The organism is Corynebacterium sp. HMSC034B08 (assembly GCF_001835805.1).
In the GTDB taxonomy this organism is placed as follows: domain Bacteria; phylum Actinomycetota; class Actinomycetes; order Mycobacteriales; family Mycobacteriaceae; genus Corynebacterium; species Corynebacterium coyleae.
Genome location: NZ_KV825973.1, coordinates 209,855 through 250,874, shown reverse-complemented (window position 1 = coordinate 250,874; position 41,020 = coordinate 209,855). Strand labels below are relative to the sequence as shown.

Below are 41,020 nucleotides of genomic sequence, written 5' to 3'. Positions count from 1 at the left end.
TTTAACGTGTAGTGCTTAACCTCTGCGATGAACTCTTTGATCCCGGGACGTGATGAGGACTGGGGCTATTGTGCTCCCCCGAACGCTACGGCCCGGGGACACGAGGCTGTGTCGCAGGTGCAAGCGAGAGGACCAGGAGCGAAACACAGACCGCTGAGTCGACGCAGTCACGGTAAAGACGGAGCCGTCTAGGCGGTGCTCGAGGTTGCGCGAGATACGGTGACGCTGGGCGTCGGTAAGCGATGCGCATTCGGCGACATCGATGGAAAGCTGGACTTTGCCGTCCGTCGTGTTGACGCCCTGGCCGCCTGGAGTCGACGATTTCGCGAAACGCTCCGCGAGATCGGCGGCGATGACCGCACCGTCGGGGATCCCCGGGCCGGGTGCTATGGTCATGTCGTTCATGCCGCCCAGCCTAGGTGCCCACAACCCTTTCTCGTCTCGGCGGAAGCGGAGACCGCGTCGCGACGGCCGGGATCCAGCCTCAGTATTATCCTCGTCACCGGTTGATTCGAACGCTTTTTGCTCCTCCTTCTCCCGTCGGGCTTCGATTTCAGCGGCCTCCGCAGGTGGCAGTGATCGCTGGATCCGCTCGAACTACCGGTTCCGATCAGCGGTCGAAAGATTTTCGCAGCAGCCGGACCTGCGGCGCCGGTGCCGCCGCCGTAGCCTGACGAGCATCCCCGCCATGACGGCCATCACGACGGCGGTCCCGGCACCGATGATCCAGGGATTACCGAGGAGCCCACCGACGCCTGCGAGTGCTCCGCCCGCCGCGATGAACGGCAGGCCGCAGCAGAGCAGCGACGGAAGCGCGCAGCATGCCAGCAAGAGCAGCCCGGTCACTGCAGCGACGACGGGACCGGCGCGCCATTCGTCGCGGTCCTGATCGGCGCTCATCGTCTGCTTCAGGATGAGATCTCCCCGATTGCCTGCGTTGCCGTTCATGCGCAGCACGACAGCAGCGACGGGTCGGTGGTGAAGGCCTTCGCGGCGATCCGGATGCCCTCGGCCATGGTCAGGTAGGGGGCCCAGGCGTTGGCGACCTCGGCGACGGTCCTGCCGAGCACGTGGACGCCTGCGGCGGCGAGCTCCCCGGCGTCCTTGGCGACGGCGGTCAGGCCGAGGATCTCTTTCGTCTCGGCGTTCACGACGATCTTGATGAACCCGCGGGTGTCGCGGTTGACCAAGGCGCGGGGCACGTGGTGCAGGGGCAGGACGCGGCAGTCGCAGTGGATCCCCGCGGCGAGGACGTCCTTCTCGGTCATCCCGACCGCGCCGATCGCGGGCCCGGTGAACGTCACCCGCGGCAGGCGGGCGTAGTCGACGGACCGGTCGGCGTCGGCGAACGCGTTCTCGGCGACGAGGGTGCCGTGGTGGGCGGCGACGTAGACGAACTCGGGGTGCCCGGTCACGTCGCCCGCGGCCCAGACCCGCGGGTTCGAGGACTGCAGCCGGTCGGAGACGACCACCTCGCCGGAGTCTCCGGTATTCACCCCGACCGCATCGAGGTTCAGGCCATCGGTGACGGGACGGCGTCCGAGGGCGACCAGGACCTGGTCGGCGCGGAACTCCTGCGAGCCGCCGGACAAGGCGGCGGTCACGACGGCCTCGCCTCCCGTGCCGCGGGAGACCCGGGTGGGCACTGCGCGGCTGACGACGCGGATACCCTCGTCGGCGAACACCTCCTGGAGCGCCTTCGACACCTCCGGCTCCTCCTTCGAGGCGAGCCGGGACCGCACGAGCAGCGTGACCTGCGAGCCGAGGCGGGCGAACAGCTGCGCCTGCTCCAGGGCGACGTAGCCGCCGCCGAGCACCAGCAGCGACTCGGGGACCTCCGTCAGCTCCATCGCCGTGGTCGAGGTCAGGTATCCGGTCTCCTTCAGGCCGTCGATCGGCGGTGCCCACGGGCGAGAACCAGTCGCGACCAGGTAGTGGTGGGCCTCGATGGTCTCGACGCTTCCGTCGGATCCGGCAACATCGAGAACCGGCGCATCAGGGGTGCCCACGAACGAGGCGTCGCCGCGTCGGACCTGCCAGCCGTAGGAGTCGGCGACGTCGGCGTACTTCTCGCCGCGCAGCGACTCCACCAACGCTTGCTTCCCAGCGATCAGCGCGGGCATGTCTACGGGATCCGCCGTCGTCGTGATCCCGGGGAACCGGGTTGCGGCGTCGACCGCGACGTGCCGCGCGCCGGCTGCGGCAATGAGCGCCTTCGACGGGACGCAGCCCGTGTTCACGCAGGTGCCGCCGAGCGTCCCGCGCTCGATCATCACCACCGACTTCCCGAGCGTGCTGGCGCGGATCGCAGCGGCGAACGCGCCGCCTCCCGATCCGATGATGGCGAGATCGTACTTCGTAGGCATCGCTACTCCTGTCAACTCTTGGCTTTCTGCTCTGTCTCAGCCATACTGGACCTTCCAGTGCAGGGGAAGGTCAAGCGCGGCCACGGAGGGAGACAGCAATGTGGATCGGAGAACTCGCCGAGAGGGCGGGCACTACCGCGAAGACCCTTCGCTTCTACGAGGAACAGGGCCTTCTGCCCCCGACCGAGCGCACGCCGTCCGGATACCGCGACTACGCGCCCGAGACGGTCGCTCGGATCGACTTCATCCACCGCGGCCAGGCCGCGGGTCTCACTCTCGCCCAGATCCGCCAGATCCTCGACATCCGCGACGGCGGCCATGCGCCCTGCGAGCACGTGCGCGACCTGCTTGACGTGCGCCTCGCTGAGATCGAGCAGCAGATCGCGCAGCTCTCCGTGCTGCGCGACACTATCGCGGACCTTAGCCAGGACGCCGCGCACCCGGATCCTGAAACGTGCAGCACCGATCAAGTGTGTAGATACTTGTAGACGGCGGGAGTCAATGACTCAAACGCTACAACCCCGATATGCGCTAGCGCATGTCGATGCCGCCGGTGCCCACCTCGATGATTTTGGTGGTGGCCGCGATAGCACACAGCAGCGGCATCGGGGCGGAGGCCTGCAGTGCGAAGTGGTGGACTCGGAAGGACGCGTTGTTCACGCCGATTTCGTCCGCAGCCTGGGTGATCTCCAGACGAGTCTTGGCGATCTTTTCCGCAGATGGCCCGCACTAGCTGCCGAAGGCGTAATGCCCGAAGCTTAAGAAGCCGAACGCTTTCATTGGATAACACTCCTTTTGATGGTGTTAACGAGAGGGGGTAACTTTGCAACGACATACCGTGGAATTTAAGTTCAACGTGTAGTGTCCGGGCGGCTAATCAAGCAGACTTCGATACTGCTTACGCGCTTTCATTGAGTGGATGATGGCTTCAGTGCCGTCATCCCAGAGAAGAACGACAATCTCCAGCAACCGCATCGAGGAATCAAATCCGAGCCGAAGTTCGCGCTGCGGGTGATCCTCGTCGAGTGGCGCTTTATAAACGCAGCCTGAGGTGGCTGCAACAATTGAGTCTTCTGGTGCGATACCGTGCTTTTCAGCACTTCGGCGGACCTCGATCTCAAATAGCATTTCTTAGAGCCTCGCGGATAGCACGCGAACGTGACCAACCGTGAGAGGCGGCATACGCATCGAGGCTCGAGATTTCTGTAGGGGAGAGGCGGATGGAAACAACTTGCGCAGCTTCCTCATCCCGTGGTTTTCGCCCGCGCTTCCGAAGCATCTCCACGTCGTACCCCTTTTCCGCTTCGGCTACCCAGTCGTCAATCTGATCTTCGCTGATCGGCTTCCCGTTTATCGTCTTCATGCCAGATACCGTAATACGGAATTGCAGCTGACGCTGTGGTCTCAGGGTGGACAAACACTGATATTCGATCAAGTTCAAAATCAACGGGTAGCCTCTGGCCGCAAGAAGTGAATCCCGTAAACCAGCGTTGAGTTTGGTCTACAGTGGGAGAAACGGTGAGTTCACGGAAAAGAAAGGGATCTGCGATGATGCGTTTTGATCACCTCACTATCTTGACAACTGATCTTCAAGAGTCATGGGACTTTTATCGCGCCCTTCCGGATGCCGAAGTGAGTTCCCCAGAAGACGGATATTTCGAAGTCTCTTTTCACGAAAGCGTGATCGGAGTATTTCACTTGGTAACGTTCGCTGAAGCGACGAAAACTAGTCCCACTCAATCTGGTGGCGCAGTTATTCAATTTTCGGTTGACGATGTAGATGAATACTGGAGCAAACTGCCGACCGCTTACCGACAGAATGGATCATCGCCCCAGAAGATGCCCTGGCACACGTACTCTGGGTATATCTCTGACCCAGACGGCAACATTCTGGAGTTCTACAAGTCGTAGATTGGGACGCTCCAATCCTTTCTTTCACGTAGCGGTCATCCAGATCACAGGTGCCTGGCGGGACGTGGGTTACTCACCTGCATGTTTCTCTGGACAGCCTCGTACTTGGTAAGGCACGTTCTAGGTGGGACGTAAAAGGACTCAGTAATGGTTCGAACTAGGGGATTTCGGGTTGCCGCCGTGTGGACTTGAGTTCCGAGCGCTGCTTTTTCGATTCGAGACGGCGTCGCACTGAGCTCCGTGTCGGCTTGGTCCTGCGCCGCGGGGGAGGAGGCGGGCCGAGCGCGTCGCGTAACAGGACAGCCATGCGGTGGCGTACCTCGGCGCGGTTGCGCACCTGAGACCGCTGGGTCGATGCGGTAACGGTAAGGACGGTGCCGTTTAGGCGAGGCTCGAGGTTGCGAAGGGCGCGGCGACGCTGGGGGTCGGAAAGCGATGAGCAAGCAGCGATGTCGATGGAAAGCTGCACCTTGCTGTCCGTGGTGTTGACGCCCTGTCCGCCTGGCCCCGTCGACTTCGCGAACCGCTCCGTCAGGTCGGCGGCGACGATAACCAGACCGCCGGGGATCCCTGGGCCGGGCGCGATGGTCAGATCATTCAAGCCGCCCAACCTACTGAGGGTTGATTCCTCATCAGACCCGCCGTGCGAGATCGGGGTAGTGTGCGACCACTCCGTCACCGTCGACCTTTAACTCGACTTCGACTCCACGTGTTCCGCTTGCGTATCGAACTAGTTCGGAATCGAGGGAGCTGTAGTACTAGTCTGACGCGATCACCTGGAGGGACGGCATATCAATCCCGGTGCTTTGTGGGTGCCGAGTTCGGTTGCGCCCAGGCCTTTGAGTCGCTCTACTAAGGATTCGCGCTCCGCTCCGCTAGCGTCGATGTGCATGTGGTTCTTGCCAGGCGTGGGATCGTCAACGCGCTGAAACCCTAGCGTCGGGGTGGAATCAACCATCACGAAATCGCCGTAATCCGCGGCGATTTCGCAGCCGGTTGCGGCCGCCCAGAACTCGGCGAGCCGGGACGGTTCGAGGCAGTCGAAAGTGATCTGGCGGATCGTGAAGTTGGGGTCGCTCATCGGCATCATTATGGGAGCGGGGCTAAGAAAGCGCAGCCTGGTGTCCGCGCGGGGACTCAGCCTTCCGGCGTAGTGGAGCGTTTTGAATCGCGAGGGTCACTCCCGCGAGAGCGTAAGAACTCGATGTCATAGCCTTTTTTGGCTTCGGCGACCCAAGCATCAACCTGATCTTCACTGATCGGCTTCCCGTTTATTGTCTTCACGGTAGCCACCGTAATGCGGGGCTTGCGACTGTGTGGTTGTGTAAAGTGGCTGTGCATTGCATTCGGGTGAGCACAAACTTAACGTTGTGCGTTATTGACGCTTCGCGTTATGGGGGATAGGGTGAGACATGATCCAGTCATTCGCTGACAAGGACACTGAGCGTCTGTGGAATCGAGAGCGGGTTCGCTCGATCGATTCCCGCATTCACTCAGTAGCGCTGCGCAAGCTTCGCCAGCTTGGGTACGCGCAGACTCTCGATGAGTTACGGATTCCCCCGGGAAATCGGCTCGAGGCCTTGAAAGGCGACCGGCGGGGTCAGTTCAGCATTCGAATCAACGACCAGTGGCGGATCTGTTTTCGGTGGTCCGCCGCGGGGCCAGAGGAGGTTGAGATCGTTGACTACCACTGACAAGCTCCCTCCGGTTCACCCGGGTGAGATCCTCATGGAGGATTTTCTCAAGGAAATGGAGATCACCCAGCACAAGCTGGCCGTCTCCATCGGCGTTCCACCCCGCCGCATCAACGAAATTGTTCACGGCAAGCGCGCTATTACTGCTGACACTGCCCTTCGTTTGGCGAAGTTTTTCGGGATGAGCCCCCAGTTCTGGCTCGGGTTACAGGCCCAGTACGACCTGGATGTGGCAGAAGACAAAATCCTCGCCGAGATCGAGCGGATTCAGCCGGTTCAGGCCGCCTCGGCGTAGGAAGTCAGAGACCCGACACGCGTCGCGCCATATCGGGGTAGTGGACGACAACCCCATCTTCGTCGACTTCGAGCTCTACATCGACTCCTCGTGTTCCGCTTGCGTAGCGAACTTTGTGTGAGTCGATTGAACTGTAGTACTGATCCGAGGCGATTACCTGGAGAGAGGGCATATCGATCCAGGCCATGATGAGCGGAGTCTTGGGGACATTCTCTTCGAGCAACCCGAGGCGCCGGATGGGCATCGTGTTTGTCAATGGGCATAGTCCGAGATCACAGTCCAGTGCAGTTTCAAGATCAGCTGGTTGCACAAGACCCGGTGACGGGAGGTGGTCCGGCTGGGTGCCTGATTCTTTAGTAGTCGATTTCCACTCGCCTTCTTCGGACCGTGTGAGCTTAAGGTGACGCTCCCAACCTTCGCCCACGACGTTGGCCACCACGTTTTGAGTTACCCAGTTTTCTACAGCCCTCAGATCCCAGGCGGCTTTGTAACCTTCCCCGACCTGGGTACCGCTAGCCGTCAAGCCAGTTTGGTGGAACTGCACCCTTGCTTCGTTCTGGATTAAGGGGTTGTCTACATGCTGCCATGTGTAAGTCCGTTCCATGCGCTGAAGCCTACTGGCCCAGGGCGCTTGTGGTCGATGGTGACAGCTCTAAGGAATCTGGGGCCGCTTCCTCATGGACTTCAGCTCCGAGCGACGCATCTTCGCTTCTCGACGGCGCCGCACCGAGCCCCTGGTCGGCTTCGTCTTGCGCCGCGGGGGAGGCGGCGGGGCGAGCGCCTCGCGCAGCAGGGCGGCCAACCGCTCGCGCGCCTCGGCACGGTTGCGGACCTGTGACCGCTGGGACGACGCTGCCACGGTGAGGACGGTGCCGTCCAGGCGGTGCTCGAGGTTGCGCAAGATGCGGCGGCGTTGGGTGTCGGTAAGCGATGCGCACGTGGCGATATCGAGGGAGAGCTGCACCTTGCTATCGGTGGTGTTGACGCCCTGGCCGCCCGGGCCCGACGATTTGGCAAACCGCTCCGTCAGGTCGGCGGCGGCGATGACCACGCCGCCGGGGATCCCCGGGCCGGGCGCGATGGTCAGGTCGTTCATGCCGCCCACCCTACGTCCGAGCTAAAAATCGCGATAGATCTCGCGGCGATGACCGATTGAAAGCACTTCGATTGTGATTGTGCCGTCGTTGATGAGAGCGAGGATTCGGTATGTGCCGACGCGGTAGCGCCACTCGCCGGGCCGATTCGCGATGAGCCCTTTCCCAAATGCTCGTGGGTTGGTGCAACCTTCCAAGTTGTCTTTGATCCAGGTGGCGATAATCCGCGCGTCGAAGCGGTCCATCTTCTTCAACTGTTTGCGGGCGCGGGCTGTGAATTCGAGCTTGTACTCTCCTGCCGCTGCGTTCATTGAAAGTTGCTACTGATCGAGGTCGGCCAGAATTTCGTCGAGGCTGTAGCGCTCGCCGGTGTCGTGAGCGATGGCGTCGCGAAGCTCCTGTAAATCGTGCGCGTCCGAAATCTTCTCCAAGATCGCATCGCGGGCGAAGTCGGAAATAGTTACGCCCTCGAAGCGCGCGTACTTGCGCACTAGCTCGGCGTCATTGTCATCCATCCGGATTGTCATCGTTGCCATGGGTACCCCTTTCATCAAACTGAATACAGTGTATTCAGCGGGTGACTGGCGTGCAACGGTCAATCGAGGGCTCGACAACTTCCGCCCACACTGGCGCGCATGAAGACATCGCTTTACGTTTCGTTCCCCGGCAATGCCCGAGAGGCGATCGAGTTTTATCGCGGCGTGTTTGGCGGCGAGTTGAAGATCCTCACGTACGGCGAGCAGCTTGACCAAAGTGTGCAGTTCCCGTTCGATCCGCCTCGTGACGCGGTTGCGCACCGCGCTTTGACCGGACCGTTCACAATCAGTGGTGGTGACGACCTGCAAAATCAGAAAGGCACTCTCGACCGTGGCGTGTTTGGATTCACCGCCGACGTTGAGTCGGTGAAAGAAGGCGAGCGTCTCATCGAACGCCTCACCGCTGGCACCATGGGGTGCGCATTTCGGAATGCTCGAGGATAAATTCGAGCTCGCATGGAACATCAGCACCGGAGACGGCCCCCGCTAACTCACCTTCCGCGGAAGCACCACGGCGGGGTACTTGCGCACGTATCCCACCGCGATGATCGCCAAAGCGGCCACGGCGCCGAGCATGGTTTCTGCGGTGCGGGCGAGCAGCATTGGGACGACTGGGGCGGCGTCGACAACTTGCACCATCAAAAGCGCGGTCGGCGTAATGAAGCTGGCAGCGATGGTGTAGTTGCGGGTCACGTACATCTCGGTCAGGTACTGCAGTACGACGATCCAGACCACAATCTGCCAGCCCTGCGGATGGTGCGACAGGAGGAAGCCGGTCACAGCGATGCCGGTCAGGGTGCCAAGGACACGCTCGATGGCACGGAAGTACTGCACCTTAAACCGGGAGTTCACCAAGGGAGCGGCGGCAGCGACCATGGCCCAGTAGGAGTGGGAGAGGGGGTCGACAAGCGTCACTGAGATCAGTCCCAAGGTGCCGGCGAGCAGCGGGGCGAAGAAGAACCGGTTGGCCTCGACCGCAAGGCGGCGGCGCGGCACCCGGCCTGCGTCGGGGGATCGGGTGGGGATTTCGCTTTCCTTCGCGTCGCCACCCGGCCCTTCGCCGATGAGGTGAGAGAACAAACCTAAAACAAGGCACACCAGGGCCGCGCCGCCTGCGATGGCGAAGGCGAGCAACGGATGCACCGGGTTGCTCAATGAACCGACGGCGGCGACAGCAAAGATGACGAACACGGAGCCGGTCGGTTTCATATCGGTGGCCAAGGCGATCGTCGCCCATACTGATGAAGCGATGGAGGTGACAATCAGCAGGATCCAGGGGCTGACATCAAACCACGCGATGGTGGCGCCGAGGGTGACCATCAAGGTCAGTGCGGTGCCGGCAAGCATGTGGTGCTTCAGACGAACCTCGCGGGTGGCGTGGCGGCCATACACGCCGGTAAAAGCGCCGAAGTTCGCGTAGATGGCAAGGTCGAGCCGCCCGAGCGCCAGCAGGGTAAACATGGGGATGGCCACGCCGAGCGCGGTGCGGAAGGCGGGGATATGGTCGCGTCGTGCAGGTCCCATCGTGAATAGTGGGCTGAAATGACGCAACCGGGGCCTCCTCAATATCGAACTTGTTCATGCTGCCCTGCTAAGGCACTCGAAATACTCTAATGGTCACTTCAAAATGTTTCAGAAGAGGGCCGTTAAGGTGTGCGCGTATGACTACAACCAACGAGATCAGGGTCGCGGAGGTAGCGGACGCGGGGGTCGTCGCAAAGCTATTGCGCGATTTCAACACAGAGTTTGATACCCCGGTTCCCGAAGGCCTTGAGGAGCGGTTTGCTCAGATCATCGCGCGCGACGACGCCTTCGTTCTCCTCGCTGGCGATATTGGTTTCGCCTACGTCACCCTGCGCCCGAGCCCGTATTACGACGGGCCGGTGGCGATGCTCGACGAGCTCTACGTCGCACCTGCCCACCGCAATCGCGGGGTCGGCACGGCGCTGCTGCAGCGGGTCTTCGAGGAGATCCGCAAGCACAGCGCCGGCGAATTACAAATCAACGTCGACGAGGTAGACACCGATGCGCGCCGCTTTTACGAACGCCACGGCCTGACCAACATCGAGCAAGGCTCCCGCATGCTGCTCTACATCCGGGAGCTTTAGGCCGGAAGCGATAGCTTTGCGACGAGCCCACCACCGTCACGCGGCACAAGCACCAGGGATCCGCCATGGGCGTTCGCGATCGCATCGACGAGTGCCAACCCGAGCCCGTGGCCGGCACCTGCGGTGCGCTCGGCGCGCGCGAATGGTTCGGTCCAGGTTGCAACCTCGGCCGCGGAGTAGGTCTCGCCGCCGGATTCCACGGTGACCTCAGCGAAGTTGCCCACCTTGCGCAGGGTGAGCGCGGGGTTGTTGCCGTGGGTAAGCGCGTTGCGCAGCAAGTTGTCCACGGCCTGGCGGGTCAGGGTGGGGGAGGCGTCCACGGTCACGGCCACGGTGTCGGCGGGAACATCGCGGTCCGCGCACACTTCGCGGCACAGTTCTGCCAGGTCGAGGCGTTGCCGGTCGCGCACGTCCACGTTGGCCAGTTGCAGCAAGGCGGCAACGGTGTCGGCGCTGCGGGCGTTGACCTCGCGCACGCGGGTCAGCGTGGGGCGCAGTCCGGCGTCGTCGCCGGTGAGTGCCACGTCCGCCATGGTCTGGATGGTCGCGATCGGGGTCTTCAACTCATGGGACGCATTAGAGGCGAACCGGCGCTGGCGCTCCACCGCGCCTGCCAACTCGTCGAGCATGACGTTGAGCGCGTCGGCGAGTTCACCGACCTCGTCATCAGGACCATGGTGGGTGATGCGGGCTGAGAGGTCGCCGCGGGTGACAGTGGCGGCGTCGTCGGCAATGTCGCGAAGCGGCTTGATCACCAAGCCCGCCACGAACCAGCCGATCACGCCCGCAAGCAGGGTCAACAGGGCAAGCACCGACAGCGAGGCAATCAGGACGCGGCGCAAGATCTCGCTGGTGATCGGCACCGCGCCGTCGATGACGATGCCGTCGTCCGCGCCTGGGAACGACGCCATCACCGGCACTGGGGTGAGCTTCAGGTAGGCATACACCAGCCCGATCAGCGCCAACCCCATCCCAAGCACCGTGGCCACGAACATCACCGTGATGCGGGCCCGCAAACTCAGCCTCATCGTTCCTCCTCCGCCACGTAGTAGCCGGCGCCGGCCACGGTGTGCACGATGCGCGGCTCGCCTAGCTTCTTGCGCAGGTGCGACACCGTCACGCGCGGGGAGTTGGTGAACGGGTCCGCGTTTTCGTCCCACGCCTCCGCGAGCAGGTCCTCGGCAGAGATCACCCCGCCGTCGGCCTCCATGAGCACCTCGAGCACCGCGAACTCCTTCGGGCTCAGCGGCACAGTCTCGCCACCACGGGTGACCTCGCGCCGAAAGGTGTCTAGGCGCACATCCCCGCACCGATACACCTCGCCGCGCGCCGGGGCGTTGCGCTTCGCCAACGCATTAACCCGCGCGATCAGCTCCGGGACCTCGAACGGCTTGGGCAGATAGTCGTCCGCGCCGAGCCCGAAGCCTTCCAGCCTGTCGTCCAGGGACCCGGATGCGGTCAGCATGATCACCCGGGTCGCGGGATGCGTATCGACGACCCACCTGCACACCTCATCACCATGCAACCCCGGCAGGTCGCGGTCGAGGACGACGACGTCGGGGCGGGTGTCGTCGATACGCGAACGCGCCTCTACACCGTCATACACGGCGGTGGCCTGCATGTTCGCGTTGTTGAGCGCGGTGGCGATGGCGTCGGCGAGATAAGTTTCGTCGTCGACCACAAGTACCCGAATTGTCATGGTCCCGATCGTATCGGCGGGGGTGTTGCGTCCACGTTAACGTCACCGCAACATCTGGCTGCGTAACTTTCGCAGCCATGCAGACCCGAAACGTAGGAATCGACGCCGCCCGCGCGGTGGCACTCGTCGCCATGATGGTCGCGCACCTCACCGTCCAAGACGGCATCACCGCACAGGTGCTGTTCGGCTTCCCGGCCGCGCTGTTCGCCTTCATCGCCGGTGTCTCAATGGGGTACATGCGCGCCCAGCCCGCCGAGTTCATCGTGCGCGGCATCCTTCTGATCGCCCTGCACTTCGCGCTCGCCCCATCTTCGGGGTCGATCGTGGTGGTGCTCGGCACCATCGGGGTCTGCATGGCGCTGCTCGCCTGGGCGCCACGCTGGGACACACCACTGTTGCTGTGGCTCGCGTGCGCCCTCGCCTTCGGATCGGCGGTGCTCGCGCCGTCGTCCTGGCCGTACCCGCCCATGATGTGGGCCACGCTCATGATCGCCGGCATCCTGTTCAAACGCCACATGCCGTTGTGGCCCGGCCTCGTGGTCGGCGGGGCGCTGTTTGCCCTGGATGTGGCGCTGCGCTGGACCACACCGTTGCCACCGCTTCTCGACGCCACCGGCCACACCGGAGGACTCATGGACGTTGTGGGCAGCGTGGGGGCGTCGATAAGCATCTGCTCCCTGTGCTGCCTGGCGCAACGGTGGCTCGGATGGCTCGCGCCGCTGGGGCGGATGCCGCTGACCCTGTACTGCATCCACGTGCTCACCGCCGAATGGCTCAACGTCTGGGTGAGCGTGGGCGGCGCCATCGTGATCGCCTACGTATGGCTCGCGGTATTTCCGCGCGGGCCGCTTGAAACTGTAATTCGCCGCATCACCGCGGTAGTGAAGGAGAACAATCGTGAAAAAGTACGCAGCTAGCCTCGCCGTCGCAGGCGCCCTCGTCGCCCAACCCGCATGGGCGATGGAAAGCACCACCTTCGCCGGCGACACCGACGAAGCTAAGCCCGTAGTCTCCGTGCGTGTCGACGACTCCGACCCCGACGACGGCGTCTGCACCGGCACCGCCATCGACCCCCACTGGGTAATCACCGCCCGCCACTGCGTCGAGGCTGCCGCCAAGCCGGGCGGATCGGTGCGCACCGGCCAGGGCGACGACCAGCGCGTTTACAAGGTCGACCGCCACGAGATCGCCCCGCGCGGCGACATCGCCCTGCTCCACACCGAAGAGGAAATGCAGCTAGACAAGTTCGCCGAGGTTGCCGACGAGGTCCCCGCCGGCGCAGTCAACATCTACGGCTGGTCCTCCGACGGCTCGGGCGGCTCCACAAAGCTGCCCTCCGCCGAGGCCGAGGTGCGTGGTGATTCCCCGCTCGCCCTTTTCGACGCCCCAACTGCCCTCGAGGTCGCCCTCAAGAACGGCGCCCGCATCCAGCCGGGCGACTCCGGCGGCGCCATCTTCGCCGACGGCAAGGTCGCTGGCGTCATGTCGGCCGGTCTGTTTGAGGATCCCGAGAACCCGACCGAGGAGGAAATGACCTCCAACGCCGCCGTCGCGGTGGCGCCGGTCGCGGAGCAAGCCGAGTGGATCCGTGGCGTTGTTGGTGGTGAGGCGGCAGATTCTTCCGCGACCGCCTCTCCGGAATCGCAGGCTGAGCCATCGGCGTCCTGGCGTAACGTTGCCATCGGCCTGGGCATTTTGGCCCTCGTGGTTGCTGGCTTCCTGGTGCTGCTGCGCCGCCGTTCTAACTAATCGCACCCGCTAGCCACTCTCGCTAGAGCACAGGGTTAAAACTCGAGGTGTGCTACTCGGTTTCTTTCGCCGGGTAGCGCACCTTTTTGTCGTCGCCGACGGTGGCGCCGTCGTTGAGCTTTGCGGGGGTCAGGGTGGGGCCGTGCTGGGTCATGCCCATGATGTGCTGCACGTCGTCGCCGTGGGCGAGGAGGTGGTCGGCGATGATGCGGCGATGGCAGCGCCACCACACTGCTTCCGAGCACATGATCGCCGTTGGGGTTTCCGCGGCCTGGTCTCTGAGTTCTGCGAGGGCTTGCACGAACTCGCTACCAAGCGCGTGGTCCGCGTAATTGTGGAAGCTGCGGTTGCGCCAGTTTCCGTTGACCTCAAAGGGGATGGTCTTGGAGACGTTGCGCCGCCCGGTAAGGCCTTCGCTTCGGGAGTAGGCGATGCCGTGCTCGGGTAGGTGTGTGGCGAGGTGGTCGTCGTTGAACCAGGGGTACTTCCTGGAGCCGGGGAGTTTGCGCACGTCCACAATGGCGCGCACGCCGGAAGCCTCGAGCATGCCAGTGAACTGGTCAAACTCGAGGTTGGAATGGCCGACGGTGAAAATACGCATGCCTTCGAGGGTAGGCACCGTTAGGCACCTTTGGGCATCGGTGGGCTACCAGGTGGGGGGCCCGGTGGGTAAAAGGCAGGGTCGAGTGTCCCGGTCCGGGCGCAGTCGCATCTTCCTTTGGCTGCGTAAATTCTGCTGACTGCGGAGTGTTTCGCGGGTACTGATTGGTTGTATTTCAGCGGGTCAAAGGGGTGTTTTCGGTACCCGGCTTTGCCTGTTTGGGGGTCGTAATCCATGTACCCCTTGTTCAAGGAGCCGTCTCTATTGTCGTTGTTGCACCTGTGGTGTTCGCGACACAGGCCGGTGAGGTTCTCGATGTCGGTGTTGCCGCCCTTGATCCACGCGAGGATGTGGTGGGCTTCGCACTCCGTCATTGGGGTGGTGCAGCCGAGCCAGGAGCACACGCCTTGGATGGCGAACATTGCGATGCGCTGTTCGACCGAGGCGAGTCGTGTGGTCCGGCCCATCCACAGCGGCACTGAGGTGACGCCGTCGACTTGGAGGAGGAAGTCGGTGGTTCCGTCCATGCCGAGGCGGATGAGGTCGAAGCAGTCGACTTCGATGCCGGTGTTGGTGTCGTAGAGCATGGAGGCGTCGCCGTCGGCAAGGTCGTCGAGCGTCATCGAGATCACTACCGAAGCCGCCCCGCCGTTCTTCTTCTGGCAGTCCTGTTCGTACTGCTGGAAGATAGCGAAGAACTGGTCGAAGCGCCGCTGTTGTGGGGTGCGGGAATCGACCTCGTTGTGTTGGTCGGCGGGCAGGTTGGAGTTCGGCGCGAGACCTTTGTCCGCGTGCGCCTTGATCAACGCGGCGGCGCCGGCGGTGGCGTTGATGAGGATGTCCACGGTGCCATCTGCTTTACGACGACCAAACGACAAACCTCGGTTTTCATACCCCGCATTCGGGTTCGAGTGGGGAGCGTGCTTCCGGTTCGCTTCGGCCACGGCGCGGCGGACGAACTGGCGGAGGTCTTCCGGGCTGCGCAGGAGCGCTTCGGCCATGGCGTCGGCGTAGATGCGGGTGCGCTCGCCGGCGGCGGCCTTGAGAAGTTTGTCCAGTTCGCGCCGGATGATGTCTTGCTTTTCGGCGCTGACTTGGGAGGAGTTCTTGCGGGCGTCGTCTTGCTGCTGCTTCTGACGGTCCTGTTCCCGCTGCTGCTCTTGCTCCTGCTGCTCCTGACGGTCCTCGTCCGCAGCACCAAAAAGGTCGTCATCCTGTTCTTCCTCAACAGGGGGAGCAGCAGGCTCCGGCGGTGGGCCAAACAGCAAACGACCGCGCTCGAGGCGGTTGTAGGCTTCGCCCTTCGACAGGTCGAGGTATTGCTGGAGGTACGCGTTGGGGTAGTTGGCGCCGACGATGCGGCCGGCGTCGTCGCGTTCGGCAATAAAAGCGAACGCGGCGTCGATGGTTGCCTTCTTCTTAAATTGTTCTTCCAGGCGTTCCATGTCGCGGCGGATGTCGTCAAACACGAGGGTGGAGGGGTCGTCGAAAAGCGTGCTCAATGTGCGAAGCGCAGCGGAAATATCGTTGACGCATTGGGTGATTTCGCTGGTCATGGCCCCTCCTTTCGTGAGTTGCCATAAACCTATCAACCCCTCAAGACATCACCCCGCCATGTTCGAACATAGATTCGAACGTTTAAAGAATCTCCACCTTCTCGTAGCGCCCAACGCGAAGCGCGCCCATCGGCATTCCGGCGTCGGTCTGGAAGTGCATGTACTGAGGCGCAACCGTCAGCCGCACGCGTTGTCCAACGACCTTCTCCCACTCCAGGTTTTGGAGGTACTGGTGGCCACGGGCGCCGGTCTCCCGACGCCCCAGGCTCACGGAATCCGTGGACTTTGTGTACACGGATCCGGCGTGCTGGTAATCCGTGAATTCCTGAGGCGAATCCAGCTCAAGCAGGAAGTATTCGCTCGAGGGGTCCTCGCCGTTTGGCATGCCTTCGGGTTGCAGCTCGGTACCAGTTTTCTTCACCACAGTGCCCTCGATAACAACGTCCTCGCCACCGACGCGCTCGACAGTGCTTTCCTCCAGGTGGACGGTGAGTTCGCCGGCGTCAAGGGGCGCGCGATCCTCCGGAGTCATCCAGTCAATGACCAGGTGTAGCGGAGACGAATTCATAGCGCTGAAACCAGAGGATTCCTGCGATGCAACCAACGAGGACCCCTCCAGATCCACCCAGGTACTTTGACCCTCGCCCGTGCCCGAAGAATGCGTGGTCTGGTACAGGCCACGCCCAAGCTGGGAAGCAAAGAGACCAGCCCGGAAGCCGCCGGCGCCAGCAGCGCCATAAACGAGTGATTGATCAGCAACTTCCAGCGACCCACCGTCCGTGGTGAACACCAAGACACTGGCATAACGGTCCGAGTGCATGTTGTCGCCCCACTGGCTGAGCAGCAGCTCCGGGTTTCCGCCACCGTTGGCTTCAACGAGCGCATAGTTGTAATTACCGTTCAGCGTGAAGTCTAATTCGCCATCCGTGGCCAGCGGAACATCGAAATTTTGCTCGCCTGGCGCGTCAAGGACTTTCGCGTACAGTTCGCGCCAATTGCTTGTCGACGACCCCTTCTCACCATCCGGGCCATCCTCCCCTTCAATCTCCGAGCCATCGGGGTTGACCCACTTCACAGAGGTGACCACCACGGTCTCTCTTGAATCCCCGCCCGCGCAGGCGGAGACGAACGCAACGGAACTGGCAGCAACAAGCGCGAGGGCGCGACGCAACATCATGCGCCAACTCTAACCGCCGTGCACAGGAAATATCCGGCTATTTCCCAAGTTCTTTGCGGCGCTCGTACGCGAGCTTGAGGCGCTTCGCGCGTTCCTTCTTGTCCTTTTGTAGCAGCTCTTCGAGGACTTCATCCTCCTCTTCGGAGATGTTGAATACGGGGAACCAGGTGATCATCAGAACGCCCGTTATTGGCCAGACCGCCCAGGCGTAATCCAGGTCGAAGCCGAGTTGGAGGATGAAGTATGTGAGGGCGCCGAGGACACCGGTTGCGACCATGGCGGCATCCATCTTCTTTTTCGCTGCGAGTTTTTGTTCCAGTTCGATTTCAGAAGCGGACGGTTTTGCGGGGGTTGCGGGTTGGTCGGGGAGGTCGTCGAAAAGCGTGGCTAACTCGCCACGTGTGCGCGCTACTGCAGCCTGCCCTGTGCGTTCTTCGAACTCGCTCACGTCGAGGTAGCCGTCGGCGAACAGCGTGCCTAGGCGGTCGAGTGCTTCCGAGCGCTCAGCGTCGCCTACGCGAATCTCGTCCATGTTTGCCTCCAATTTGTGCTTGCCCCTGCGGCAACCTGTTCAATCACATGCATGACAGAGGATAACGAGTACACGATCGGCGAAGCAGCACAGGCGCTTGGTGTATCCACGAAAGCCCTACGCCACTGGGAAACCCTCGGGCTCATCGAACCGGAGCGCACGTGGGCGGACCACCGCATCTACACCGACGCGGACCTCGAGCGAGGTGCAGCTATCGCACTCTACCGCGGCGTGGGCGTGCCACTCGCGGAGATTGCATCGCTTCTCAGCGCCTCCCCGCACACCCTCGCAAACGCCCTCAAACACCACAAACAGGCACTTGCTTCTCGACGAGACGCCCTCGAGGAACAACTCGCCTCTGTCGAACAACTCATCAACGAATCAACACAAGGAGCGATCAACATGGACGCAATGAAGAAGTACCTCGGCGAGAACATGCCCGCCTACCAGGAGGAAGCACAGCAGCGCTGGGGCGATACGCCCGAGTGGGCGCAGTCCCAGGAGAAGCTGGCGCAGATGGGGGACGGCGACTTCAAGCGCCTCCAGGAAGAGCAGGACGCGCTGGCTAAGGACCTAGTCGCGGCCCGCGATGCCGGCGTCGCACCTGGTTCCGAGGAGGCCGAGGCGTTGGTGGAGCGCCACCGCGCGAGCATCGGCCAGTGGTACGACGTCACCCCGGCGCGCCAGCTCATCCTGGCCCGCATGTACGTCGGCGACGACCGCTTCCACGCCGCCTACGATGGCGCGCAGGATTACCTGCTCGAACTGATCACCGCGCACGCCAAGAACGCAGGCGTGGATGTGGACAACCCGCAGTGGGGGTAATCCGTATCTTCAACTCCCATGATTGCCCCGGACCTGCCCTGGATCTGTGCTGGCACCTACACCGGGCAAATGACAGGAACGTTGCCGTCGTGGAGAACTTTGGCGCGGATGCCGTAGACCTGCTCCAACAGTTCGGGTGTGAATGCATCGTTGGGGGAGTCGTGGGTGATCGTCTTGCCGCCTTTCATAACGAGTAGCTCGTCGCAGTAGCGGGCAGCGAGGTTGAGGTCATGGATGGCGACGATTGCCAGCTTGTCGGTGCCTGCGATGACCTCTCGGACCAGCTGGAGGACGTCGACTTGGTGGCGGAGGTCGAGGGCGGAGGTGGGCTCGTCGAGAAGCAAGATGCGAGGCTCGCGTACCAACATCTGTGCGATGCCGACGAGTTGTCGCTGGCCGCCTGACATGGCGGACATCATGCGGTCTGCAAGCGCTGTGATTCCGAGCCGGCTCATGATGCGTGCTGTGGCTTCGACGGGATTTTCGGTGGAGCCACCGCCGCGCCGGGCTGCGATCACGATGGACTCGAACGCGGTGAGCGAGGCTCCAGTGAGCAGATCCTGTGGTACATAACCGACGACGTGAGGGCGGTTAGCGTCGGAGACAGTCGCACCGTCGAGAGTGATTGTGCAGGTGCCGGACGTTGGCGTTTTAATGCCTGCCAGGGTCTTGATCAGCGTTGATTTTCCTGCGGCGTTTGGGCCGAGCAGGCCGATCACATTGCCTTCCTTTAGCGGGCCGAATGACATGGAATCGAGGATGATGTTGCGGCCGTATTTCACTGTCAGGTCATCTACTTGGACTGTCATGGTTTCAGCCTTTCCGCCTGTTGCGGGTGAAAATGAGGAAGATGAAAAACGGCACGCCGACGAGTGCGGTGATGATGCCGATCGGGATCGCCACGCCCGGGATGATGGAAAGGGATACGGCATAGGCGACGCTGAGTAGCATTGCCCCGGCTGCAGCGGAGGCGGGGAGGAAGAACTTTTGGTCTTCGCCGACCAGCATCCTGGCCACGTGCGGGCCGACGAGCCCGATAAAACCGATGATGCCGGTGAACGCCACCGAGGCTGCTGCGAGCACTGAAGCGACGAGCAGGGTGGTGACGCGGAGGCGGGCGACATTGATGCCGAGGGCGGCGGCTCGGTCGTCGCCAAGTCGAAGCGCTGTAAGGCGCCATGAATTGGCAACGCAAAATGGGATGGCGGCCGCAATAACCACGGCAAGGATGGACGTGGTGGTCCAGTTCGCGCGTTGCAGCGAGCCCATTGTCCAGAACACAATCTGTTGGAGCGCTTCGGTGTTTGCGCCGTATTGCAACAGCGAAAGTAGCGCCTGGAAGAGGAATGATAGGGCGATGCCGAGCAGGATCATCGATTCGGCGTTCGCACCTTTCCACACTGCGGCCGCAGCAACGATGGCGACTGCGACAAGTGCTGATAACGCCGCGGTGAACGCCAAGTTGAGTTGCGCGTTCGGCAACACCACCCAACCGATGACGATGGACATTGCCGCGCCGAAGGCTGCCGCTGCGGAGATACCGAGGGTGAACGGTTCCGCTAGCGGGTTGTCCAGGATTGTCTGCATCTGCGCGCCTGCGAGTGACAGTGCTACCCCGACGAGAACCGCCATGATTGCAGCGGGAAGGCGTAGGGTGCGGATGACGGTGCGCGTTTGTTCGTCGACAAGTTCGGGGCGAAAAACCGCATTCCATACTTGGCCGAGCGAAATATTTAATGGGCCGACGATGACTGCGACGAGGAAGCTCACAACCGCGGCGAGGGTGAGCCCCGCAATCGCGATTGCTTTGCGACGACCCCGTTGCCGGTACGTCGCAATCGCCTCCATTGCTTCTGTCTCGTCATGCATGTCTGGAGGTGTTACCGCTGTAGCCATTAGGAGTTAGCGTCCGACGCGTTGACGAAGAAGGTGCCGCTGTAGTCGTACGGCAGCCATTCGTCGTGGAACTCTTCGAACTCTTTTGCCGGATCGAGGTCCTTGAACTCCTCGGGGTGCAGCCACTTCGCAATCGCTTCGAGGGCGAACACGTTGAACGGGTTGTCGTAGAACTGGTGGTAGATGGCGTAATAGTTGCCGTTCTTCGGGGCGTCGAGCAGCTCGATGCCGGGGATCTCCAACGGGCCAGAGCAGGTCTTAATTGCTGTGTTGGCGTCGGCCTGGTAGCCGAGTTCGACATGTTGGAACTGCTCGGTCTTGTTCGGGTCGCGGGCCCACTCACCCCCAGTGACGATGAGCTTCTCGGGGTTGATCTCTACTAGCTTCTCTGCGGTGAGCTTTGGCGAGTCAACGCTGATGACTTCTGGGCCGAGGTTATGCCCGCCTGCAGCGGTGACCAGAGTGCCCAGGTGGACATCACCTGCGACGTTGCAGCAGTCGGTGAACCCGGCTGCAGTCCACACCAAGGTGTCGGGGCGGTCCTTGATGGTTGCGACACGGTCCGTCACAGTGCGGACCTTAGTGTCGTAGAAGTCGTTGAACTTCGCTGCCCGATCTTCTTTGTCCAGCAGGGCGCCGAGCAGGGACATGGAAACGGTAGTATTTTCCAGTGGCTTTTGGCGGAAGTCGATGAAGGCGTACGTGATGCCGGCGGCGTCCATGTCCGCCAGGAAGCCGCTTTCTTCGGTGGCCTTCTTCTGGTCGAGCGTCATGATGACTACGTCCGGATCCTGAGCGAGCAGGTTTTCCACCGTGACGTCACCCTTTTGAATCGAGCCGATCATGGGCATGTCGATGGCTTCCGGGAACTGCTGGAAAAGCTTCTCGCGGAATGCGGGTGCGGCTTTAAACAGGTCTTGGCCGTAGGCGACGATGTTGTCGAATGGGTCATCTTGCAGAGCAGAGGTAGCAAAGACCGCGCGTCCTTCGGCGAGGACGATGCGGTCGGGGTGCTCGTCGAATTCGAGAGTGCGTCCCGCAGCGTCTGTGACGTGGACGCTACCGTCCGCCTTACGTGTCGAGGACGCCGTGGCGGATGTCGCCGACGTTGCGGTGGTGTCTTGTGGTTGGGTCTCGCCGGAGCATGCGACGAGGCCGAGAACTGTTGCAGCGGAGACAATGGCTACCCCTGCGCGCTGGATGAGCTTCAACCCAGTACCTTTCTAAACATTGATTAGGCTTACCTTACAAGCCTCGGAGGTAAGGTAAGGCACGCCTGGCTTGGCGTCAAGTGTCTGGGGGTGAGTTAGGGGGACGCTGGGGAATCGCCTAGAGCGCCCCGTGCTCCAACACGAGGTCGGCGAAGTCCAGGTCGCCGTCGGGCATAGCGACCTCGGCCACGTACAGCAGGCTGAGTGCATAGTGGCGTGGGCAGAACAGCAGCGTTTCACCCGCGTGCGCTGAGCCATGTTCGGGGCAGGGATAGGACACGAAGTACTGTGCGGTGTCGCCACACGGCGCGTTGGTCCAGTTGCAGCCCTTGTGGGACCAGCCGTCGTCGGTGTCCATCGGTGGCAGCGAATCGACGGTGTCGGTGGTAAAGCGTGTGCTCATCATTTACCCCCAATGGCTTCGAGTGCGGTCGCGATTGCGGCGTCGATTTCGGCGTCGGTGTGCGGGATGGAGTCGTCGGCAAGGTGGCCCCACCTGCGCTGGAATCGCTCCTGGAGTTCGTGGTGTTTGGCGTACGGCCCCTGGTGCTTATTTTCGACGACCACACTTCCGCCATTGTTATCCACCGTGATGTACAGCAGTGTGGCGGCGGGCGAGACCTTGAACATGAAGTTCAGGTCGGGAAAGCACAGCGCCCACCAGTTGTATTCGGGCGACGGCTCAAAGGTGACGTACTCCGGCAGGTCAGAGATCCGGTATGCGGTCGCGGCACCGCACTGGGTTGGTTGAGTGCTTGCGGCGGCGTCCATGTACTGGGCGTAGACGTAGGAGGCGTAGCCCATGTCCTGCAGGATCTCGTACCACTGGTTCGGTTCGATAGAGGTGGTGTAGGGGCCGGGTGAGTACGCGTCGGGATGGCCGGTGTCGGCAATCAGGCTGGCATCCCCAAGCCCGGTTTGTGTCGCGTTGCCTGGCCAGGACAGCTCGCGCACCTCGACTCGCACTGGGCTTGAGGACAGGACACGGTTGAGGTAATCCTCGCAGGCCTTCGGGTCGGCGAAAGCTTCCAGGCGTACTGGGGTGTACGAGACCTCGACGACGTTGTGCTCGGCGCGCTCGAGTTCGGATTCCAGATCGTCGCCGTGCCAGCGCGGGTCCTGCCGGTCGGCCTCGCGCCCGCAGCCGTCGAGGTAGACGATGGCGTCGTACCACTCCAGAAGCGTCACTGGGCGCTGCGGCAGCTCGGGGATATCGGCCGTGACCACACCGTTGATGGTCACGGACTCCACGGTGTCGTCCTCGCCGAGGCGCAAGCCGTACACGGCGTCGCCGCCGGTGTAGGTGCGGGCGTGGATCTGCCAGGTGTCGTCGATAAGCGAAAAGTCCCCCGGTGAAACCTTGGATAAATACGACGGAACGTAATCGGGTGCGGCGGCCAGCGCGCGCTCGAAAGGATTCATGCAGCCACAATACGCATGTAAATAGGTACGCTACTGGCGTGTCACCCGAGAATATTTTGTTGCGCATCCCGGAGGAGGAAGAACGCGCAGTTCGGCAGATCTACGCGGAGCTCGCGGAGCGGGGCTTCCCGCAGCAGCACCAACGGCCGCACATCTCGGTTACCTTCGCACCGACAATGCACCGCAACGCTATCGGGGAGGCGGCAGTCATCCTGCCGCCAGAATTGCCAGCTGCTTTACGACGAACCGGGGTCGTCGTCTTCGGCACCAAATCCAAACAAACCGTGGCCTGGCTGCTTGAAGCCCCCGAATCCCTCGACACGGCAGCCCAGCGCGTCAGCGCCGCCAACCCGGACGGTCGCGGCGCTCGCTGGATCCCGCACCTGACCATGGGACTGCGTATTCCCAAGGCCATGGTGCCGGACTACATCGCAGCGTTAGCCGAGGTCACATCCCCGCACTTCAAAGAACTCACCGCGGAATACGCCGCGCTCTACCAGCCGTCGCTGGGCACTGAGTTACGGCTCTGAAGTCCCTTGCGGTGGGTTAGTCGTGGTGGGACGGGGTGTCGTCGATAAGCAACTGCCCCTGCTTCGACGGCACATCAGCACAGCACCGCAACGGCTGATCAGACGCCGCGACCACCACGTTGCCGTACGCGCCGCCGGCGAGCACCGGCGCACTTGCCGCGACCATGGTGTGGCGAAACACCTCGCTCAAACCCGCTAATTCCGCACGCGTGCGTGCAAGACCAGCGGCATCTCCAATGTTCGCCACAAACAACCCACCTGGACACAACGCTCGATGTACTGCCCGATAAAACTCCACCGTGGTTAGTGGGCGGGGCGTGTCCGGGCCAGCGAACACATCGCGCACAATCACATCCACCGAACCTTCCAGCAACGCATGCGTAAACGCGCGCGCCTCCGCCACCTTGATCGCCACCGGCGGATCAAACGCATCGCGCACCAACCGCGCCAACTGACCATCCAGCTCCACCGCAACGTTGCTGCTCGGCCACCGATGCTGCACATAACTCGGCAACGCACACCCCGCAGCACCCAGATGCACCGCAGCAAACGGCGCGAGGGGCCGGTCCTCCACAAACCCCTGGATAAACCCCGCGATCCACCGCATGTAGTCGTACTCCAACACCTCGGGCGCGCCGGGCACCACATACGACGACGGGACGTTATTCACCTCTAACGTGTAGCCGCCGTCGCGGTCCGGATCCGCGATGATGGCCGCGTGGCCTGAAGCAATGGGGTAGGTGCCCGTGATGCGTCGCTTTGGCGCACGAGGTTTACGCCGTGGGGAGTTCATAAGGGAAATACCAGCACAGGGTCGGACCAGTTGTTACGATCGCTGCATGATCTACTTGTCGCAGGATTATATCGGTGAGCTACCCAAGCAACATATCTCGCTGGGAAAGTTTGATCCCGACAATATTCCTGCCGACCCGAACGAACTGTTTGCCACGTGGTTTAAAGAAGCCGTGGAGAACGAAGTCGGCGACCCTACTGCGGTCACCGTGGCCACGGTGGACGACAACGGTCAGCCCGATGCGCGAGTCGTCGACCTTCTGTACCTCAACTCCGACGGCTTCCACTTCGGAACCGCGACAGGAACGGCCAAGGTGGACCAGCTTGAGAAGAGCTGGGCCGCTGCGCTGAATTTCTGGTGGCAGCCCATGCGCCGGGCAGTGCGCATCCGTGGCGCTGCGTCGCGCGTTGTCGATGGTGACCGCTTCAACCTCTGGCGGGTGGAGCCGAACCACTTCGAATTTTTCAACCTTTGGGACGACCGCTCGAACTCGGATCGCGTGGCCTACGTGCTCAATGACCACGGTGACTGGGACCGCGTTCGCATCATGCCGCGCCCTTAAGCGCACCAACCTAGGCGCTGTTCCGCTACGGTCCTACCTCTCTAGGCGCTGCCCCAGGACTTGGTTTTTGCAAAGAAGCAGGCAGTCAGAGCGCCGGCGGCGATAACGAGGCACGGCAACCAAATCGACGTTGCCATCGCAGCCGCAAACGGCTCGTGCAAAAACTCCGGCAGGGGGCCGGAAACCTGCGTTGGCGATGCAGTTGGCGATGCTGGCGGTGTCTCCGCAGCGCCGCCGTTCGCACCCGCGTGTATACCCAACCGCGAATCGAGCTGCGCGGACATCATCGCGGCAATTGCTGCTGATCCGATCACTGCACCAATTTGGCGGGTGGTGTTGTACACACTTGAACCGGCACCCGCCAACTTTGGGTCCAGGTTGCGGGTGGCAATCATGGAAAGTGGCCCCCACATCATCGAGTTGGCTACGCCGTACACCACCGAAATGGCATACATCCAGTTCGGGTCAACCCCAGGTGTTGTGATCAGTGCGGTTGCGCCGATGCTTAGCGCCGCCAGCGTCATTCCCGCTATGGCGAACGGCTTCGGGTCGTGCGTGTTAGTGAGTCTGCCGATGTACGGCGACAACACCCCGGAGACCAAGCCAGACGGCAAGATCAGCAATGCGGCGTGGGTGGGGGAGAGCTCGCCGACGGTTTGGATGTAGATCATCCACGGAATGACATAAGTGGATACCGCGAAGCCGACGGTGGAGATGGTGAAGGCGGCGAGGGAGAAGTTGCGGTCGTCGAAAAGTGCAAGCGGCACCAATGCGTTCGTGGATTGGCGTGACTGCCAGCGGAAGAAGAACACCATCGCAACAACGCCAACGACGAGCAGGGTCCACACGCGCCAGTCCCAGCCGAAGTGCTGGGCTTCCTGCACGCCGAAGACGAGGCAGAACATGCCAAGCGCGCTGAGCACCACCCCGGGCCAGTCGAAGTGGCGGTTATTCTGCTCCAGCTTCGGCACAAATATCCAGGCCAGGATGAGGCCGATGATGCCGATTGGGACGTTGACGTAGAAGATCCAGGGCCACCCGGCGGCGTCGACAAGCACACCGCCCAGCAGAGGTCCGGTCACCGTGGCAAGGCCGGCAGTCGCACCCCACACACCCATGGCGCCGCCGCGTTCCTTCGGTGCAAACGTGCGGATCATCACCGACATCGTCTGCGGCGTTACCAGCGCGCCACCCAAACCTTGGAAGGCCCGGGCGGCGATGAGCGCAGCCGAACTTCCCGCCAAGCCACACGCCAGCGAAGAAACAGTAAAGATTGTCAGGCCGATCAGATAGATCGTGCGCGGCCCGAAGCGGTCCCCGAGACGCCCCGTGATCAGCAGCGGCACCGCGTAGGCGAGCAGGTAAGCACTGTTGACCCACAACACCTCGTTATATGACGCCTCCAACCCGTCAGAGATCGCCGGGATGGCTACGGAGACGATGGTGGAATCCACCAAAATCATGAAAAAGCCCAGCATCATGCTCCAAAGAGCAGGCCACGGCGAGCGCTTTACAGGGACAGTCACTGCCGAGATGATACTGGGCTTTCCCAGGGGTGGCTAGAGGCCGAGCATCTGTCGAATCTGAGGCGGAAGCATATCGACGACCTGCTGCGGGATCTGGTCCTTCACATACGGGAACACCAGCATGCCAGTCGCGCCAAGTGCGGCGACGACGCCCAACACGATGCCTGTGGTGCGCAGCGCGTCGTTGTCCTCGGAGGACAGGAGCGTCTCCGGCTTGCTCTGGACCAGGTTTTCCTCGGATTGCATGTCCGGAGTGTCGGTGGCGGCGTGCTCTTCGACCTCCAGGACCTTGTCGTCCTCGATAGCCTCATCCATGTTGATGCCGAAGAAGGTGTCCAGGCCCTTCACGTTGAACTGGGTGGACATGTAGCGGTCGTTCGTGCCGGTGTTCCACTGGGAGACGACGATGTCCATGTTGTCAATCGTGGACCCAGGCACGATGTAGCCGCCGTAAGGCTGCGACCAGTTCTTGGGATTTTGCGGCCTGAGCCAGGAGCCGTGCTTGGCAATCGTCGCCACGGGCACGTTGTCCCAGTTTTGCTCAAGCGTGTCGGAGATGCGTACCTCGATGGCCAGCTTCTCCTCGTTGAACATCACGAGCACCCAGTGACCGTTGATGTAGCGCAGGTTCATCTCGCCGGCCTTGACACCGTCCGACAGAATTGGGGCAGCGACGTTGCTCCACTTCTTGTCGGCGTCGGGTTCGGAGTAGTCGTAGAGCTCCCACTTGCTGCGATCCGCAATGTCCTGCGGCTTAAAGCGCGAAAGGAAAACCTTTTCCTTGCGGGTGAAGGCACTCGACATCACGTACACGTAGCCGTCCGGGCCCTTCTCCCAGGTGATCAGGTCGCCGAGGCCTCCCGGAATGTAATTCGTTGGGGTTTTGGAAATCGACTTCCAGGTCTGGCCGTTGTCGGTGGACTTCCAGATCTCCGTGTAGAGCACGTTACCGATGCCCTTGTTCCACATGCCCTGCATGTACAAGGTGCCGTCGAGGTTGATCACATCCGACGGGATAAGCGTCAGGTTGTCGGTGTGGTGGTACGACACCAGGCTTTCCACTCGGCGTCCGTTGTTCAGGGGGCGGACGATTTCAATAAAACCGTCGTCGTTCATCTTCGCCACAACACCAACCGGGCTCAACCATTCGTTCTTGGGGCCCTTGATGGATTCGCGGAAGGAGTCGCCGAAGATCATGGCAAACTCCTTGCTGTTGTTCAGCGGCGCCATCGCACCCAGGTCGCCGTCCTTAAACCCGACGTGCTTCGAATACTTGCCCAGCACATCGTCCATCACCTGCACGATTGTGCCGTCGGGCATGGTCACAGGGGCGGACGCGCGCTTCTCAGGTGGTTTCGGGAAGGTGTAGGACTCGTTCGACGGCGATGAGGGGCGCGACGAGCCGGACGAACCAGACGAGCTAGAAGAGCTCAGGCTGGACTGGGCGTGCGCGGGGGCGCATACGGAACCGGCGAGAAGCAAGCTGCCTGCGGTGGTTGCACACAGCAAAGCGTTGCGACGAGAGGGGAAACGCATGGGAGGGCCTTCTTAAACAAAGATGTCGAATTGCGTGTGAATAAGCCCTTAGAATGTAGCAGACGAAAACGGCCCCGGCAGGTGCTCGGGGCCGTGACGTTATTGCTGTACGTTGCCTGTGTTTGGATTAGACAGCGTCGTGTTCATCCGGGTCGTTATCGGCGTCCGCCTTGGTTTCGTGGCGGGTGCCCGGCTTGTGCTCCGGCGGTGCGTAAATGGAGTACAGCTTTGCCGGCTTGTCGGACTCGTTGACAAAGTTGTGCCACTTGCCGCCCGGGACGAATGCTGCCCAATCATCCTTGATCACTTCGTCGACTTCGAGGTCGTCCTCGGATGCGCCGATCATTGCGCGCAGCTCGCCTTCTTCGAGGCGCAGGAACTGGTCATGACCGTCGTGGATCTCAGCGCCGATCTCGCCGCCCGGCGGGATGGTCATGACGGTCAGCTGCAGGAACTTGCCGGTCCACAGGGTGTCGCGGAACGCCTCGTTATCAAGCGTCGCCTTTTCAATGTCAACGACGTACGGATTCGGTCCATGGTCAGCCATGATCGCTCCTTAAACTTCGGGTTCGTTACGGTTCCCACCATAGGAGCTTTTGCTTATCGACGATGCCTTCCGCCACGACGACGCTTCCGGTTCCGCCTCCTGAGCTGGACCTTCTCCACCTCGGTGAGGTAGCCCTCTGGGCGGTCGTTCTGCGCAACTCGTGTTGCGTCCGGGCGCTTCGCAGGCGCTGCAGGCGCTGCGGGCTTGTCGGGTGTTTCGGTCTCGTCGAGACGCGCGAACATCTCCGTCGGTGCGTCGAGCTCGTCTGGGCGGCCTTTGCCCTCAAGCGAGACATAGCGTGCGGTGTGCTTCGGGTGCACCGTGTCTTGGGGGTCGATCGCTGCGTCGCGCTCCACGGTGATGGCCCAGCTGCCGTCTGGAAAGTCGATCACTTGCCAGGGCGTGATCTGGCGTGCCGGCGCCGCCGATAGCGGCGGGACGGTGTCGGTGCCTTCGTCCGGGCTTGCGGCATCCAGCGCCGCCATGCCGTCGAGCAGGATCGCGCGTGCCCAAAGGTTGCCGTGCTCGTAGGAGCGAACCCATTCGACGACCTCGGGCTCCGCAAGCGAGCCGAGCACCTTGCCATCCAGGGTCGCGACGGCGGTGTCGCCGAGCGCTTGCAATCCGACGAACCATTGGCCAGGGGAGCGGTGTGCTAGATCTGCCGCGTTAAATTCCCCTTCGGTGGTGTCGATGACCAACATGTCGCCGGCACGCAGGACAGTGGCGGTCTCAGGTGCGTTGTTGCGCGGAACCGCCAACTGGGGCTCGGGCAGCAACAAGTTGACCTCGAATTGGCCGATGTCGCGTTCCAACTTCACTGCCGCCAGGGCGACGGGTTTCAGGATTGAGGAGTGGACGCGCTCCACCTCGTCGAAAAGCGAACGCCACTGTGGCGAAACTTCCCCGAGCACTGGTCCAGCCAGCATGCTGTTTTGCGATGCTGCATTGTGTAGCCGCAAACGCCACGACGCGTTGAGGGGGTTCGCCTCAAGCACGACGGGCACGTAGGAGGTGCCCCGCTTACCAGCGAAATCCGAGAACAACGCCGCTTGGGAGACGTGATCTACAGGGATTTCAACGGCCGCACCCCATGTGGATGGAGCCAGTGGGTAAAGCTTTTGTGCCATGGGCGCATTGTAGGCGCAGCCTACGCAGCGTCCGTCGGGGCAGTCTCTTGGGAGCGCTCGGATGCGTCACCACCGCGCAGTTTGCCCACAGCAGTGACGATGCCGACGATGATGAAGCCGACGATCAGGCCAACGACGAGCGAGACGCCGGTGTCCACGAACCAGCCAAGCACACCGCCACCGACGAGTTCCTGACCCTTTTCGATGATGTGGTGTGGCCAGTCAATGCCGAAGACCTCGTCGAGGCCACGAACAATGAGGTGACCGCCGACCCAGAGCATCGCAACAGTGCCGATAACGCCGATGGTGCTAAGCACGTACGGCATGCCTTTCACCAGTGCGTGACCGGTTTTCGGTGCGTTGCCGCGCTTGATCATGCCGTGGCCGATGTCATCGATCTTCACTAGTAGCGCCACAGCGCCGTAGACGGCAAACGTGATGAAAATGCCAACCGCGAGCAGTACTGCGGCCTCCATCCAAATTGACTGGTCCTTGACCTCGTCCAACGCGATGATCATGATCTCCGCAGAAAGGATCAAGTCCGTGCGGATCGCGCTGTTGACCAGGGAATCCTCGTCCTGCTCTGTTCTATTGACCGCTTGTTCTTGCTGCTCCTCGGCGTCGGAGGAAAGCTTATGGGCGATCTTCTCCGCGCCCTCAAAGCACAGGTATGCGCCGCCAAGCATGAGGATCGGGACCAATGCCCACGGTGCAATCGCGTTGAGCAGCAGCGCGATCGGCAGAATAAACAGCAGCTTGTTGCGCAGGGATCCTTTGGTGATGCGCCAGATCATCGGAAGCTCACGCGCCGGAGTAACACCGGAGACGTATTGCGGGGTGACCGCGGCATCGTCGATTACAACCCCGGCTGCTTTCGTGGATGTTTTTGCGGTCAAGGTGGCGACATCGTCGACGCTTGCCGCGGCTTGTCGTGCGATCAGTGCGACATCGTCGAGAAGTGCGAGGAGGCCACCGGCCATGAGGGTCCTTTCATACAGGTGCAACTGCTTTGCGACGCAAACGCCACGGGCCTCGAGTGTATTGCACGTACCTCCTGACACACGATGCTCACAGCGTTTCAAAAGATATTTGTGAAACTCCCCACGGGCGACCGTCAAGTGTGGTGAAATACATGGACATCCAAATTGTGAGCCACAGGACATTCCTTGGCTCCATACTTGGTCGAAGGAGAACACATGCAACTGAAGAAGACAGCGGCGATTCTTGGCGCCGGTGCCCTGACGTTCGGTCTGGTCGCCTGCGGTGACTCAAACGATTCTGCAGATGGTGGCGCTGAAGGCACCACCAGCGGTGGCGACAACTACGTTCTTGTCAACGGCTCGGAGCCGCAGAACCCCCTCGTACCGGGCAACATCAACGAGACCGGTGGCGGCCGCATCATCGACCAGATCTTCGCAGGCCTGGTCTATTACGACGGCGACGGCGAAGTGCAAAACGATATCGCCGAGTCCATCGAGCCGGAAGGCGACGCAGGCTACCGCGTCACCCTGAAGGACGCGAAGTGGTCCGACGGATCCCCAGTCACGGCCAAGGACTTCGTCGACGCATGGAACTACACGGTAGAAAATTCGCTGCTCGGCGCGTACCACCTCGAGCCGATCAAGGGCTTCGAGGAGGGCAAGAAGCTCGAAGGCCTCGAAGTTGTCGACGACAAGACCTTCACTATCGAGCTGGCCCAGCCGGAGTCTGACTTCCCGAGCCGCCTTGGCTACACGGCGTTCTTCCCGATGCACCCGTCCGCATACGACGACATCGAGGCGTACGGTGAGAAGCCGATCTCCAATGGCCCGTACACGCTGTCCGAGTGGAACCACAACCAGAACGCAGTTGTTGTCCCGAACGCTGCGTACGACGGCCCGCGCAAGGCCCAGAACGACGGCCTGGACTACGTCTTCTACGCGCAGCAGGACGCCGCCTACGCCGACCTGCTCTCCGGCAACCTGGACGTCCTCGACGCCATCCCGGACTCTGCATTCGCCACCTTCGAAGACGAGCTCGGCGACCGTGCAGTGAACCAGCCGGCAGCGATCTTCCAGTCCATGACGATCGGTGAGAAGGCCGACCACTTCAGCGGTGAGGAGGGTGCGCTTCGTCGTCAAGCAATCTCGCGTGCGATCAACCGCGAGGAGATCACGGCAACGATTTTCGACGGCACCCGCACCCCGGCCACGGACTTCACCTCCCCGGTGCTGCCGGGCCACTCCGACAGCCTCAACGGTGTTGAGGTACTGAAGTACGACCCGGAGGAGGCGAAGCGTCTGTGGGCTGAAGCCGACGCAATCGCACCGTTCACCGGCGAGTTCACCATCTCCTACAACGCTGACGGTGGCCACCAGGCATGGGTCGATGCTGTTGCGAACTCCATCCGCAACACCCTCGGCATCGAGGCAGTGGGCAACGCGTACCCGGACTTCAAGTCCCTGCGCGATGACGTGAACAACCGCACCATCGAAGGCGCATTCCGTACCGGCTGGCAGGCAGACTACCCGCTGCTGAGCAACTTCCTTGGCCCGTTGTACGGCACCGGCGCAGGCTCGAACGACGGCGACTACTCCAACGCTGAGTTCGACGACCTGCTGAAGAAGGCCAACGGTGCAGCAGACCAGGAAGCAGCCGTGAAGGACCTCAACGCGGCGCAGGAGATCCTGCTGAAGGATCTGCCAGCAATCCCGCTGTGGTACTCGAACCTGACCGGTGGCTACTCCGAGGACGTTGACAACGTTGTCTTCGGCTGGAACCAGGTGCCGCTCTACTACCAGATCACCAAGAAGTAACACCCCGCTGTTGGCGAATTAGATTCGCAACAACGACAACGACCGCGCCGTCCACATCCCCCCTGGGTTGTGGCGGCGCGGTTTCTATTTTTCGGTCCGTTGGACCGCACGCGCGGGGCGGCCGGATTATGGGAGGTTACGTTTATTGTGGTGGACTCCTTAGAGCACGCTGAGTGTTTGACAGCACAACATGCGAAAACATGAAAAGACACAAGGAGTCAAGGTGCATATCAAGAAAGCAGTTGCCGCCCTCGGCGCCGGCGCACTGGCGCTCGGCCTTGCCGCATGTGGTGGCTCCGCCGACAATTCTGCCGACGGAGCTGGAAACTACGTTCTGACCAACGGTTCCGAGCCACAGCGTCCGTTGCTGCCCGCAGATACGAATGAGACTGGCGGCGGCCGCATCGTCGATGTCCTGTACGCAGGTTTGACCTACTACGACAAGGACGGCGAAAGCCACAACGAGCTCGCAGAGTCCATCGATCTCGAGGGTGAGAAGACCTATCGTGTCACGCTGAAGGACACGAAGTGGGCCGATGGTACCCCGGTGACGGCGAAGGACTTCGTCGACGCGTGGAACTACGCAGTCGAGAACTCCCAGATGAACGCGTACTTCTTCGAGCCGATCAAGGGCTACGAGGACGGAAAGCCGCTCGAGGGCCTGGAGGTTATCGACGACAAGACCTTCACCATCGAGCTCGAGCAGCCGGAGGCTGACTTCCCGCAGCGCCTCGGCTACACGGCATTCTCGCCGCTTCACCCGTCTGCGTTCGACGACATGGAAGCGTACGGCGAAAACCCGATCTCGAACGGCCCTTACAAGCTGCTGGAGTGGAACCACAACCAGGACGCCATCGTGGTGCCGAACGAGGAGTACCAGGGTGATCGCAAGGCGCAGAACGACGGCGTGAACTTCATCTTCTACGCCCAGCAGGACGCGGCCTATGCCGACCTGCTCTCCGGAAACCTCGACGTGCTCGATGCTGTGCCGGATTCTGCACTGGCCAACTTCGAAGACGAGCTTGGCGAGCGCGCTGTGAACCAGCCAGCAGCCGCATTCCAGTCGATCACCATCAACGAGAACGAAGAGCACTTCGGCGGCGAGGAAGGCAAGCTTCGTCGCCAGGCAATCTCTAAGGCGATCGACCGCGACCAGATCACCAAGACCATTTTCGACGGCACCCGCACCCCGGCGACCGACTTTGCCGCACCGGTGATCCCGGGCCACTCCGACAACCTTGAGGGCGTCGACGTGCTCAAGTACGACCCGGAGGAGGCAAAGCGCCTGTGGGAGGAAGCCGACAAGATCAACCCGTACACCGGTGACCTGGAGATCTCCTACAACTCCGATGGTGGCCACCAGGCATGGGTCGATGCTGTTGCGAACTCCATCCGCAACGCCATCGGCATCGAGGCAGTGGGCAACGCCTACCCGGACTTCAAGTCCATGCTCGACGATATGGACAACGACGCCGTCAAGGGCGCATTCCGTACCGGCTGGAGCGCTGACTACCCGTCGCTGGGTAACTTCCTGATCCCGCTGTACGGCACGGGCGCTTCCTCGAACTATGCGCGTTACTCCAACCCGGCAGTCGACGCACTGCTGGAAGAAGCAGCAACCGCAGCTTCTCCGGAAGCTGCTGCTGAAAAGTACAACGAGGTGCAGAAGGTTCTGTTTGAGGATCTGCCAGCGATCCCGCTGTGGTACTCCAACGTTGCAGGTGGCTACTCCGAAAACGTAGAGAACGTCGCGTTCTCCTGGCGCTCACTTCCGGTGCTGCATCAGATCACCAAAAACTAGGTGGTAACCTAAGCAACCACGCAAAGTGGCCCGTTCGCATTTTGCGGCGGGTCATTACTCGTTTCACACTCAAAATTGGTTTTCGTCCCGACTCACATGGAAAAGGAGAGCCCGGAACCATGCTGCGTTATATCGGGCGGCGGCTGCTCCAAATGATCCCCGTCTTCTTCGGGGCCACTCTGTTGCTTTACGCCCTCGTGTTCCTCATGCCGGGCGACCCCGTACAGGCGCTTGGCGGAGACCGCGGCCTGTCCGAGGCCGCCCGCGCCCGCATCGAAGCGGAATACAACCTTGATAAACCATTTATCGTCCAATACCTGCTCTACATCAAGGGCATTTTCATGGGCGATTTTGGCAAGACCTTCTCCGGCCAGCCCGTCGCGTCGGTGATGGCTAACGCGTTCCCGGTGACCATCAAGCTCGGTTTGATGGCGCTGGCGTTTGAGGCTGTGTTCGGCATCATCTTCGGCGTGATCGCCGGTGTGCGCCGCGGCGGTGTCTTCGACTCCACGATTCTCGTCGCATCGCTGATCGTCATCGCCGTCCCGTCGTTCGTGATCGGCTTTGTCATGCAGTACCTCTTCGGCGTGAAGTGGGGACTGTTGCCTGCAACGGTGGGGCGCAATGAGTCATTTGAAGCGTTGCTCATGCCTGCGATCGTGCTTGGTGCGCTGTCGTGCGCGTACGTGATCAGGCTGACGCGTCAGTCCGTGAGCGAAAACCTTCGCGCAGACTACGTCCGTACCGCGCGAGCTAAGGGTCTGAGCGACGGTACCGTGATGACTCGCCACGTGCTTCGCAATTCCATGATCCCGGTCGTGACTTTCCTTGGCGCTGACCTTGGTGCGCTGATGGGTGGCGCGATTGTGACCGAAGGCATCTTCGGCATTAACGGTATCGGTGGCACGATCTACCAGTCGATCATTAAGGGCGAGCCCGCGACCGTCGTGTCGATCACCACTGTGCTGGTGATTATCTACATCGTTGCCAACCTCATCGTTGACCTGCTTTACGCAGTACTCGACCCAAGGATCCGCTATGACTAATTCCATTCCACAACCTGAAATGTCGGCTGATCGCACGATGGCCAATGCTGGGGTGCTGCGCGGTCAGGAATACTACGTCGCAGAGACCGATGAGACTGGCCTCGGCGCAGTTGATGCTGTGCCGGATGCCGGTACACCCACCAGCCAGTGGGCTGAAGCTTGGAACTACCTGCGTCGCAGGCCGCTGTTCTGGTTCTCTGCAGTATTGATCCTGCTTGCCGTCACCGTCGCTGTGTTCCCTGGTCTGTTCACCAGCGTCGATCCGCGCGAGTGCATGCTGTCGCGCTCGCTGAACGGGCCGACGGACGGGCACATCTTCGGCTTTGACCGTCAAGGCTGCGATATTTACTCGCGCATGATGTACGGTGCTCGCGCATCGGTTACGGTCGGCGTGCTGACCACACTGATCGTGACCGTGCTTGGTGGCCTCATCGGTGCGATCGCCGGTTACTTCGGCGGCATCTGGGACACACTGCTATCGCGTCTGACTGACATCTTCTTCGCGGTGCCGCTCGTGCTGGCCGCGATCGTCGTCATGTCCATGTTCCAGAACAAGCGCTCCATCTGGATGGTGGTATTCGCGCTGTCCATGTTCGGCTGGACCCAGATCGCCCGCATCACCCGCGGTGCAGTGATGGGGATTAAGAACGACGAGTTCGTCACCGCCGCCCGCGCGGTGGGGGCGAGCGACTGGAAGATCATCACCTCCCACATCCTGCCGAACGCCGCGGCGCCCGTGATCGTGTACGCCACGGTTGCGCTCGGCCAGTTCATCGTGGCCGAAGCGACCCTGTCCTTCCTGGGCATCGGTCTGCCGTCCACGGTGGTGTCGTGGGGTGGCGATATTTCGGCTGCGCAGGCGTCGCTACGCACTCAGCCGATGGTGCTGTTCTACCCGGCAATTGCGCTCGCACTGACGGTGCTGAGCTTCATCATGATGGGCGACGTCGTGCGCGACGCCCTTGATCCGAAGGCGAGGAAGCGATGACCACCGCAATCGGTAAAGACAACAAGACTGGCGCGCCCGAGCCGCTGCTTGAGGTGACCGACCTCCGCATCACGTTCGAGTCCTCCACGGGTGTGGTTGAGGCTGTGCGTGACTTCGATATGACGATCTACCCGGGCCAGAAGGTCGCAATCGTGGGCGAGTCCGGTTCGGGCAAGTCCACCTCTGCCATGGCGGTGCTCGGCCTGCTGCCTGGCACCGGCAAGGTCACTGGCGGCTCGATCAAGCTGCGCGGCGAGGAACTGACCAATCTCGATGAGAAGGGCTGGCAGAAGATTCGCGGCAACAGGATTGGTCTGGTTCCGCAGGATCCGATGTCTAACCTGAACCCGGTGTGGCGCATTGGTACCCAGGTGGAGGAGTCGCTGAAGGCGAACAACATCGTCGAAGGCTCCGAGCGCCACCAGCGCGTCATCGAGTTGCTTGAGCATGCAGGCCTGCCGGACGCGGAGCGTCGTGCGGGCCAGTTCCCGCACGAGTTCTCCGGTGGCATGCGCCAGCGCGCACTCATCGCGATGGGCTTGGCTGCGAACCCGGAGCTGCTCATTGCCGACGAGCCCACGTCTGCCCTCGATGTGACCGTGCAGAAGCGCATCCTGGACCACCTTGAGATGCTCACCCAGGAATCGCAGACTGCGCTGCTGTTTATCACTCACGACTTGGGACTCGCAGCAGAGCGCGCTGACCACCTGCTGGTTATGCACCGCGGCCGTGTGGTTGAGCGCGGACCGAGCCTGGATATTTTGCGCAACCCGAAGCACCCGTACACCCGCAGGTTGGTTAACGCAGCTCCGTCGCTGGCAGCCGCGCGTACGCACGCTGCGCTGAAGGATGAAGACGTCACGGTGGCCGAGACCAAGCCGGAGGATGTCGTCATCCGGGTGGATAACCTGGTCAAGGAGTTCGACGTCCGTGGCCAAAAGGGTGCGAAGAAGACACTGCGCGCGGTCGACGAGGTGTCCTTCGATCTTCGCCGCGGCACCACGCTTGCGCTGGTGGGTGAGTCTGGCTCCGGCAAGTCCACTGTGGCCAACATGGCGCTAAGCCTGCTTGAGCCGACCAGCGGCACCGTGTACTTCGAGGGCCGCGACATCTCGGAGTTAAACCGCAAGGAACTGTTCAATCTGCGTCGCAAGATGCAGGTGGTGTTCCAGAACCCGTACGGTTCGCTCGACCCGATGTACTCGATCTACCGCTGCATCGAGGAGCCGTTGCGCCTGCACAAGGTGGGCTCGCGTAAGGAGCGCGACGCTCGCGTGGCGGAGCTGCTGGACATGGTGCAGATGCCGAGGTCCGCGATGCGTCGCTACCCGAACGAGCTCTCTGGCGGTCAGCGTCAGCGCATCGCGATTGCGCGCGCGATGGCGTTGGGCCCGGAGGTGATCGTCCTCGATGAGGCGGTCTCGGCCCTCGACGTGCTTGTGCAAGACCAGATTCTGCAGTTGCTCAAGGGCCTGCAGGCCGATATGAACCTGTCCTACCTGTTCATCACCCACGACTTGGCTGTGGTCCGCGAGACCGCAGACGACATTGTGGTGATGCGCCAGGGCAAGGTTGTGGAGCAGGGGCCGGCGGATGCGATCTTCGCCGACCCGCAGGCGGATTACACCCGCAACCTGATCGACTCCGTGCCGGGTCTCCACATCGAGTTGGGGCGCGGCTAGGAGCATAATTGCTTATCGACGACGCCACCGCACCGATGCGGGACGTCGTCGATAAGCATGTCTGGGGCGTGTTGTAGCATCGCCTCCGAGAACTGAACACACACGGGTGCTGCGTTCGCAGCTGAGATGCCTTCGGGCGGACCGTTGAACCTGATCCGGGTAATGCCGGCGATAGGAAGGAAAGCACATGACTGTGCCTGTTAAGAACAATTCTTGGCGTGTAATCGATATTGTCACCGCCGCCGTCCTCGGTGTGGCGTGTGGTCTGCTGTTTTGGGTGTGGAACAGCGTTGGCTACGCAGGGTTTAAGGCGCTGGATACGCTCACGCCGGGCCTCGGTGGCCTGGTCACCGGTATCTGGTTCACCGGCGGAGTGCTTGGCGGGCTGATCATCCGCAAGCCTGGCGCAGCCGTGTTCGTCGAGGTCATCGCGGCGTCGGTTTCAGCGTTGATCGGCAGCCAGTGGGGCATTGAGACGCTCTACTCGGGCCTTGCACAGGGTCTTGGCGCAGGGCTGATCTTCCTGCTCTTCGCGTACCGTCGTTTCGATCTGTCTGTGGCGATCCTTGCCGGTATCGGCTCCGCTGTCGGCGCGTTCATCCTCGAGCTGTTCCTGTCGGCGAACCTGGCGATGAGCCTGCAGTTCAACATCATCTACCTGACCTGCATGGTCATCTCCGGCGCGATCCTTGGCGGCGTGCTGTGCCACTACCTGGTCAAGGCACTCGCGAAGACCGGTGCGCTGGACCGTTTCGGCGCCGGCCGTGAGCGTTTCAACCAGGCTGCGTAAATGGCACTAGCGATCCGTGCTCGAGGGTTGACGTACCAGCACGCCACGCGTCCCCAGCCTGCGTTTACCGGCGTTGATCTCGACGTCGAGCGCGGCGAGCGCATCCTCATCTCCGGCGACTCTGGCTCCGGAAAATCCACGCTGCTCGCGGTCATCGCGAAACTTATCGACGACTCCGAGGACGGCAGTAAAACCGGCACCCTCGAGGTCAACGGCACGGTGGGCATGGTGCTGCAGGACCCGGAGGCGCAGACGATCCTGTCGCGCGTGGGCGACGATGTCGCTTTCGGCGCCGAAAACCTCGGCATACCGCGCGACGAGATTTGGCGCCGCGTGGAGGCTTCGCTGGGCGCCGTCGGCTTGGACCTGCCGCTCGATCACCCCACATCACGCCTGTCCGGTGGGCAGAAGCAACGCCTTGCGCTGGCTGGCGTGTTGGCAATGGGGGCCGATATTTTGGTGCTCGACGAGCCGACTGCAAACCTTGACCCGCGTGGCCGCGACGAGGTCATCAACGCCGTCGACCGCGTCTGCACACGCACCGGCGCGACCCTGATTGTGGTGGAGCACCGCCCGAAGCACTGGTCGCACGTGGTGGATACCTACTATCGGCTGGATACGACAGGGCTTCGCCGGATCACAGAAGAGGAGTTGCCGCAGGTGCCTGCCTTGCCGCCGGCAAAGCAGGTTTCCGCGAGCACGCCGGCTGCGGTATCGACGCAGAACCTGCTGACACGCTTCGGCCCACCACGCACGGTGCTCGCGCCTGAGGGGTTCTCCACCGTGGTGACCGGTGAAAACGGCTCAGGAAAAACTACGCTCGTGCAGGTACTTGCCGGGCTAACACCGCCGAAGCAAGGGCGGGTGGAGTACTCGGAAACTATCCGCCAGGGGCTAGCCAAGCCGTCGATTGACTGGTCCTCGGCAGATCTGGCGCAACGCATCGGGTACGTCTTCCAGGAACCGGAACACCAATTTGTCACTGCCACCGTGCGCGAGGAAATGGCGCTGTCTGGTGCGCCGCAGGAACGCATCGATGATCTGCTGCAGCGTTTGCGCCTGACCCACCTCGTCGACGCCAACCCGTTCACACTCTCTGGCGGGGAGAAACGCCGGCTTTCGGTGGCAACCGCGCTGGTCAACGCTCCGAAGTTGCTTATTTTGGACGAGCCGACCTTCGGCCAGGACGATCGCACCTTCGTCGAACTCGTCGGCCTGATCCGCGAACTCACGGACAAGGGCGTCACGGTCATCTCGATTACCCACGACGAAGCGTTTATCGCATCGCTTGGCGATCACACCGAGCACATCACGGCAGGGGAGCAGTAACCATGAACCTGCTGGCAAACATCAACCCGGTCACGCGCATCCTCGGCCTGGCGCTGCTGACCACTCCGCTGATGTTCACCGTGGACTGGGTCTCCGCCACCGTGGTGCTCGCGTTTACGCTGCTCATGGTGCCGCTATGCGGGATTGGCTACGGACGCTTTTTCAAACGCGCATTGCCGATTCTCATCGTCGCGCCCCTGGCCGGTATCCCGATGGCGCTCTACGGACAGGCGGGCGGGGAGACCTACCTGAACTGGGGTTTGATTCACGTCACGGAACTCTCCGTCTCTCTTGCCGGTGCGATGGTGTTGCGCGTGCTTGCCATCGCGCTGCCGGTGGTGCTGTTGTCCGCCGATGTCGACCCGACTGACCTTGGCGACGGCCTCTCCCAGGTCCTGCGCCTCCCCGAACGCTTTGTCATCGGTACTGTCGCGGCCCTTCGCATGCTCACACTGCTTCGCGACGACCTCGACGCCATGCGCCGATCGCGTCGCGCCCGCGGTATCGCGGACCAAGGCAAGATCAAATACTGGTTCACCTTGTCATTCGGGCTGTTGGTGATGTCGCTGCGCCGTGCCGGAAAACTCGCCACCGCAATGGAGGCCCGTGGCTTTGGTGGTCCGACGAAGCGCTCCTGGGCCCGAGAATCCAAACTGCGCAGCCGCGACTGGGGCGTCATGGTTGTGTGCCTTGGCGTGGCACTTGTCGCACTTGGCATCGCGTGGCTCACAGGCGACCTGCGCCCAGTGTGGTCAGTGCGATGACATACACCCTGCTCATCGATGGCCCATCTGGCTCCGGCAAGACCACCCTGGCCAACCAGATCGGCGACGCGCTCGGTATCCGGGTGGTGCACCTCGACGATTTTTACCCCGGTTGGTACGGCCTCGAAGAAGGTGCCGCGATGGTCGCCCGCGATGTGCTGCACCCTGCCAGGCCAGGGTTTTGGCGCTGGGACTGGATCAACCACGAGCGCGCCGAGTGGGTGCCGCTCGACCCCGCAGAGGATCTTGTGGTGGAAGGTGTTGGGGCGGTCACGGAGTCGTCGATACGCGCCGCCCGGGCGCGTGGAACCGTCAACACCATCCGCGTGACCGCCGACCTAAAGACACGAAAACCCGGGCCCTGCGCAGGGACCCGGGCTACGCCCCCTGGTGGGGGATGTGGGCAGCGCAGGAAGCACGACTTCCGACGCTGCCCGTCGATGTGACGGTTAGGAGATAGCCTCCTCCGGCTTGTACACCGTACGCACGCGGGAGCGCTCCGCATCCGGATCAGGGATCGGAATTGCCG

General features: G+C 61.9%; 49 protein-coding genes, 3 pseudogenes and 1 riboswitch (1 of these 53 only partly in view). Of the genes and pseudogenes, 20 read left to right on the top strand and 32 right to left on the bottom strand.

The features are described 5' to 3' along the window. Positions 1-15 precede the first annotated feature (15 nt). The 3 genes from HMPREF2656_RS13675 to merA form a co-directional block, all read right to left on the bottom strand. Entirely contained in the window at positions 16-405 is a 390-nt protein-coding gene (locus tag HMPREF2656_RS13675) for a peptide chain release factor I (protein WP_038589558.1), read from the bottom strand. 192 nt (positions 406-597) lie between these two features. After that, the gene (locus tag HMPREF2656_RS12070; RefSeq protein WP_038593990.1) at positions 598-948 is read right to left on the bottom strand and encodes a hypothetical protein; all 351 of its coding nucleotides are present in this window, start codon (positions 946-948) and stop codon (positions 598-600) included. Next, complete coding sequence (merA, locus tag HMPREF2656_RS12065; protein ID WP_070816886.1) at positions 945-2,366, bottom strand: mercury(II) reductase; 1,422 nt, start codon at positions 2,364-2,366, stop codon at positions 945-947. The genes HMPREF2656_RS12070 and merA overlap by 4 nt, the downstream gene beginning before the upstream one ends. Positions 2,367-2,464: 98 nt before the next feature. Between merA and HMPREF2656_RS12060 the strand changes: the two genes are divergently transcribed. Then, positions 2,465-2,854, top strand: coding sequence for a heavy metal-responsive transcriptional regulator (locus HMPREF2656_RS12060; RefSeq protein ID WP_005290994.1), 390 nt, complete (start codon positions 2,465-2,467; stop codon positions 2,852-2,854). Between the two features lie 46 nt (positions 2,855-2,900). Here HMPREF2656_RS12060 and HMPREF2656_RS13670 read toward each other — a convergent pair. The 3 genes and pseudogenes from HMPREF2656_RS13670 to HMPREF2656_RS12045 form a co-directional block, all read right to left on the bottom strand. Beyond that, positions 2,901-3,146 (bottom strand): annotated as a pseudogene (locus tag HMPREF2656_RS13670) (alkane 1-monooxygenase); the annotation flags it as partial. Between the two features lie 93 nt (positions 3,147-3,239). Beyond that, positions 3,240-3,494, bottom strand: a complete 255-nt coding sequence (locus HMPREF2656_RS12050) for a hypothetical protein (protein WP_070421656.1) — start codon at positions 3,492-3,494, stop codon at positions 3,240-3,242. Then, the gene (locus HMPREF2656_RS12045) at positions 3,484-3,729 is read right to left on the bottom strand and encodes a ribbon-helix-helix domain-containing protein (protein ID WP_070421655.1); all 246 of its coding nucleotides are present in this window, start codon (positions 3,727-3,729) and stop codon (positions 3,484-3,486) included. The genes HMPREF2656_RS12050 and HMPREF2656_RS12045 overlap by 11 nt, the downstream gene beginning before the upstream one ends. 185 nt (positions 3,730-3,914) lie before the next feature. Here HMPREF2656_RS12045 and HMPREF2656_RS12040 point away from each other — a divergent pair, with 185 nt between their 5' ends. Further along, positions 3,915-4,277, top strand: coding sequence for a VOC family protein (locus HMPREF2656_RS12040; RefSeq protein WP_070421654.1), 363 nt, complete (start codon positions 3,915-3,917; stop codon positions 4,275-4,277). Between the two features lie 157 nt (positions 4,278-4,434). Here HMPREF2656_RS12040 and arfB (HMPREF2656_RS12035) read toward each other — a convergent pair whose 3' ends face one another. From arfB (HMPREF2656_RS12035) to HMPREF2656_RS12030, 3 genes and pseudogenes are all read right to left on the bottom strand, one after another. Then, entirely contained in the window at positions 4,435-4,878 is a 444-nt protein-coding gene (gene arfB, locus HMPREF2656_RS12035; RefSeq protein WP_070816905.1) for an alternative ribosome rescue aminoacyl-tRNA hydrolase ArfB, read from the bottom strand. A 31-nt stretch (positions 4,879-4,909) separates the two neighbouring features. Further along, a pseudogene (locus HMPREF2656_RS13530) lies at positions 4,910-4,978 on the bottom strand (hypothetical protein); the annotation flags it as partial. A 71-nt stretch (positions 4,979-5,049) separates the two neighbouring features. Then, positions 5,050-5,358 carry a VOC family protein gene (locus HMPREF2656_RS12030; RefSeq protein ID WP_070421653.1) on the bottom strand — a complete coding sequence of 103 codons (309 nt, stop codon included), beginning with the start codon at positions 5,356-5,358 and terminating at the stop codon, positions 5,050-5,052. Positions 5,359-5,689: 331 nt separating this feature from the next. Between HMPREF2656_RS12030 and HMPREF2656_RS12025 the strand changes: the two genes are divergently transcribed. Further along, on the top strand, positions 5,690-5,971 hold the full coding sequence (locus HMPREF2656_RS12025; RefSeq protein WP_005290974.1) for a type II toxin-antitoxin system RelE/ParE family toxin: 282 nt from the start codon (positions 5,690-5,692) through the stop codon (positions 5,969-5,971). A gap of 34 nt (positions 5,972-6,005) precedes the next feature. Next, positions 6,006-6,266 carry a HigA family addiction module antitoxin gene (locus HMPREF2656_RS12020; RefSeq protein ID WP_070421666.1) on the top strand — a complete coding sequence of 87 codons (261 nt, stop codon included), beginning with the start codon at positions 6,006-6,008 and terminating at the stop codon, positions 6,264-6,266. Between the two features lie 4 nt (positions 6,267-6,270). Here HMPREF2656_RS12020 and HMPREF2656_RS12015 read toward each other — a convergent pair whose 3' ends face one another. Genes HMPREF2656_RS12015 through relB form a run of 4 tightly spaced genes read right to left on the bottom strand, consistent with a single transcriptional unit; the run spans position 6,271 to position 7,896 of the window. Beyond that, on the bottom strand, positions 6,271-6,870 hold the full coding sequence (locus tag HMPREF2656_RS12015; RefSeq protein ID WP_083319543.1) for a putative glycolipid-binding domain-containing protein: 600 nt from the start codon (positions 6,868-6,870) through the stop codon (positions 6,271-6,273). 48 nt (positions 6,871-6,918) lie between these two features. Beyond that, positions 6,919-7,362: an alternative ribosome rescue aminoacyl-tRNA hydrolase ArfB gene (arfB, locus tag HMPREF2656_RS12010; protein ID WP_070816885.1), complete on the bottom strand. Its 444-nt coding sequence runs from the start codon at positions 7,360-7,362 to the stop codon at positions 6,919-6,921. 21 nt (positions 7,363-7,383) lie between these two features. Beyond that, positions 7,384-7,671 carry a type II toxin-antitoxin system RelE family toxin gene (locus HMPREF2656_RS12005; protein ID WP_070421651.1) on the bottom strand — a complete coding sequence of 96 codons (288 nt, stop codon included), beginning with the start codon at positions 7,669-7,671 and terminating at the stop codon, positions 7,384-7,386. Between the two features lie 9 nt (positions 7,672-7,680). After that, a complete protein-coding gene (gene relB / locus HMPREF2656_RS12000; protein WP_070816884.1) occupies positions 7,681-7,896 on the bottom strand; it encodes a type II toxin-antitoxin system RelB family antitoxin in 216 nt (71 codons plus the stop codon). A 99-nt stretch (positions 7,897-7,995) separates the two neighbouring features. On the opposite strand from relB, the gene HMPREF2656_RS11995 reads away from it, so the two are divergent. After that, positions 7,996-8,340, top strand: coding sequence for a VOC family protein (locus tag HMPREF2656_RS11995; RefSeq protein WP_083319541.1), 345 nt, complete (start codon positions 7,996-7,998; stop codon positions 8,338-8,340). A gap of 42 nt (positions 8,341-8,382) precedes the next feature. Here the strand turns inward: HMPREF2656_RS11995 and HMPREF2656_RS11990 are convergent, their stop codons facing one another. Further along, positions 8,383-9,420, bottom strand: a complete 1,038-nt coding sequence (locus HMPREF2656_RS11990; protein ID WP_070816883.1) for an FUSC family protein — start codon at positions 9,418-9,420, stop codon at positions 8,383-8,385. 137 nt (positions 9,421-9,557) lie between these two features. Here HMPREF2656_RS11990 and aac(3)-XI point away from each other — a divergent pair, with 137 nt between their 5' ends. After that, entirely contained in the window at positions 9,558-10,004 is a 447-nt protein-coding gene (gene aac(3)-XI / locus HMPREF2656_RS11985) for an aminoglycoside N-acetyltransferase AAC(3)-XI (protein WP_070816882.1), read from the top strand. On the opposite strand, the gene HMPREF2656_RS11980 is transcribed toward aac(3)-XI, so the two are convergent. Both HMPREF2656_RS11980 and HMPREF2656_RS11975 read right to left on the bottom strand, forming a co-directional pair. Then, positions 10,001-11,032: a sensor histidine kinase gene (locus HMPREF2656_RS11980; RefSeq protein WP_070816881.1), complete on the bottom strand. Its 1,032-nt coding sequence runs from the start codon at positions 11,030-11,032 to the stop codon at positions 10,001-10,003. The two genes, aac(3)-XI and HMPREF2656_RS11980, sit on opposite strands and share 4 nt — an antisense overlap. After that, on the bottom strand, positions 11,029-11,697 hold the full coding sequence (locus HMPREF2656_RS11975) for a response regulator transcription factor (RefSeq protein ID WP_210400980.1): 669 nt from the start codon (positions 11,695-11,697) through the stop codon (positions 11,029-11,031). Before HMPREF2656_RS11975 ends, HMPREF2656_RS11980 begins: the two co-directional genes overlap by 4 nt. Positions 11,698-11,780: 83 nt before the next feature. Here HMPREF2656_RS11975 and HMPREF2656_RS11970 point away from each other — a divergent pair, with 83 nt between their 5' ends. Further along, a complete protein-coding gene (locus HMPREF2656_RS11970; RefSeq protein ID WP_070816879.1) occupies positions 11,781-12,620 on the top strand; it encodes a DUF418 domain-containing protein in 840 nt (279 codons plus the stop codon). Then, positions 12,601-13,452, top strand: coding sequence for a trypsin-like serine protease (locus tag HMPREF2656_RS11965; RefSeq protein WP_070816878.1), 852 nt, complete (start codon positions 12,601-12,603; stop codon positions 13,450-13,452). The genes HMPREF2656_RS11970 and HMPREF2656_RS11965 overlap by 20 nt, the downstream gene beginning before the upstream one ends. Positions 13,453-13,504: 52 nt before the next feature. Here the strand turns inward: HMPREF2656_RS11965 and HMPREF2656_RS11960 are convergent, their stop codons facing one another. From HMPREF2656_RS11960 to HMPREF2656_RS11945, 4 genes are all read right to left on the bottom strand, one after another. Next, entirely contained in the window at positions 13,505-14,053 is a 549-nt protein-coding gene (locus tag HMPREF2656_RS11960) for a DUF488 domain-containing protein (RefSeq protein ID WP_070816903.1), read from the bottom strand. Positions 14,054-14,073: 20 nt separating this feature from the next. Beyond that, positions 14,074-15,609, bottom strand: coding sequence for an HNH endonuclease signature motif containing protein (locus tag HMPREF2656_RS11955; protein WP_070816877.1), 1,536 nt, complete (start codon positions 15,607-15,609; stop codon positions 14,074-14,076). Between the two features lie 82 nt (positions 15,610-15,691). Beyond that, a complete protein-coding gene (locus HMPREF2656_RS11950) occupies positions 15,692-16,786 on the bottom strand; it encodes a hypothetical protein (protein WP_070816876.1) in 1,095 nt (364 codons plus the stop codon). Positions 16,787-16,823: 37 nt separating this feature from the next. Next, complete coding sequence (locus HMPREF2656_RS11945; RefSeq protein WP_070816875.1) at positions 16,824-17,318, bottom strand: DUF1707 SHOCT-like domain-containing protein; 495 nt, start codon at positions 17,316-17,318, stop codon at positions 16,824-16,826. A 51-nt stretch (positions 17,319-17,369) separates the two neighbouring features. Here HMPREF2656_RS11945 and HMPREF2656_RS11940 point away from each other — a divergent pair, with 51 nt between their 5' ends. After that, positions 17,370-18,143, top strand: a complete 774-nt coding sequence (locus HMPREF2656_RS11940) for a MerR family transcriptional regulator (protein ID WP_070816874.1) — start codon at positions 17,370-17,372, stop codon at positions 18,141-18,143. Between the two features lie 56 nt (positions 18,144-18,199). Here HMPREF2656_RS11940 and HMPREF2656_RS11935 read toward each other — a convergent pair whose 3' ends face one another. From HMPREF2656_RS11935 to HMPREF2656_RS11915, 5 genes are all read right to left on the bottom strand, one after another. Then, entirely contained in the window at positions 18,200-18,952 is a 753-nt protein-coding gene (locus tag HMPREF2656_RS11935; RefSeq protein WP_070816873.1) for an ABC transporter ATP-binding protein, read from the bottom strand. Positions 18,953-18,956: 4 nt separating this feature from the next. After that, positions 18,957-20,012 (bottom strand): FecCD family ABC transporter permease, encoded by a 1,056-nt coding sequence (locus HMPREF2656_RS11930; RefSeq protein WP_141761087.1) that lies wholly within the window; start codon positions 20,010-20,012, stop codon positions 18,957-18,959. Between the two features lie 26 nt (positions 20,013-20,038). Beyond that, the gene (locus HMPREF2656_RS11925; RefSeq protein WP_070816871.1) at positions 20,039-21,250 is read right to left on the bottom strand and encodes an ABC transporter substrate-binding protein; all 1,212 of its coding nucleotides are present in this window, start codon (positions 21,248-21,250) and stop codon (positions 20,039-20,041) included. Positions 21,251-21,368: 118 nt separating this feature from the next. After that, positions 21,369-21,656: a hypothetical protein gene (locus HMPREF2656_RS11920; RefSeq protein ID WP_070421635.1), complete on the bottom strand. Its 288-nt coding sequence runs from the start codon at positions 21,654-21,656 to the stop codon at positions 21,369-21,371. After that, positions 21,653-22,672 carry a hypothetical protein gene (locus tag HMPREF2656_RS11915; RefSeq protein ID WP_070816870.1) on the bottom strand — a complete coding sequence of 340 codons (1,020 nt, stop codon included), beginning with the start codon at positions 22,670-22,672 and terminating at the stop codon, positions 21,653-21,655. The genes HMPREF2656_RS11920 and HMPREF2656_RS11915 overlap by 4 nt, the downstream gene beginning before the upstream one ends. A gap of 38 nt (positions 22,673-22,710) precedes the next feature. Between HMPREF2656_RS11915 and HMPREF2656_RS11910 the strand changes: the two genes are divergently transcribed. Further along, positions 22,711-23,202 carry a 2'-5' RNA ligase gene (locus HMPREF2656_RS11910; protein WP_070421633.1) on the top strand — a complete coding sequence of 164 codons (492 nt, stop codon included), beginning with the start codon at positions 22,711-22,713 and terminating at the stop codon, positions 23,200-23,202. Between the two features lie 16 nt (positions 23,203-23,218). Here the strand turns inward: HMPREF2656_RS11910 and HMPREF2656_RS11905 are convergent, their stop codons facing one another. Continuing rightward, positions 23,219-23,995 carry a spermidine synthase gene (locus HMPREF2656_RS11905; RefSeq protein ID WP_070816869.1) on the bottom strand — a complete coding sequence of 259 codons (777 nt, stop codon included), beginning with the start codon at positions 23,993-23,995 and terminating at the stop codon, positions 23,219-23,221. A gap of 46 nt (positions 23,996-24,041) precedes the next feature. On the opposite strand from HMPREF2656_RS11905, the gene HMPREF2656_RS11900 reads away from it, so the two are divergent. Then, positions 24,042-24,557 (top strand): pyridoxamine 5'-phosphate oxidase family protein, encoded by a 516-nt coding sequence (locus HMPREF2656_RS11900; RefSeq protein ID WP_070452676.1) that lies wholly within the window; start codon positions 24,042-24,044, stop codon positions 24,555-24,557. A gap of 41 nt (positions 24,558-24,598) precedes the next feature. On the opposite strand, the gene HMPREF2656_RS11895 is transcribed toward HMPREF2656_RS11900, so the two are convergent. From HMPREF2656_RS11895 to HMPREF2656_RS11875, 5 genes are all read right to left on the bottom strand, one after another. Continuing rightward, positions 24,599-26,083: a DHA2 family efflux MFS transporter permease subunit gene (locus HMPREF2656_RS11895; RefSeq protein ID WP_246825166.1), complete on the bottom strand. Its 1,485-nt coding sequence runs from the start codon at positions 26,081-26,083 to the stop codon at positions 24,599-24,601. A gap of 33 nt (positions 26,084-26,116) precedes the next feature. Further along, positions 26,117-27,619 carry a DUF4185 domain-containing protein gene (locus HMPREF2656_RS11890; protein ID WP_070816867.1) on the bottom strand — a complete coding sequence of 501 codons (1,503 nt, stop codon included), beginning with the start codon at positions 27,617-27,619 and terminating at the stop codon, positions 26,117-26,119. Between the two features lie 127 nt (positions 27,620-27,746). Then, positions 27,747-28,166 (bottom strand): cupin domain-containing protein, encoded by a 420-nt coding sequence (locus HMPREF2656_RS11885; protein ID WP_070421628.1) that lies wholly within the window; start codon positions 28,164-28,166, stop codon positions 27,747-27,749. A 53-nt stretch (positions 28,167-28,219) separates the two neighbouring features. Then, entirely contained in the window at positions 28,220-29,296 is a 1,077-nt protein-coding gene (locus HMPREF2656_RS11880; protein WP_070816866.1) for a hypothetical protein, read from the bottom strand. Between the two features lie 20 nt (positions 29,297-29,316). After that, complete coding sequence (locus HMPREF2656_RS11875; RefSeq protein ID WP_070421626.1) at positions 29,317-30,276, bottom strand: DUF808 domain-containing protein; 960 nt, start codon at positions 30,274-30,276, stop codon at positions 29,317-29,319. 216 nt (positions 30,277-30,492) lie between these two features. Here HMPREF2656_RS11875 and HMPREF2656_RS11870 point away from each other — a divergent pair, with 216 nt between their 5' ends. From HMPREF2656_RS11870 to HMPREF2656_RS11830, 9 genes and pseudogenes are all read left to right on the top strand, one after another. Further along, a complete protein-coding gene (locus tag HMPREF2656_RS11870; RefSeq protein ID WP_070816865.1) occupies positions 30,493-32,091 on the top strand; it encodes a peptide ABC transporter substrate-binding protein in 1,599 nt (532 codons plus the stop codon). A 223-nt stretch (positions 32,092-32,314) separates the two neighbouring features. After that, entirely contained in the window at positions 32,315-33,892 is a 1,578-nt protein-coding gene (locus tag HMPREF2656_RS11865; RefSeq protein WP_070421624.1) for a peptide ABC transporter substrate-binding protein, read from the top strand. 119 nt (positions 33,893-34,011) lie between these two features. Further along, positions 34,012-34,938 carry an ABC transporter permease gene (locus HMPREF2656_RS11860; protein WP_070421623.1) on the top strand — a complete coding sequence of 309 codons (927 nt, stop codon included), beginning with the start codon at positions 34,012-34,014 and terminating at the stop codon, positions 34,936-34,938. Between the two features lie 37 nt (positions 34,939-34,975). Further along, positions 34,976-35,926 (top strand): ABC transporter permease, encoded by a 951-nt coding sequence (locus HMPREF2656_RS11855; protein WP_070421663.1) that lies wholly within the window; start codon positions 34,976-34,978, stop codon positions 35,924-35,926. Continuing rightward, positions 35,923-37,608 (top strand): ABC transporter ATP-binding protein, encoded by a 1,686-nt coding sequence (locus tag HMPREF2656_RS11850; RefSeq protein WP_070816864.1) that lies wholly within the window; start codon positions 35,923-35,925, stop codon positions 37,606-37,608. The genes HMPREF2656_RS11855 and HMPREF2656_RS11850 overlap by 4 nt, the downstream gene beginning before the upstream one ends. 92 nt (positions 37,609-37,700) lie before the next feature. After that, a riboswitch (TPP riboswitch) is annotated at positions 37,701-37,804 on the top strand. Continuing rightward, complete coding sequence (locus tag HMPREF2656_RS11845; protein ID WP_070816863.1) at positions 37,796-38,398, top strand: ECF transporter S component; 603 nt, start codon at positions 37,796-37,798, stop codon at positions 38,396-38,398. It overlaps the preceding riboswitch by 9 nt. Beyond that, entirely contained in the window at positions 38,399-39,727 is a 1,329-nt protein-coding gene (locus HMPREF2656_RS11840) for an ABC transporter ATP-binding protein (protein ID WP_070816862.1), read from the top strand. A 2-nt stretch (positions 39,728-39,729) separates the two neighbouring features. After that, a complete protein-coding gene (locus HMPREF2656_RS11835) occupies positions 39,730-40,491 on the top strand; it encodes an energy-coupling factor transporter transmembrane component T family protein (RefSeq protein ID WP_070816861.1) in 762 nt (253 codons plus the stop codon). Continuing rightward, a pseudogene (locus HMPREF2656_RS11830) lies at positions 40,488-40,951 on the top strand (hypothetical protein). Before HMPREF2656_RS11835 ends, HMPREF2656_RS11830 begins: the two are co-directional and overlap by 4 nt. Here HMPREF2656_RS11830 and HMPREF2656_RS11825 read toward each other — a convergent pair. Next, a protein-coding gene (locus HMPREF2656_RS11825) for an ABC transporter ATP-binding protein (RefSeq protein WP_070816860.1) crosses the window boundary here: on the bottom strand, positions 40,941-41,020 show its 3' portion. The gene runs 1,843 nt beyond the window's last position; the window shows 80 of its 1,923 coding nt (coding positions 1,844-1,923); the start codon falls outside the window, past its right edge — the gene reads right to left on this strand; its stop codon occupies positions 40,941-40,943. The pseudogene HMPREF2656_RS11830 and the gene HMPREF2656_RS11825 sit on opposite strands and share 11 nt — an antisense overlap.

Coding starts and splice junctions, on each gene's coding strand:
- HMPREF2656_RS13675 (WP_038589558.1), bottom strand. CDS start 405: ATGAACGACATGACCATAGCACCCGGCCCGGGGATCCCCGACGGTGCG.
- HMPREF2656_RS12070 (WP_038593990.1), bottom strand. CDS start 948: ATGAACGGCAACGCAGGCAATCGGGGAGATCTCATCCTGAAGCAGACG.
- merA (WP_070816886.1), bottom strand. CDS start 2,366: ATGCCTACGAAGTACGATCTCGCCATCATCGGATCGGGAGGCGGCGCG.
- HMPREF2656_RS12060 (WP_005290994.1), top strand. CDS start 2,465: ATGTGGATCGGAGAACTCGCCGAGAGGGCGGGCACTACCGCGAAGACC.
- HMPREF2656_RS12050 (WP_070421656.1), bottom strand. CDS start 3,494: ATGCTATTTGAGATCGAGGTCCGCCGAAGTGCTGAAAAGCACGGTATC.
- HMPREF2656_RS12045 (WP_070421655.1), bottom strand. CDS start 3,729: ATGAAGACGATAAACGGGAAGCCGATCAGCGAAGATCAGATTGACGAC.
- HMPREF2656_RS12040 (WP_070421654.1), top strand. CDS start 3,915: ATGATGCGTTTTGATCACCTCACTATCTTGACAACTGATCTTCAAGAG.
- HMPREF2656_RS12030 (WP_070421653.1), bottom strand. CDS start 5,358: ATGAGCGACCCCAACTTCACGATCCGCCAGATCACTTTCGACTGCCTC.
- HMPREF2656_RS12025 (WP_005290974.1), top strand. CDS start 5,690: ATGATCCAGTCATTCGCTGACAAGGACACTGAGCGTCTGTGGAATCGA.
- HMPREF2656_RS12020 (WP_070421666.1), top strand. CDS start 6,006: ATGGAGGATTTTCTCAAGGAAATGGAGATCACCCAGCACAAGCTGGCC.
- HMPREF2656_RS12015 (WP_083319543.1), bottom strand. CDS start 6,870: ATGGAACGGACTTACACATGGCAGCATGTAGACAACCCCTTAATCCAG.
- arfB (WP_070816885.1), bottom strand. CDS start 7,362: ATGAACGACCTGACCATCGCGCCCGGCCCGGGGATCCCCGGCGGCGTG.
- HMPREF2656_RS12005 (WP_070421651.1), bottom strand. CDS start 7,671: ATGAACGCAGCGGCAGGAGAGTACAAGCTCGAATTCACAGCCCGCGCC.
- relB (WP_070816884.1), bottom strand. CDS start 7,896: ATGGCAACGATGACAATCCGGATGGATGACAATGACGCCGAGCTAGTG.
- HMPREF2656_RS11995 (WP_083319541.1), top strand. CDS start 7,996: ATGAAGACATCGCTTTACGTTTCGTTCCCCGGCAATGCCCGAGAGGCG.
- HMPREF2656_RS11990 (WP_070816883.1), bottom strand. CDS start 9,420: ATGGGACCTGCACGACGCGACCATATCCCCGCCTTCCGCACCGCGCTC.
- HMPREF2656_RS11980 (WP_070816881.1), bottom strand. CDS start 11,032: ATGAGGCTGAGTTTGCGGGCCCGCATCACGGTGATGTTCGTGGCCACG.
- HMPREF2656_RS11970 (WP_070816879.1), top strand. CDS start 11,781: ATGCAGACCCGAAACGTAGGAATCGACGCCGCCCGCGCGGTGGCACTC.
- HMPREF2656_RS11960 (WP_070816903.1), bottom strand. CDS start 14,053: ATGCGTATTTTCACCGTCGGCCATTCCAACCTCGAGTTTGACCAGTTC.
- HMPREF2656_RS11955 (WP_070816877.1), bottom strand. CDS start 15,609: ATGACCAGCGAAATCACCCAATGCGTCAACGATATTTCCGCTGCGCTT.
- HMPREF2656_RS11950 (WP_070816876.1), bottom strand. CDS start 16,786: ATGATGTTGCGTCGCGCCCTCGCGCTTGTTGCTGCCAGTTCCGTTGCG.
- HMPREF2656_RS11945 (WP_070816875.1), bottom strand. CDS start 17,318: ATGGACGAGATTCGCGTAGGCGACGCTGAGCGCTCGGAAGCACTCGAC.
- HMPREF2656_RS11940 (WP_070816874.1), top strand. CDS start 17,370: ATGACAGAGGATAACGAGTACACGATCGGCGAAGCAGCACAGGCGCTT.
- HMPREF2656_RS11935 (WP_070816873.1), bottom strand. CDS start 18,952: ATGACAGTCCAAGTAGATGACCTGACAGTGAAATACGGCCGCAACATC.
- HMPREF2656_RS11930 (WP_141761087.1), bottom strand. CDS start 20,012: ATGCATGACGAGACAGAAGCAATGGAGGCGATTGCGACGTACCGGCAA.
- HMPREF2656_RS11920 (WP_070421635.1), bottom strand. CDS start 21,656: ATGATGAGCACACGCTTTACCACCGACACCGTCGATTCGCTGCCACCG.
- HMPREF2656_RS11915 (WP_070816870.1), bottom strand. CDS start 22,672: ATGAATCCTTTCGAGCGCGCGCTGGCCGCCGCACCCGATTACGTTCCG.
- HMPREF2656_RS11905 (WP_070816869.1), bottom strand. CDS start 23,995: ATGAACTCCCCACGGCGTAAACCTCGTGCGCCAAAGCGACGCATCACG.
- HMPREF2656_RS11900 (WP_070452676.1), top strand. CDS start 24,042: ATGATCTACTTGTCGCAGGATTATATCGGTGAGCTACCCAAGCAACAT.
- HMPREF2656_RS11890 (WP_070816867.1), bottom strand. CDS start 27,619: ATGCGTTTCCCCTCTCGTCGCAACGCTTTGCTGTGTGCAACCACCGCA.
- HMPREF2656_RS11885 (WP_070421628.1), bottom strand. CDS start 28,166: ATGGCTGACCATGGACCGAATCCGTACGTCGTTGACATTGAAAAGGCG.
- HMPREF2656_RS11880 (WP_070816866.1), bottom strand. CDS start 29,296: ATGGCACAAAAGCTTTACCCACTGGCTCCATCCACATGGGGTGCGGCC.
- HMPREF2656_RS11875 (WP_070421626.1), bottom strand. CDS start 30,276: ATGGCCGGTGGCCTCCTCGCACTTCTCGACGATGTCGCACTGATCGCA.
- HMPREF2656_RS11870 (WP_070816865.1), top strand. CDS start 30,493: ATGCAACTGAAGAAGACAGCGGCGATTCTTGGCGCCGGTGCCCTGACG.
- HMPREF2656_RS11860 (WP_070421623.1), top strand. CDS start 34,012: ATGCTGCGTTATATCGGGCGGCGGCTGCTCCAAATGATCCCCGTCTTC.
- HMPREF2656_RS11855 (WP_070421663.1), top strand. CDS start 34,976: ATGGCCAATGCTGGGGTGCTGCGCGGTCAGGAATACTACGTCGCAGAG.
- HMPREF2656_RS11850 (WP_070816864.1), top strand. CDS start 35,923: ATGACCACCGCAATCGGTAAAGACAACAAGACTGGCGCGCCCGAGCCG.
- HMPREF2656_RS11845 (WP_070816863.1), top strand. CDS start 37,796: ATGACTGTGCCTGTTAAGAACAATTCTTGGCGTGTAATCGATATTGTC.
- HMPREF2656_RS11840 (WP_070816862.1), top strand. CDS start 38,399: ATGGCACTAGCGATCCGTGCTCGAGGGTTGACGTACCAGCACGCCACG.
- HMPREF2656_RS11835 (WP_070816861.1), top strand. CDS start 39,730: ATGAACCTGCTGGCAAACATCAACCCGGTCACGCGCATCCTCGGCCTG.